Source organism: Chryseobacterium ureilyticum, from assembly GCF_900156735.1.
Lineage (GTDB): Bacteria > Bacteroidota > Bacteroidia > Flavobacteriales > Weeksellaceae > Chryseobacterium > Chryseobacterium ureilyticum.
Map to the genome: position 1 here is coordinate 1 of NZ_FTOL01000004.1, position 57,671 is coordinate 57,671.

42 protein-coding genes (1 of these 42 running past the window's edge) are annotated in these 57,671 nt (G+C 35.0%); 19 read left to right on the top strand and 23 right to left on the bottom strand.

The features are described 5' to 3' along the window. Positions 1-187: 187 nt before the first annotated feature. The gene (locus BW983_RS12635; protein ID WP_076552291.1) at positions 188-2,347 is read right to left on the bottom strand and encodes an alkaline phosphatase PhoX; all 2,160 of its coding nucleotides are present in this window, start codon (positions 2,345-2,347) and stop codon (positions 188-190) included. 558 nt (positions 2,348-2,905) lie between these two features. Further along, a complete protein-coding gene (locus tag BW983_RS12640; protein ID WP_076552292.1) occupies positions 2,906-4,735 on the bottom strand; it encodes a cytochrome-c peroxidase in 1,830 nt (609 codons plus the stop codon). Positions 4,736-5,177: 442 nt separating this feature from the next. Here BW983_RS12640 and BW983_RS12645 point away from each other — a divergent pair, with 442 nt between their 5' ends. Then, complete coding sequence (locus BW983_RS12645) at positions 5,178-6,032, top strand: nucleoside phosphorylase (protein ID WP_076552293.1); 855 nt, start codon at positions 5,178-5,180, stop codon at positions 6,030-6,032. A gap of 149 nt (positions 6,033-6,181) precedes the next feature. On the opposite strand, the gene BW983_RS12650 is transcribed toward BW983_RS12645, so the two are convergent. Then, complete coding sequence (locus tag BW983_RS12650; RefSeq protein WP_076552294.1) at positions 6,182-6,952, bottom strand: Rossmann-fold NAD(P)-binding domain-containing protein; 771 nt, start codon at positions 6,950-6,952, stop codon at positions 6,182-6,184. Next, the gene (locus tag BW983_RS12655) at positions 6,949-7,377 is read right to left on the bottom strand and encodes a MarR family winged helix-turn-helix transcriptional regulator (RefSeq protein WP_076552295.1); all 429 of its coding nucleotides are present in this window, start codon (positions 7,375-7,377) and stop codon (positions 6,949-6,951) included. The genes BW983_RS12650 and BW983_RS12655 overlap by 4 nt, the downstream gene beginning before the upstream one ends. 216 nt (positions 7,378-7,593) lie before the next feature. On the opposite strand from BW983_RS12655, the gene BW983_RS12660 reads away from it, so the two are divergent. Both BW983_RS12660 and BW983_RS12665 read left to right on the top strand, forming a co-directional pair. Further along, a complete protein-coding gene (locus BW983_RS12660) occupies positions 7,594-7,842 on the top strand; it encodes a hypothetical protein (RefSeq protein ID WP_076552296.1) in 249 nt (82 codons plus the stop codon). A 14-nt stretch (positions 7,843-7,856) separates the two neighbouring features. Beyond that, entirely contained in the window at positions 7,857-8,606 is a 750-nt protein-coding gene (locus tag BW983_RS12665; protein WP_076552297.1) for a DUF3667 domain-containing protein, read from the top strand. A 124-nt stretch (positions 8,607-8,730) separates the two neighbouring features. Here BW983_RS12665 and BW983_RS12670 read toward each other — a convergent pair whose 3' ends face one another. Both BW983_RS12670 and BW983_RS12675 read right to left on the bottom strand, forming a co-directional pair. Then, complete coding sequence (locus tag BW983_RS12670) at positions 8,731-10,008, bottom strand: hypothetical protein (RefSeq protein ID WP_076552298.1); 1,278 nt, start codon at positions 10,006-10,008, stop codon at positions 8,731-8,733. Between the two features lie 255 nt (positions 10,009-10,263). After that, positions 10,264-10,821 carry a DNA-3-methyladenine glycosylase I gene (locus BW983_RS12675; RefSeq protein WP_076552299.1) on the bottom strand — a complete coding sequence of 186 codons (558 nt, stop codon included), beginning with the start codon at positions 10,819-10,821 and terminating at the stop codon, positions 10,264-10,266. Between the two features lie 136 nt (positions 10,822-10,957). Between BW983_RS12675 and BW983_RS12680 the strand changes: the two genes are divergently transcribed. Both BW983_RS12680 and BW983_RS12685 read left to right on the top strand, forming a co-directional pair. Continuing rightward, the gene (locus BW983_RS12680) at positions 10,958-11,257 is read left to right on the top strand and encodes a DUF883 domain-containing protein (protein WP_076552300.1); all 300 of its coding nucleotides are present in this window, start codon (positions 10,958-10,960) and stop codon (positions 11,255-11,257) included. Positions 11,258-11,378: 121 nt separating this feature from the next. After that, positions 11,379-12,188: an enoyl-ACP reductase FabI gene (locus tag BW983_RS12685; protein ID WP_076552301.1), complete on the top strand. Its 810-nt coding sequence runs from the start codon at positions 11,379-11,381 to the stop codon at positions 12,186-12,188. Positions 12,189-12,692: 504 nt separating this feature from the next. On the opposite strand, the gene BW983_RS12690 is transcribed toward BW983_RS12685, so the two are convergent. The 8 genes from BW983_RS12690 to BW983_RS12725 form a co-directional block, all read right to left on the bottom strand. Then, a complete protein-coding gene (locus tag BW983_RS12690) occupies positions 12,693-13,220 on the bottom strand; it encodes a hypothetical protein (RefSeq protein WP_076552302.1) in 528 nt (175 codons plus the stop codon). Positions 13,221-13,229: 9 nt separating this feature from the next. Next, on the bottom strand, positions 13,230-17,042 hold the full coding sequence (locus BW983_RS12695; RefSeq protein WP_076552303.1) for an RHS repeat domain-containing protein: 3,813 nt from the start codon (positions 17,040-17,042) through the stop codon (positions 13,230-13,232). 39 nt (positions 17,043-17,081) lie between these two features. After that, complete coding sequence (locus tag BW983_RS12700; RefSeq protein ID WP_076552304.1) at positions 17,082-19,817, bottom strand: FG-GAP-like repeat-containing protein; 2,736 nt, start codon at positions 19,815-19,817, stop codon at positions 17,082-17,084. A gap of 17 nt (positions 19,818-19,834) precedes the next feature. Next, positions 19,835-20,293 carry a T9SS type A sorting domain-containing protein gene (locus tag BW983_RS12705; protein ID WP_076552305.1) on the bottom strand — a complete coding sequence of 153 codons (459 nt, stop codon included), beginning with the start codon at positions 20,291-20,293 and terminating at the stop codon, positions 19,835-19,837. A 462-nt stretch (positions 20,294-20,755) separates the two neighbouring features. Further along, on the bottom strand, positions 20,756-22,198 hold the full coding sequence (locus BW983_RS12710; RefSeq protein WP_076552306.1) for a glycoside hydrolase family 30 protein: 1,443 nt from the start codon (positions 22,196-22,198) through the stop codon (positions 20,756-20,758). Positions 22,199-22,207: 9 nt separating this feature from the next. Further along, positions 22,208-23,632, bottom strand: a complete 1,425-nt coding sequence (locus tag BW983_RS12715; protein ID WP_076552307.1) for a glycoside hydrolase family 30 protein — start codon at positions 23,630-23,632, stop codon at positions 22,208-22,210. 2 nt (positions 23,633-23,634) lie between these two features. Then, a complete protein-coding gene (locus tag BW983_RS12720) occupies positions 23,635-25,188 on the bottom strand; it encodes a RagB/SusD family nutrient uptake outer membrane protein (RefSeq protein ID WP_076552308.1) in 1,554 nt (517 codons plus the stop codon). A gap of 11 nt (positions 25,189-25,199) precedes the next feature. Then, complete coding sequence (locus BW983_RS12725) at positions 25,200-28,115, bottom strand: SusC/RagA family TonB-linked outer membrane protein (RefSeq protein WP_076552309.1); 2,916 nt, start codon at positions 28,113-28,115, stop codon at positions 25,200-25,202. A 177-nt stretch (positions 28,116-28,292) separates the two neighbouring features. On the opposite strand from BW983_RS12725, the gene BW983_RS12730 reads away from it, so the two are divergent. The 8 genes from BW983_RS12730 to BW983_RS12765 all read left to right on the top strand — a co-directional run bounded on the left by BW983_RS12730 (position 28,293) and on the right by BW983_RS12765 (position 40,775). Further along, positions 28,293-29,486, top strand: coding sequence for an MFS transporter (locus tag BW983_RS12730; protein WP_076552310.1), 1,194 nt, complete (start codon positions 28,293-28,295; stop codon positions 29,484-29,486). Between the two features lie 16 nt (positions 29,487-29,502). Then, the gene (locus BW983_RS12735; protein ID WP_065394684.1) at positions 29,503-30,291 is read left to right on the top strand and encodes an NUDIX hydrolase; all 789 of its coding nucleotides are present in this window, start codon (positions 29,503-29,505) and stop codon (positions 30,289-30,291) included. 128 nt (positions 30,292-30,419) lie between these two features. Further along, a complete protein-coding gene (locus tag BW983_RS12740) occupies positions 30,420-31,598 on the top strand; it encodes an acyl-CoA dehydrogenase family protein (protein WP_076552311.1) in 1,179 nt (392 codons plus the stop codon). A gap of 161 nt (positions 31,599-31,759) precedes the next feature. Further along, positions 31,760-33,718, top strand: coding sequence for a T9SS type A sorting domain-containing protein (locus tag BW983_RS12745; protein WP_076552312.1), 1,959 nt, complete (start codon positions 31,760-31,762; stop codon positions 33,716-33,718). A 353-nt stretch (positions 33,719-34,071) separates the two neighbouring features. Next, positions 34,072-36,867, top strand: coding sequence for a TonB-dependent receptor plug domain-containing protein (locus BW983_RS12750; RefSeq protein WP_076552313.1), 2,796 nt, complete (start codon positions 34,072-34,074; stop codon positions 36,865-36,867). Positions 36,868-36,887: 20 nt separating this feature from the next. Next, complete coding sequence (locus BW983_RS12755; RefSeq protein WP_076552314.1) at positions 36,888-38,111, top strand: DUF4876 domain-containing protein; 1,224 nt, start codon at positions 36,888-36,890, stop codon at positions 38,109-38,111. A gap of 2 nt (positions 38,112-38,113) precedes the next feature. After that, positions 38,114-39,628, top strand: a complete 1,515-nt coding sequence (locus BW983_RS12760) for a DUF6850 family outer membrane beta-barrel protein (RefSeq protein WP_076552315.1) — start codon at positions 38,114-38,116, stop codon at positions 39,626-39,628. A gap of 10 nt (positions 39,629-39,638) precedes the next feature. Continuing rightward, a complete protein-coding gene (locus BW983_RS12765; RefSeq protein WP_076552316.1) occupies positions 39,639-40,775 on the top strand; it encodes a cytochrome-c peroxidase in 1,137 nt (378 codons plus the stop codon). 180 nt (positions 40,776-40,955) lie between these two features. Here BW983_RS12765 and BW983_RS12770 read toward each other — a convergent pair whose 3' ends face one another. From BW983_RS12770 to BW983_RS12795, 6 genes are all read right to left on the bottom strand, one after another. Beyond that, on the bottom strand, positions 40,956-43,322 hold the full coding sequence (locus BW983_RS12770) for a patatin-like phospholipase family protein (RefSeq protein WP_076552317.1): 2,367 nt from the start codon (positions 43,320-43,322) through the stop codon (positions 40,956-40,958). A 173-nt stretch (positions 43,323-43,495) separates the two neighbouring features. Next, a complete protein-coding gene (locus tag BW983_RS12775) occupies positions 43,496-46,183 on the bottom strand; it encodes a PD-(D/E)XK nuclease family protein (protein ID WP_076552318.1) in 2,688 nt (895 codons plus the stop codon). After that, entirely contained in the window at positions 46,180-46,716 is a 537-nt protein-coding gene (locus BW983_RS12780; protein WP_076552319.1) for a DUF922 domain-containing protein, read from the bottom strand. Before BW983_RS12780 ends, BW983_RS12775 begins: the two co-directional genes overlap by 4 nt. Next, positions 46,716-47,120: a hypothetical protein gene (locus BW983_RS12785; protein WP_076552320.1), complete on the bottom strand. Its 405-nt coding sequence runs from the start codon at positions 47,118-47,120 to the stop codon at positions 46,716-46,718. Before BW983_RS12785 ends, BW983_RS12780 begins: the two co-directional genes overlap by 1 nt. A 62-nt stretch (positions 47,121-47,182) precedes the next feature. Next, positions 47,183-47,818, bottom strand: coding sequence for a 16S rRNA (guanine(527)-N(7))-methyltransferase RsmG (gene rsmG, locus BW983_RS12790; RefSeq protein ID WP_076552321.1), 636 nt, complete (start codon positions 47,816-47,818; stop codon positions 47,183-47,185). Between the two features lie 89 nt (positions 47,819-47,907). Beyond that, positions 47,908-48,753 carry a GLPGLI family protein gene (locus BW983_RS12795; protein WP_076552322.1) on the bottom strand — a complete coding sequence of 282 codons (846 nt, stop codon included), beginning with the start codon at positions 48,751-48,753 and terminating at the stop codon, positions 47,908-47,910. 175 nt (positions 48,754-48,928) lie between these two features. Here BW983_RS12795 and BW983_RS12800 point away from each other — a divergent pair, with 175 nt between their 5' ends. The 5 genes from BW983_RS12800 (at position 48,929) to BW983_RS12820 (ending at position 54,555) form a co-directional block, all read left to right on the top strand. Continuing rightward, positions 48,929-50,122, top strand: a complete 1,194-nt coding sequence (locus BW983_RS12800) for a pyridoxal phosphate-dependent aminotransferase (protein WP_076552323.1) — start codon at positions 48,929-48,931, stop codon at positions 50,120-50,122. Between the two features lie 36 nt (positions 50,123-50,158). After that, positions 50,159-53,098 carry a M16 family metallopeptidase gene (locus BW983_RS12805; protein ID WP_076552324.1) on the top strand — a complete coding sequence of 980 codons (2,940 nt, stop codon included), beginning with the start codon at positions 50,159-50,161 and terminating at the stop codon, positions 53,096-53,098. A gap of 146 nt (positions 53,099-53,244) precedes the next feature. Further along, positions 53,245-53,877 (top strand): peroxiredoxin, encoded by a 633-nt coding sequence (locus BW983_RS12810; RefSeq protein ID WP_065394699.1) that lies wholly within the window; start codon positions 53,245-53,247, stop codon positions 53,875-53,877. A 121-nt stretch (positions 53,878-53,998) separates the two neighbouring features. Beyond that, entirely contained in the window at positions 53,999-54,307 is a 309-nt protein-coding gene (locus BW983_RS12815) for a thioredoxin family protein (RefSeq protein ID WP_034698499.1), read from the top strand. After that, positions 54,307-54,555 (top strand): DUF6952 family protein, encoded by a 249-nt coding sequence (locus BW983_RS12820; RefSeq protein WP_002980002.1) that lies wholly within the window; start codon positions 54,307-54,309, stop codon positions 54,553-54,555. Before BW983_RS12815 ends, BW983_RS12820 begins: the two co-directional genes overlap by 1 nt. Positions 54,556-55,082: 527 nt before the next feature. On the opposite strand, the gene BW983_RS12825 is transcribed toward BW983_RS12820, so the two are convergent. From BW983_RS12825 to BW983_RS12835, 3 genes are read right to left on the bottom strand one after another with little or no spacing between them, the layout of a single operon-like run. After that, positions 55,083-55,772: a Bax inhibitor-1/YccA family protein gene (locus BW983_RS12825; RefSeq protein WP_076552325.1), complete on the bottom strand. Its 690-nt coding sequence runs from the start codon at positions 55,770-55,772 to the stop codon at positions 55,083-55,085. Positions 55,773-55,805: 33 nt separating this feature from the next. Further along, positions 55,806-56,249, bottom strand: a complete 444-nt coding sequence (locus BW983_RS12830; protein ID WP_076552326.1) for a peptidylprolyl isomerase — start codon at positions 56,247-56,249, stop codon at positions 55,806-55,808. A gap of 48 nt (positions 56,250-56,297) precedes the next feature. Next, positions 56,298-57,332, bottom strand: coding sequence for an acyl-CoA reductase (locus tag BW983_RS12835; RefSeq protein WP_076552327.1), 1,035 nt, complete (start codon positions 57,330-57,332; stop codon positions 56,298-56,300). A 59-nt stretch (positions 57,333-57,391) separates the two neighbouring features. On the opposite strand from BW983_RS12835, the gene BW983_RS12840 reads away from it, so the two are divergent. Beyond that, positions 57,392-57,671 carry the 5' portion of a 4Fe-4S binding protein gene (locus BW983_RS12840; RefSeq protein WP_065394703.1) on the top strand. 71 nt of this gene lie beyond the right edge of the window, so the window shows 280 of its 351 coding nt (coding positions 1-280); the start codon lies at positions 57,392-57,394; its stop codon lies beyond the right edge, outside the window.

A 57,671-nucleotide genomic window follows, 5' to 3' on the forward strand; every position in this document is an offset into this window, starting at 1 on the left:
TACGATTTTCTGCAATTTTATACAACATTTTTAAGCGAAATTTGATAATAAAATATTGAATATCAAATCGTTGTATTTATTTTTAGGAATGACTAATTAGTATTTTTATTTGCCAATGATGGCAACTTCATCAATAGAAAATGTCTGCCGATAACAAAAGCTACCGACAGACTGAATTATAAATAATTTATTTCTTTAAAAGTTTTACGGTCTTCTGGAAACCTCCTTCTGCTTCAATATTCAATAGTAAGGCACGAGATCCTTCCAATTGTTGCGTAAAATCAAGATCCAAAGCTTTGTTTGTACCATTGAATTTTTTAGTAAACACAATTTTTCCGTCCATACTGTAAGCAGTTACTGAAATATCCTTTAATCCTTTTGCAGAATTGATTTTCACGATTCCTGAAGTAGGGTTTGGAGCTACAGTTACTGTATTTTCTGCTGCTTTGTTTTCAATGGTTCCAAGAGAACTTTCTGTTCCAAGGTTTGCTTTAAGAGCGATAACTATAGTTGCTGATTTTCCTCTGTAATCAATTGTATTTCCTGTAGCGTCAACATCTGTAGAAATTGTAGCGTCAGGGTGCTGGATAGAGAAGAATCCAAATTTATGATCCGGAGTAAATGTCAAACCTGTAGGTTCAGATCCTGCCGGCATAGAAGCAAATAGCCTTACTTTAGGGTTTGCCTGTGTGTGATCCGGAGCAATTACCCAGATATAGTTTTTACCACCATCCTGAAGTACCCAAAGGTTTCCAAGCTCATCAAACGTAAGGTTATCATTTCCATCTCCCCAAGCTTCTGTTTTCGCTCCCTGAGGGGTATTGAATGAATATACCGTAGAACCTCCACCCACGAAAGTTTCTACCTGTGAAGCTGTTGTTCCATCATCTTTTAAACGGTAAACTCTGTCTAATCCTTTTGCTGTAAAATAAATTTTTCCGTCCAATGGACTGATATCCACATCTTCTACTCCATTGAATTTTGTACCTCCTCTAGAAAAAGCAAGGTTTGCTGTATTATTTTGATCTGCTTTTTCTTTATTTGGAACTTCAATCCATGTTGCAGTAGTCCCAGCCGGATCACCTGCAGGTGTTAATCCCTGATCCAATTTTAATACATAAAGGGTTCCTGAAGAAAGATTGTTTGGAGTATCCATTACATATTTGTATACCATATGAGTACCACCATCTTCACCGTAATATGCTACAGTTCCTGTGCTATTAATCACTACGTTCTCATGGTTCATGATTCCCATCTGCCAAAGCTTACCTTTAGAACCATCAGGGTTTTTAGAAATAACCTGAGCTGTAGCAGGATCAATCTCTACAAGCCATCCGTAATCTTTATATCCGTCACCATTTATATCGTTAGCAGTAACAGATTCTTCTGCCGTCACGATAGTTCCCCAAGGAGTAATTCCTCCTGAACAGTTTCTGATTGTCTGCACCAAGCTAGGATCTGAAAAACTTACTGCTCTTGATTTTGTAAGTTGCCAAAGTTTTGAAGACGGGTTATAATTGATCTCCGCCATCGTAACTCCACCAGGATTGGTTTCGTGGTTTACAGAAAGGTATCCGTTTGTGCTGCTTCCTGCTTTTCCTACGTATCCTGTAAAGTCATTCTGTCCACCTACTAAACCTCCTCCTTCTGTATAATTATCTCCTTCTTTTAAAATAAGCTGATATTTATGCTCAGCAGGGATGATCAGTTTATTTGTTTGTGCAGTAGGAACAATTGAAGTAAAGCAGCTGATGTGCGTTCCGTTGCAGTTTACGATTGGTGGCGTTACATTGGAAGGTGTCTTCAGATACGCATCAATTCTAAGGTCTGAACTGGTTAAACTTCTGTTATGTAATTCGATGGAAATTCTATTTGTTCCGTTTACAAATTTTGACTTTGGAATAGAGAAAGTATTATATACGTTTTCTGCCGCACCATCAACTGTAGTACTTGAGAATGTATTAAAAGTAATGTTACCTGCAGGCATATTATCTCTTACCACTTCTTCCCCATTAAGATATACAATGATACCATCATCTCTCATTACTCCAAGTTCCATATTATCAGTAAGAGTTGCAAGGTCTACATTGATGTCTTTAGCGAAATAAGCAGCATAAAGCCCTGAATTAATAGTAGTGGTTACAGGATCTCCGTATCCTAATGGTCCGTTTCCAACCGCCCAGGTTGAAATATCATAGGTTTTTGTTTTCCAGGCATCCGGTTCTGCCTGATTGTTGTCTTTGTAGCTCCAAGATGCACCTTTATCAAATAAGATAGTTTGCTGCGCCTTGATACCAGAAGTTGCAAGCAGAGCCAAAGCTCCAATTGTTAGTAGTTTTTTCTTCATTTTAATTTTGATTTATTAGACTTTGCAAAGCTATTTTTTAAAGGCTTTTTGTCTGTTAATAGGATTTTAAATATAATTATGGAAATATTAATTAATTTAAAACCGAATGTTAAGGGGATTAACTTTATGTTAAATGATTGGGAATTCGAGATACGAGTTGCTGGTTTTGAGGTTTGAGGAAGAGAAAGTATAATTATTTCATATTTCTCTTTATACTCATCTTTATATCTGATAATTGATTCAAAACAAGACAGACTCAATAAGGTAGAAAAGAATTTTATCCGTGAATTAGTGGCTATTAAATAATTTCTGAGCGCATTCTTAAACAACAGCAAGAAATAATTGATAAGCTAGAAAAATTGATTCAAAGCCAATAAACAGACAGATTAATACGATCTGTAAAATAACTTAGGCTCAATTGTGAAACTGATGTAAATGTGATTTACTTTGGTTTCACAATTGAGCCTATTTTATTGAAACTATATATGGTTTCTACTGAATATTTAGCACGTAAAAAATGGCAACAATACCAAATTTCGCACCTCGTATACAAAACCTTTACTTCCCTTTACTCACATCTGTAAGTGCATTCAAAAAGGCAATAATCTGGTTCATTTCTGTCTGTGTAAGATTTAATTTATCAGGAGCAAGCGTTTGATTTTTCATTTTTAATCCTAAGCCTTCTCCTCCACCTTCATTGTAGAAATCAAGAACCTCTTCTAATGTATTAAAAGCTCCGTTATGGAAATAAGGTTTTGTAAGTGCTATATTTCTAACCGTCACAGTTTTAAATGAGTAATCGTAGATCCATGATTTTTCTTTTTTCACAGGACTGTTTCCTCTTCCAAGATCCTGATCAAGCTCTACAGGAAGCTGCTTGATTGGCTTTGTTGTCACTCCCAACACTTCAGATTCATTTTCATTAAAAAGCGGAGGTACCAAACCTGAAAAATGAGGGGCAAAATGACAGGTTGCACAATTCGCTTTTCCCATAAACAGATTGAACCCTTTTTTCACATCATCGGAAACATTCTTTTCATTTCTCATGAAACGATCAAAATCACTATCAAAAGAATATAATGAAGCTACATATGAACTTAAAGCTTTTGAGAAATTCTCTTTACTGATTTTTCCGTCTTTGAAGGCAGTACGGAATGCTTTTTTATATTCAGGCTTGGTTTTCAATTTCTGAATAATGCTTTCGTAGCTTGTATTAAACTCTTCTTCATTATAAATAACGTGTTCAGCCTGCTGTTCAAGGTAAAAAGCGCGAAGATCATAGAAAAATCTTTTGGCAAAAACAGCATTATACAAAGACGGAGAGTTTCTCAAAACAGTTTTTCCCTCAACATTACTCTGTGATTTCGCTTTAAGGTCGGTAAAAGCATTCTCAGGCAGATGGCAGGTAGCACAACTCATTTTTCCATTACCACTTAAATTCTGATCATAGAAAATTGATTTCCCAAGGTTTCGAAGATCTGGGTTATCTTCTGAAGATTTCAGTAAAGTATAGAAATACGGATCCAGAAAATCGCTGCTGAAAAAATCTTTGTTATTCACATTCCAACCTGAAAATTCTTTCAGATCATCAGGACTTCCATCCCATTTTCCAAGTTCTTCATATAAAGGCTGAATGTATTTTTTATAAAATTCAATTCTGTCGAAAGATTCAAAATCTTTGTTCTTTGAGAGATAATCGACAGATTCTGTTAAGATCTGATTTGCTTTTTGAGTATTATAATTTTTAAAATAGGAATCATCATTAATGTACTTTCTCATCCCTGAAAGAGCATGACTTGTTTCTTCTGAGATGTTAAGAGAACCTGGCGTATCAAAACCTGTTACTCCAAGACTGTATATTCTGATCAGCTCTATTCGCAGTGGTAATGTTTTATTATTTCCTTTGCTCAATCCATTTTTTATAGCACTTAAATAAAACCCTGAATAGCTGTTATATAAAAAATCTGTAATGGTTTTTATCTTTTCTTTTTCATCGGCAGCTTCTTCTGAGAAGATCAATTCATCCAATACCTGTAATCCTTCCGGGGGAAGTGTATAAGCCGAGGTTCCTGCTGCTTCAATATGAAATAAAGGAGCCGCGTTAAGATGAGTTTTGGTAAATTCCGGATAATGATAGGCTATATAAAACTCAATTTCTTTAAAGGATTTTCTCGTGTTGCTGAGTGATTTCTGTAATTCTTCAAGAGAAATACGGTCTTCTGAAAACTGATGAACATCTGATTTTAATTGTTCAAGCTTTGTTTTAAAGTCAGATAAACCTTTATTAATAAATGTATTCTCACTTTCTTTTCCTTTGTAAGCAGGATTAAAAGACATTACTGCAAACCCTATAAGAAGAGCAACAATAAGCAGTGGATAAGATCTCATGAATTTTTACCGGCAAAACTATTAATCAAATATTATCCTAACTTTAATAGCAGATTAAATAATGTTTATATTTCCTGTACAATAATTTTTTACTAATTTTAAACCCCGAAATCAGATTCATTATTCTTAGGAGAACGGTTTATTCTGAAATACCGGCAAAATAATGGCGAGAGGTTATTGGGAGAGGATTATTTTAATTAAATTCAACACATCAAACTAAAATAGTATTATGAAAACAAAGTTATTGTTTGCTGTTACGGCAGGTTTTCTTCCTTTTATTGAATGTATTCAACAGAAAAATAGAAATCAGGAATAATTTTTGTGTTTAATCAATAGTCATTTTCCAAGAAATCATATCACCAATAAAAAATCATTAAATCAGCTTTGGTTTCTCCTTATAGAGAGGCAATTTTCATTAATTAAAAACAAAAAAATATAAATTATGCTAAACAAACTTGCTGCTTCAGAACTTGTTCTGAATGAAGACGGAAGTGTATACCACTTGAATCTTTTACCTGAAGATATTGCTGACAAAATCATCCTTGTGGGTGACCCGGACAGAGTGGCAAAGGTTTCAAAATATTTTGATACTGTAGAAATCAAAAAGAATAAAAGAGAGTTTTACACTCATACAGGAACTCTTCGTGGAGAAAGAATCACAGTAATGTCTACAGGTATCGGAACGGAGAACATCGATATCGTAATGAACGAGCTGGATGCTTTGGTAAACATCGATCTTCAAAACAAAGAGTTTAAAACGGAGCACAAAGCCCTTGAATTATTCCGTATGGGAACTTGTGGTAGTGTAAATCCGGACGTACAGGTTGACAATATGCTTGTCACTCAAAATGTAGTAGGGTTAGATGGTTTAATGCATTTCTATCAGGACTATAACTTCGAAAATGAATTCTCAAGAAGTTTCATGGAAAAATTCCCTTACGAAAAAATCAAACCAATGCTTTATTTCGCAGACTGGGCTGAAGAAATGGGTGAATATTACAAGGATGCAAAATACCACGGAAACACAGCTACTTTCCCAGGATTCTACGCTCCACAGGGAAGACAACTTCGTCTAAAGGCTGTGGATGATAAATTCCTTGAAACATTGAATGATCTTGGAGTAACTAACTTCGAAATGGAAACGTCTGCAATCTATGCTCTTTCAAAATTATTAGGTCACAAAGCGATTACTGTAAATAACGTAATTGCCAACAGAAGACGTGGAGAATTCTCTGCAGACCACCATAATTCTGAGAAAAAACTTATTGAGTGGGTACTTGACAGAATCATCAAGTAATTACAGAAAACAATATACAATAAAAGCTATTCTCTTAAGTGAGGATAGCTTTTTTATTACGTTTTGGCTAAAGCCAAAGGTTTTTATTTTCTTTGATGTCGCAGATTTTATTTTTATCATTGACGATGTTTAATCTTCATTCTTTCAATCTATAAGACCTCATGAAACGTTCGTGGATCAGGATGTTGGAAAACATACTCCAGTTCTTCGATAAGCTTTGAAGATAGAATTGTCTTCCCTTTCATTTCCGATATTTCTTCTGGAACTTCTATATTTTTCTGAGCATTCATCACCTGAGATTTTATGGGATGAATCGGGGCTGTTACGTTATACAATTTTGATGAGCTTTCCTGATCAATCATTTTTGAGATAATACCAACAATATCTGCATAGTGGATATGATTTACAACATGATCAGGATTGCTTATTTTATAGTTCTTCAGAAGTCTGTTATCGCCCATCAGACCACTCAATCTTAAAATATTGATCTGTGGATATTTATTTTTCATCATTCTTTCTCCGGAAACATTTTCCACAGGAACATCTTCTTCAGTAAAGTCTCTTGAAACATCCGGATAAACGCCCGTGGAACTCATTAAAAACATTTGCCCTTTAAAATCACCTATAAATGCTGATAAATTTTGAATTCTATTGTATAAAGAACTTACACAACAGCTTTTTCCAGAGATCGGAATGGTAATAATTAACACATCAAGCTCTTCCAAAGCATCCCATATTGAAATTGGCTCAGAAAGCTGATAATCCGGGAAACTTGCAACTATTGCACTCAATCCTTTTGCATTTATTTGATCTGCTTTTTCCTGAGTAGTCGTGGTAGTATAGATTGAGTATTTACCGAACATGGAGTTCGCAATTCTTTCTCCAAGCCATCCGTATCCTATGATCCCTATTTTTTTCATATTTCTGATTGATTTTGCGCTAATAATATTTCGTCCAAAGTATTCATTAATTCCTTTTTCTTTTCTCCATTGAGAGGAAAACAACTTTGTACTGCTTCTGGGATATGTTTTGTCTGTTCTTTAAGCACTTTTCCATCCTCTGTCAAATTGATGAGTACTACTCTTTCATCATCCATACTTCGGTTTCTGCTGAGTAGTCCGTTTTTTTCCATTCTTTTCAGCAAAGGCGTTAATGTTCCGTTATCCAAATGAAGGTATTCACCAATTTTACTAATATTCATTTCTCCGTTTTCCCATAATACCAGCATAACCAGGTATTGAGGATACGTCAGGGAAATTTCATCCAGGTAAGGCTTGTATAAGCCTGTAATATACCTTGAAACAGCATAGGTTTTAAAGCATAAATGTTCTGAGAAGGCTATCATAATTTATTTTGAAAGAACAAAAATACTTAAATTATTTTGCGCAAAATATATTTGTTTAAAACATTAATTACTAATTACCGTTATCCTGCCTTCAAAATATACTACACTAAAGGGTGTTTTTTATACTATTCTTCTACTTTTTTAATCAATTTTATTTATCCATTTCACTTTTTGATTAATTTAGTACAAACGAATTCTTAAAAACTAATCTCGAATATGAAAACCAATAAACTATCGGAACTATCCTATGATGAGCTGATAAAAGAAGAAAAAAAGCGAAAAGCTATATTTATTTTCTATTCTATTTTATGGGGAATTATGGTATTAGCTTCTCTTTATACTACTGCAAAAAAGGGAACAACTGCCATTACCTTTTTACCGATCTCATTCTTACCTATCTTTCTTATTTTCTGGAAAAGCCAAAAAGATGTGCGTAACGAAATTAAGTCTCGTAAGTCTAACTAAAGAAATCTTCAAAAGTGAATCATACATGTTTAAACTGCAACCAGCCTGTCACTACCAATTATTGTGGCAGCTGCGGACAAAAATCCAGTACTCACAGATATTCTTTAAGACATTTTATAGAACATGATCTTATCCACGGGGTATGGCATGTAGATAAGGGAATTCTGTATACGGTGAAAGAACTATTTACAAGACCCGGAAACAGTGTAAGGGAATACATTCTTGGAAAAAGAGCCAATTATTTCAACGTCATCACGCTTTTACTATTAACAGCTACGATTTCATCGATACTTTCACATTATTCAAATCTGGAATACAGTGTTTTAGTATCTGATAATATTAAAGATAAAATGGTTTCCATACAGGAATTAATGACATCTTACCTGAAAGTATTTCTATTGCTTATGATTCCTTTTAACGCTATTTTCAGTTATATTTGGTTTCGAAAAGCTGGCTTTAATTACTCTGAGCATCTTGTTCTCAATGCTTATAAAACTGCTGCTGAAATGGTAGCTACGGTAGTTTTAACAGCAATTACTTTATTCTTTGATAAGTCAGCAGCTCTTGTCACTTCATATTTTTTGGTATTCTTCATATTTAGTCTTATTTATGGAATATGGTTTTATTCTCAGTTTTTCTCCCAATCAGGATATTCGAAAGCAGGTTTGGTTTTCAGAAGTCTTATGATTCCTTTTTCCTTTATGATCTTTCAGTCTTGTGCCGGCTATATCTGGGGTATCATTTCCTTCGTTATAAATAAATAAAATACATTTTCACTGAAAATAAGATTGATAGAAAATAGAAATTACTTAATCAAAAAAAATAAAAAAGGCTTCCCAATCAGGAAGCCTTAACACCATATCAACTATAATAAAACTTATTATCAAATTAAAACTCATTGATCATCACATAAAAATGACTTGAGTATAAACTGTTTGCACTCCCTGAAATATTGGTAAGGTTAATTGCAATACTCGAAGTAGATGTCAGCCTTGGATTAGAGATGGAAAAAGTTGTGTTTCCTGCAAAATCTCCTGCCGGAGAAATCACAACTACGGCTCTTGTAGAACCTGGTTGAAATCCTGCCGGAACAGCAATTTCCATTGTTTTAGATTTTCCTGGAGGCAAATTATTAATAGATACATCAGCCCATACTTCAAAAGTAATCTGATTTTTCTGTATGCTTCCTTTCTCACCAAGTTTATATTGTCCGTTTACGTCAAGCTTTGCAGAAGTATTCGGAGCACCAGTGCCAATACCTACATTCGCATTATTATTCCCCAAAACAATGGCATTGGCTTGTGAGGTGGTAGCTCCATATCCTATAGCTGTTGAATATTGCCCCAAAGCATTAGCTTCTGAGCCTACAGCTGTTGAATTTTCTTTATTCGTTAAAGCATTATATCCTAATGCTGTTTCACTATTTGTATTTGTTTTTGCATTGTATCCCAATGCGATGGATTGAAATCCTCCTGCAGATGCATTATTTCCAATTGCAGTAGATTCATTTTTACTCGTTTGGGCGTTATACCCAATTGCTGTTGACTTAAAAGCTCCCGCAGTCGATTTATTCCCGATTGCCAAAGCATCATTTGCAGAAACGGCTGCTGCACTACCGATAGAAATTCCCTGAAATGCGGAACTTGAACTTCCAATAGCAATACCATTCTGTCCGGCATTTGCTCCCAATCCAAAACTTACTGAATTATCTACTCCTAATCTTCCTGCGATAGAAGCATTAACTTTAAAGACCAGGTCATCCATTGTTTTCGTTCCCAATGACAACGCTGTATTGGCTCCACTATAATTTCCACTGTTTTCTCCCGTCGTATTCCAGCCTGTCCCGTTATCGGTTTTACTCATTGTACTGGAATCTGTGGATATTTTATTCCATTTTGATTCATACCAATAATAAAAACCTACTTCTGTAAGTCCGGCTTTTCCGTTATTCCATACGATAAGTCCATCTGCCGGAGAAGGCACCGTAGCAATGTCTGTTGTAGATGCTAAAGCAATACTTGGCAAAAGCACTCCTTTATCTTTAGAGTCTACATGAAGCATTGCTGAACGATCAGGACTTGGTAAACCAATCCCAATCTGCGCACTCATAATCATAGTAAACAGTAAAAAAAGAAGGCTTAAGTATTGTTTGTATTTTCTCTGCATCAATGTGTTTTTTGAGGATGCAAATATACAAACTTTTTAATAAATATGTAATTTTATTGAAAATTCAATAATTTAACACACTTTAGAGTGACTAAAGAACACACTACTCACCAAAAGATGAAAAATACTAATTTACAATGATTTAAAAACTCTTTTAGTGATAAGCATTTGAAGAAAAAAATATCTATACATTTAGTAATCAACAATTATATAATTATCAAAAAAATCACCATAAAAAGAATAAAATACAATTCATTATTTCCTGGTAAAACAGCTTTCAATGTGATCATTTATCATACCTGTAGCCTGCATATGAGCATAAATAACTGTGGAACCGACAAATTTGAAGCCTCTTTTTTTAAGGTCTTTAGAGATTATATCAGATATTTCTGTAGTTGCAGGAATTTCTTTTAATGTACCAGGTCTGTTGTCTAATGGCTTTCCATCAACAAAATCCCAGATATATTTTGAGAAACTCCCGAATTCTTTTTGAACTTCCATAAACTTTTGCGCATTGGTAACAGTTGCCAGAATTTTAAGTTTGTTTCTGATGATTCCTGCATTATCCATTAATTCTGCGATTTTTTGATCTGAATAAGCTGCGATTTTCTGATAATCAAAATGATCGAATGCTTCTCTGAAGTTCTCTCTTTTAGATAAAATAGTATACCAGCTCAAACCAGCCTGAAAGCTTTCAAGAACAAGGAATTCAAATAGGGTTTCATCATCATATACGGGTCTTCCCCATTCTTCATCGTGATATTTTCTATAAAGGTCATCTTTCTCGCACCAGCCACAACGTATTTTTTCCATAATTATCAGATCTATTGAATAAAGGTAAGATGATTTAGAAAAATATAACAAAAGATTATGAAAAGTTTAACAAAGCTCTCCGATTTTAGGAATGGTTATTGTTTAATCAATATTACCAAACCTAATTTATAGTATTATGAACAATTCAGATTATAACAAAGCGGAAAATGCAGTAAACAATGTAGAAAATTCTTTACAGAATGCAGCTGATAACACGAAATGGAAAATCAACGAATTGGCAGACAAAGCCAAGGATTATATCAATGAAAAACGAAATAATGACCAGGAAGCAAGTCAGGAGGATTGGCTGGACAGGGTAAAAGCTAATGTATCAGATGCCTGGGAAGATATTAAGGATAAAGCAGATGAGGCATGGGAGAAAACCAAGGATGCTGCAGAGGATGTAAAGGCGGAATGGAATAAGAAAACTAATTAAAATTTCAGTCATATAAATATTTTCAAGATAAATGGAGTCTTATAATGGATAAGGCTCCATTTTTATTATGTCATAACTACAATTATTGCTACATTTGTAGTTCAATAAACATTAAAAAATTATGTCATACGGTTTACTTAAAGGCAAAAAGGGAATTATATTTGGAGCTCTTAATGAACAATCTATCGCATGGAAAGTTGCTGAAAGATGTCATGAAGAAGGTGCGGAATTCATCTTATCGAATGCTCCTATCGCTATGAGAATGGGAGAACTTAATGCTTTAGCTGAAAAAACAGGATCTGAAGTAATGGGTGCTGATGCTACTTCTATAGAAGATCTTGAGAAGCTTTTTGATGCTGCTGTTGCTAAATTTGGTAAAATAGACTTTATTCTTCACTCTATAGGAATGTCCGTAAATGTAAGAAAAGGGAAACATTATACAGAAATGAACTACGACTGGTTAGAAAAAGGTTGGGATGTTTCTGCTGTATCATTCCACAAAGTAATGCGTGTGGCTTGGGAAAAAGACTGCATGAATGAATGGGGAAGCATCCTTGCTCTTACTTACATTGCAGCTCAGAGAACTTTCCCTGACTATAATGATATGTCTGACAACAAAGCATATCTTGAGAGTATTGCAAGAACTTTCGGTAATTACTGGGGCGAAAGAAAAGTACGTGTAAACACAGTTTCTCAGTCTCCTACTCCTACTACAGCTGGTAGCGGTGTGAAAGGTTTCGGAGGATTTTTAGGATACGCTGACGATATGTCTCCACTAGGAAATGCTACAGCTTTAGACTGTGCCAACTACTGTGTGACTTTATTCTCTGATCTTACTAAGAAAGTAACAATGCAGAATCTTTTCCATGATGGAGGTTTCAGCAGTACAGGTGTTACTCAGAAAGTGATCAGTAAATACGACGCTGAATAATAGTATTTCAATATATTAAATAAATAAAAACCCGCAATACATTTTAATAATGTGTTGCGGGTTTGTTGTATGGAATCCGATAGTATTAAAATTATTTTATTTTCCTGAATCGATACTCTTTATCAATTTCAAAAATTTCAGATACTTCGATAGGTATACTATTATCTCCCTCTATACCATCTTTAAAATTTCTTCCGTATGAACTTGTTATTGAAATATGCTTACCGTCAAAATAATTAATCTTTTTTTCAGTAGATTCATTCCAACTTGCAATTACTAAATTTGATTTTATTACTTTATTCCGGGAATCAAATTAAATTGTCCAAAGCAATTCTTCACTATGTAAATCAAAATGATGTAAATAACAAAATATCCAAATGTTATTAGAAACTTTTATTTTATAGCCTGCATAATATTTACTTTTTAAATAAGATTTTTCATATATAGTTTCATTTACAGTATATAGAAAAATAAATGCTTTCATACTAATTAAGGATGTATTCCCTAAGGTTTTAAAGGAATTTTAGTTACTATACTATCTTCTAAAACTTTGTATCCCTTAGACTCTAATTCCTTAACATAATAATCACAACCTAAAATTGTTGCATTATATCTGTTATGAAAAGATTTAATAATCTGCTCGTACTTATTCGAATTAGTATATTTATAAACAGCTCGATTGTTTTTATCGAAGATTATTGAATGATTTATTGTTTGAAATGGATTTAAAATAATCAAATCTTCACGACATGATGTATCGTTTCTAGAATAATACCCATTTTTAAAATACAGATATGGATCTAATATTTTCCCATTTTCCAGAACAAAAGATTTACCATAAAAACCTAAAGGATCAATAATATAGGTATTATTAGTATTATTTTTTATAATCTCCTCTATGACCTTTGTGGATTGGGAATCAATGTGGGTTAATGGAAATATAATATCAACATCTTTTCCTTTATTCAATTTAATTTGATTCGAGCAATAAATAAACAAAAGACAAAAAGGTAATATAACAATTTTTTTCATAATTTAAATTTAATGATTATATAGTTTTAAAAAATATTCTATAACATTTTTTAAATGAATAAACCCTTGTTTTTCCATAGATCCTGTCCACTTAGCAGCGGCTCTATAAGCTGATAGTTCATTTAGCTCATTGCTAATAAAATTATTACCTTGATAAATACCTGCTTTAAAATTAGAAAAATGATCTTGTTCATGTATAACAACCGAGGCCGCAAAAAAATTATTTTCTAGACCATCTATTAAGCGTTGTGCTAATATTATTTTACCATTTATAGGATTAGTTACTCCCCAAGATGTACTTTGCAGAGTACCATTTATAAATAATTCTAAGTACTGTGTTGTAGAATTTATAGAATAATTTAAATATCCAGTTGAAAAATCAGCAATTGTACTTCTATCTCCAACTTTGATCCATTGTCCAGGTAAAGAAAACAAAGATATTATTTTATTCAAACTTTTAGCCGTAGCAGGGTCATAGGGCATTATTCCATTTTTCTCCAAAAATCCAGCCAATATGTTTTTACCTAGTATTGTAGGTGATTCTGAATTAAATAATTGGTTTAATTTAGTATATTGTTTGTCATTCATATTTGTGGCTAACTTATTATCAAATACATCAGCACTATAAAATAAACCTCCAATAGCACCACCTAGGAAATTTCCTCCACTAAAAGCAGAATTTAATCCTCCTGAAACAATTCCTGGTAAATAATTCTTAATAGCTCCTGCATTATTGGATATATTACCTATACTACCTCCAATTGCCGCCCCACCAATAGCGCCTCCCACTACTGCACTCCATGATTTCTGCCAATTCCATTTTGTAGGATTCCAGTTACCATTATTGGCAGCTACACCATTTAAATACCCTCCTACTAATGCGCCTGCTAACCACATCCAGAATTCTCCATCAGGATCGTTGTACATTAATGGATTATTCATCACATATCCGTACTTATTATAATTCTGGGTATTGGTAGGGTCTTGTATATTCTCATCTGCATTTAGGAATCTTCTTAATAATGGATCATACAATCTGCCATTCATGTGAATAATCCCTACCTTCGCAAAGTATTCATGACCGGTATAGCCACGGTCAACTAATATTAAGGTATTGTCAATAACATTTTTATCCGTGATAACGGGTGTGTTTCCGTATTGTAAATGTGTGAGATTTCCCCAGGCATCGAAGTGTCTCTGCTCAAGCCTATTCCCTGATTCATCACTTATAGCGAGGATACTTCCTAAATAGTCTTTGTGAAGAAATTTATAAGATCCTTCTGTCTGACCAAAGTCCTTCAAATATACGATGTTTGATTCATAAGGACTTCCCTCGATATATAAAATGTGCTTTTCTTTTTGGTTAATAAGATCTATTACTATCTCAAAACTACCGTCTTCACTATAAAATTTAGTAAAAGTATCTTGCCATGTAAACTGTGGTTTACCAGAGGGCATTGGAGACTTTTTTAATTCAATAATATTTACCTTCTGTCTCATACTTTCTAGTCCATAACCAAAATTAATACGGGCTTTTTCTCCATTTATCTGTACTGGATCGTTATTTTCATTATAAGTAACGGTTTGAATCAAATCACCATTATAATTTTGCATTCCTGTCGTATTTAAAGTCATCCCCGTTGGCTGGTAAATTCTATCAGAATTTTCAAACTTAATATTTCCTATCTGATCATTTTGGGTAATTCTCCCTTTACTATCATAAACATTTCTATCTGAAGATGGCTTAATTCCGGTTATTGGGCTAGTCCAATTGGTAAGGCGATTATTATCATCATAATCAAAAGATTCAGTAATATTAAAATCCCCGCTTGTTGTTCTGGTTCTCAATTCGTTCTTTATAGCGTCAAAAGAATAGGACAATTGAAGAATGGAAGGCTTAATAGCTGATGAGTGATTAGTATTAGTTAAGAAACCATTTACATCATAAGAATTCTTAATTTCCACTTCTCCTAATTTTGTTTTTAATGCCTGACCTTTAACATTAGTTTCTTTAAGCTCCCATAAGACTTTACCAGAGTTTTTATCTTTGATCTGATAAAGCTCTCCGTTCCATGCGCTGTAAACATTTTCTATAGTAGCCTTGGTAATTACACCTCCCTGTAATTCTTTTTCAAAGGAAATGATCCTCCCTTTATCGTCATAGATAATTCCTTTTTGAGTATATTTTCTTCCGTAACTATTTTCTGAAGTTGATATCAATCTTCCCTGAGGATCGTATGTAAAATCAGAACTAAACTCCTGTCCCTGTGCAATACCAGATTTTTTAATAAGCAGACCTTTAGAATTATATACAAAAGAAATAGTTTTATTGGTTGCTTGTCCTGCGTCTGCTATGGAAAGTTCTTTTTGAGAAATCAACTGTCCTGATTTGTTATAGATATATTCTTTAGTTCCTTTAGGGCTTATGATTTTGGTAGGCTGACCAAACCCATTATACTGATATTTGTATAGCCCATTTGAAGGATCATTAAACTCAGATTTTCTTCCCCACTTATCATATTTTGTAGTCACTATATTTTCTCCATACTTAGCCTGAATTTGCTTTCCGATGGCATTATAGGAAAAATGTATTGTTCCTCCTTTATCTGTAGTGGCAATGATATTACCTAAAGCATCTGCTGTTTTGGAGGTTGTTCTCTGGTATCCATTAATATTAAGCTCTTTAACAGTTGTTGCCAAACCTGAGACCATAGTTTCTGTTTGTTTACCATTAAAAGCTGTAGTCGTAACTTTGGCAGGGAATACAGAATCATCATAAATAATAGTATTCCATTGATTTGCGCTCTGTCCTTCGAAATAGGGTTCAGATTCTTTTGTTTTTCTTCCTAATATATCATACTGAATATCTTTAGATACAAATTTCCCTTGTTCAAAAGCTTTTGTAGAAGTCCGATACTCCTGTCCCAGTTTATTAGTAAATACTTTCGTAATATTTCCATCCGATTCATTCTGGGTAATAGTAACATTATAATTGGTATCCTTATCATATACATAAGTAGTTGTTCCTTCCAAATTATTGGCTGAGGTTAAAAGCTTACCCCAATTATCGTACGTATTTGTAATGATATTCCCCAATGGATCTGTTTGTGTTAATATCTGCCCTAAATCATTATAAGTAAAATTTGTTTCCAGTCCCAAATTATCAGTTTTCTTTATAACAAATCTACCAGTAGAATCAAATTCTAAGCTTTCAGTTTGTGTAGGTCCATCATTTACATTAATAGCATTGTTATTACCTATTTTAATTGTCTTTTTAATAATATTTCCAAATCCATCATACATAAACTCATTCGTTATGCCATTATTTAGATTATGAATATCTGCTCCTGGAATAATCCCAATCATTTTTACAAGATTATTTTCGTAAATGTATAATTCCATTGTTTTATGATTATCAGAATATGCATTGTTCTCATTTACTTTAACAGTAACTCTTCCTATATAATAATCTTTTCCTTGTCCGGAAGGGTTATTAGCATATGTAAATTGCTGGCTTGATACACCTATATTTCCATTAACAGATGTTTTTGAAATAGAAGGCAAATAATACTGACCGTAAGTAATTGTATTTTCAGTAATGACATTAGTCAAAAAGTCTTTACTTCTACTTGTTTTTGGAAGAAGTGATGTAACTATTTTAGCTTTGTCTGCGTCTGATATGTTTGCCACTGTCTGGCCGTTTAAAAGTTTATCTTTTTGGTAGGTTATGGTGGAAAGGCTCAATAATTGTAAGTTATTTTCAGAAAGGTCTTCCGTAAATATTTTGGATTCCTCATTAGTCTTGATTTTCCATTCTTTCACAGGAACACCCTCATTGGCAGGATCAATCTCTACCCCTGATCATACTTTTGTATTTTCAAATCCTTCTGCATACCATGACGAGCGGGCTGTTTTTCTAAATCCTATCATTCCTCTTCCAAGAATATTAGACGTAAGCCCTCTGTATCTGAAATCCTTTTTCAGTTTCTTATCCGAAGTGATAGATTGGCTAAGCTCTGAAACAACATACATTCCTGTTGATTGATTAATTTCAACATAAGGATAGTTTTCAGTTTTAACCCCGTCATATAATCCTGGATTCTTTGTTTTATCTAATTGCTTGTAGGTAATATCAGTAGTCACCCCTCCTTGTATGATACTTTTAATACGCCCTTCCATTGAAATATCAAAGAAATTACTTGACTTTGTATATTGCCCTTTACCATAAGCAAGATCAATTTCTCTAATAGATCCCATCACAATTTTTTTTAACATCGCTCCTGTCCACAGATCAGCAGGAACTCCTATAAAGTCTGATTTACCAACAGCTAATTGCTGAGCATAGTTATTAGCTGTAAAATAAGTGTTATAGTCACTATATCCATAAATATCATTCACAGTACTGTAATCACCTCCAAAAATTGAAAAAACCTTAAAGGTTAATCTTATTTCTTCTTTATAAGCTGCTCCAAAAGTGCTGTCTTCTGCCCAATATCTGTTATAAAATCTTTGAGATTGAAGGTTAACTAAATCTGTTTTTCCATCATTGTTAATATCGTATGCTACAAATGTTCGAGGATTGTACACTTTAATATTTTCATTCGATTCTGTAAGTATCTGACGAGTTTTTGCCTGTCGTTCAAAAGCTACAATTTCTTCTTTAAAGCCATTTCCCTTTGATGTATAGAGATACCACAAGGCAGAAGTAACATCAGCAGTCACCATAAGATCACTAAGTCCATCGCCATTAAAATCACCAACTAAACCGTCTTCCCATACTCCTTTGATGATTTCACTGTTGGAAGGATTAAAAGGAGATAAACTAGAAGTATACTTCCCTGAGGTATTTTTCTGAAAAGTAATCAATAACGGATTTTTATCTGCATTTATTTTCAGAAAGTCAAATAATCCATCTCCATTGAAATCTCCTGTCCTATAAAGAGTAAATACATCCTGATCTCTTTTATCAGAATCAGGATATAATGATAAAGGATAAAACCAGCTGTTATTTTGAAGAGACTCATTAAGGTCAACAACATAATATCTTTTACGCTCATCACACTTGGAGGGTCTACCAGTAGGACCTCCCAATGATTGACATACCTTGTCATTAAACATTAAAATAATTTCACTTAGCCCATCTCCATTAAAATCGACATTTTTCATCCCTTCAATGGTAGTAACAGTACCATTCTGCGATGTACCATAAGTATTGTCATAATCAGAATTCGCTATAACTTTTCTATGGTTTAAAACCAATTGATTATTTCCTCCAATACTATAAAATAATAGCTCAAGATCAAATTTGGACGTAGTTGAATTTTTAACTTTTTGATATATGACAAATCCCTGTCTATTATGGATTAAATTCTCTTTTTTTAAGTTCACAGCTACTGCTTCTTTTAAACCTAATAAAGTACTCTCTATAAATTGTGGAATATTATTAGAAACATCAAGGGTAAGTGAATAGAAGTTTTTATAGTGATATAAGCCTTTTTGTGGTATTTTATCAGATGTTACAGAGTGATACCTTAATAAATCAAGATTGCCATCTCCATCAAAATCCCCTATTACATCAGTATCACTATTAGGCTTTAATGTTGTCCCTGCTTTCCAATCATGCCGATTTGCAGTATACGGATTATATGATTTTTCGTAAATGAAATGAGCTGGGGTAGTTTCTTCATCATCACTGTTTAAAATGGTTATTTTTTCCAGATACCTATAAAGAGTTTTCTGGTAATCTGTTTTATAGATTAGCTTATACTTTTTATGTTGTTTTCCTTTTGTAGTAACAGTAATAGATTCAAGTAATTTAGATTGAGAAAATTCACTCCCTTTTATATAGGCTGTCTCTGACTTAGGTCTTGCTTGGAAAGTGAACATCATTTTATTAATAGACGGAGTATTTTGAGTTTCATTTCCTCCCCATTCAATATTATTGATAACAGCAACATTATTTTCCAGTATATAATCATAAGTAATATAGTTACCATTGGTATCTTTTGATTTTACAATGTAATAATCTAAAGGAGTTCTTGCATTACTATTTCCCGAAGAGGTTGCACCATACCATACCTGAGAACCATTTTCAAGAGTAACCTCCCAATATTCAGGACCCTGCCATGACTGCCCTGCAATAGCCCCTACTGATTTAATCTTTATATTGGAGTATTTTTCAGTTATATATTCTGCACCATCCTTGCCATATTCTCCCAATTTTAAAATGAGCCTTTGCCCACCGAAGCTGTAGTAATCTGAATAATCTAATTGTACTCCCTTCATGACTCCATCTTTTTCAAGATTTTTACCTGTTCTTGAAATAGATGCTATCCCGGAAATATTCCATCCATAACCGGCAAGTCCATTTCCGGCACCACTTACATAGGTAAGATTAACATCGGGCACCATATTTTTTATACCGGGTGGAGTTTCAATAGCTAATGTATACTGAAGCTGTCCTGCTGAGGTAACCTCTATATTTCCTTTTGTATCATGGAATTTCTGTGTTTGTGTATTCTGTGAAAATCCTATTATCGAAATACAGGATAGCAGAAAGCTCGAAAATAATTTTATTTTCCTTCTATTAGAGTTCATTAATTTGTGTTTTAGAATTATCTTTTGGTAATGTTTTTACTCAAAGTTCTTCCGTCTTTTAAAGTAAAACGAAGCACATACACTCCCCAGCTATATCCCGTCATATTGATCTTAAGCTGCTTATTAAGCTCCGGAATGATCTGTTGCTGAAATTTCCAATGTATCGTGCTGTGCTGGTATAATGAAACAGATTCTATGAGTTCATTTACTTCATCTGTCCAATCAATAGTCAGCACATCATTAACAGGCACTGGATATAAACGGATCTGCTTCCAGAATGTTTTTTCATCCATGATTGATAGAGAGTTAGTGTCACCTGTTTTTACCAAAGATTCAGGTTCTTGTCTTGCACTTGCGCTAAAGCCACGATACCTTTGATTACCTGCTTCATCATATTTAAAATAGACTTCTGTTTGTTGGGCTGATACGCCTAAAGAAGTGCATAAGAATAATGCACCGAAATAGTTTTTTTTCATTGTTGTTTTGAAATATTGTTTTTTTCATCGTTAATTTAAATATTTAACAACAATTCCAAACACCGTATTTTCACGGAAAGTATATAAAAACATCACAAAATAAAACACAACAACATGAAAATCAAATTAATACACAATTAAAAATTCATTCGAAATAAAAAAAATAAAATTATAAAATATTCAAATTAAACACAATAACAATATATTTTTCACAATAAAACAGAGTCAATTTAATTTTTTACAATGTTTATTAAGTTAATCATTCATTAAAACAGTCATCTTTTTAACATTATACTTGAGGTAAAACCTATTTCGAAAGAATTAGAAAAAAGTTTTGTAAGAAAACAACATATATATAAACAAAAAATAAGTAAATTTTACTGATTTTCATTTATTAACAAAAAATAATCGGCGGGCTCTAAAGAGCCTGCCGATCCCACTTAAAATAATATTAATATGATGTTATAAAATTACGGTTTGTATAGAATGTGCCGGAGCATTTAATTTTGCAGCCATCCCTTCGATCCAAAGGTTTGTTTCAATATCATTATCAGAATCATTCATAATAACGGTTACCAATTGTCCGTTTTCATTCATGAAGGCTGAAGACGTTAAAGCGGCTCTGTTTGAAGAAGAGCCAATTCTTTGTGCATTCGGTTTAATGAATTTTGAAACATGTCCTATATAATAATACTCGTAAGTATAGAACACTTCTCCTGTTTTAGTATCTGCAATGATCGGTGCAAAGCAGAAATTCCCTTTGTGATTGGGTCCACCGGTTTCATCCAATAAGATATTCCAGTCTGTCCACATAGCGTTTCCTTTATTGAAATCGTTCAGCATATTTTTACCATACAGTTCTCCAAGGCTTACATCGTAGATTCTGTCCATCGCAAACTGTTCTTTACAACCTTCTGTAAATGCAAGGAATTTATCTGGAAAAGCTCTGTGTGTTTCTGCAAGGTTATCAAAAAGCTGAGTTTTGTTATTCCATGTTTCATACCAGTGATATCCGATTCCGTGGGCATATTTTGAAGTTTCCGGATCACTGAGCGTAGTGGTTGCTCTTTGGTAGATCAAATCTCTGTTGTGATCCCAGATCATTACCTTTTTATCTTTATATCCGTTTTTCCAAAGGGTTGGACCTAGATTATTCTTCAAAAACTCACCTTCTTCCTCCGCAGTATAAATACAGGATTCCCAGGATTGAGTCGCCATCGGTTCATTCTGAACGGTTAATCCCCAAACATTGATTCCTCTTTTTTCGTATTCTTTGATGAATTTAATATAATAATCTGCCCAGGTTTGGTAATATTGATTTTCAAGTCGTCCTCCTTTGTAAAGGCTTTTGTTTGATTTCATCCAGGCTGGTGGGCTCCATGGCGAGAAATAAAAAGTAAAATTTTTTCCAATAGCCTTCTGAGCTTCCTTGATCATCGGGATTTTATACTTTTCATCGTGAGCAAGGTTGAATGTCTTTAAAGATGTATCATTATCTTGCACATAAGTATAAGAATCACTGGAAAAGTCACAAGAGTTCATATTGGTACGAACCACTGTATAACCCAATCCATTTTTTCCAAAATAAGCATCCAGAATTTCTTTTTGTTTGTTCTTTGGCATCTTGTAGAATGTTTCTGCGGATGCATCTGTAATAGCTCCTCCAATACCTATCAGCTTTTGATATTTAAAATCAGGAGCTACAAAAATACATGCTTCCGTTTCTTTTGGCTGTCCGAACTGTTCAAATTTCACAGAACCTTTATCCGTCATTCTTTCATTTACCTTAGAATTGGTAAGGATCACTTTAGCTGTTTTTCCTGCATTCTTTTTCCAATAACTCTGTTGGGCACTGACACTTACGGCAATTCCCATTACAAAACAACTTACGATTAGTTTTCTCATGATTTTAATTTAAAAAATATATGTGGCTGCTGAACTTCCGGGAATGGTTACAGCAGCGGTTTTCCCGGCAAATTTAATATTAAAATTTTCAACAGCTTTATGATCATTCTGAACAATTAGCACAGTTTTTCCAGATGGTGTTTTAAAAGCTGCCGTTGATAAATATTTTGTTTGTGTTGATACAATACATTGTGAACCTGATGGAATAAACTTAGAAGCGTGTGCTACAATATAATAGGCAACATTTCGGGTGAAATCTCCACTATCAGAAACGGTAATTGCTCCTTTACATTCTGTACAGCCTCCGTCTGTGTGAGGACCATACTTTAGATCATTGGCAAGATTCCATTCTAAAGCAGTTTTGCTCCAGTTTCTCATGGAACCGATGAGCACATTTTTCATATGCCAGTTCAGATCTTCATTGAAAGTTCCTTTGGAGCCCGTCCACTGCTCAGTAAAATACAGGTTTTTATCCGGGAAAGCATTATGAACCGTACTTAAAGCGGAAATATCTCCTTCATACAAATGAAACGCTGAACCGTCTATATATTGATAGGCTTCCGGATCTTTCAGAATATCAAGAGCATATTCAGGTTTATTGCAATTATGATCGTATACAACAATTTTGGTTTTAAGATTATTGTTTTTAAAAGCAGGACCTAAATAGTTTTTGATAAAGTCTCTCTGCTGATCGGATGGCATATACAAACTCGGATTATTTCCCGGGTGTAAAGGTTCATTCTGAGGAGTCACAGCATCAATGGTAATTCCTTCTTTTTTCATACCCTGAATATATTTTACAAAGTAATCAGCGTAAGCTCTGTAAAATTCAGGTTTCAGGCTTCCTCCTTTTGATTTTCCGTTATCTTTCATCCAGACTGGTGGTGACCAGGGAGCTGCAATGATTTTAATGTCAGGATTTATTGCTAAAATATCTTTCAGCATTGCAATGAGTGCTTTATCTTTTTCTAAACTGAATTTTGAAAGTGAAACATCAGTCTGCCCTTCCGGAAGATCATTATAAGAGAAAACTTCACCGTCAAGATCGGATGCTCCGATACTCAATCTCAAGTAACTGATTGAAATAGAATTTTTAGCGTTTCCGAAAAGTTCATTCAACAATGCTTTTCTATTGGAAGATGACAGACGGTTAATTACCTCAACACTTCCTCCTGTCAATGTATAACCAAAACCGTCAACATATTGAAACTTCTGAGTGTCATCAATTTCAATATTCTGAAAGTTATTGGTAGTATTTACAAATCTGATAGAGGTCTGTTGTTGTAATTTTATGCTTTCATCTCCTTTCGTCAGCCAATACTGAACTTCATTTCCTTTATTTTGAGTAACAGAAGTGCAGGATAATGGAAAAAGTACTACACCGCATAGCAGTGCAGTACCTTTAAAGAAACTATATAAGTTGTGAAACTCCATATTTAATACCCAGGATTTTGGTGCATTGCTGTATTCGGCAATTCGTTGTAAGGAATTGGCAGAATCTCATTTTTATTAGCTTTAAATCCTTTGAATGCAAGCTTGGCAGGAGCATCTCCCCATCTTACAAGATCAAACCAACGGTGTCCTTCACCCGCCAGTTCTCTTCTTCTTTCGTCTTTAATTGCCTGTAAAGAAACAGGAACAGGAGATAAGCCTACCCTTTTTCTTACTGCATCCAGCAATGCCTGAGCTCTTCCTCCTGCTGCTCCCAAAGCTTCAGCTTCCATAAGATAAGTATCGGCAAGTCTTATGGCAACGTAATTCTGTCTGAAATTCAGTTCCGTTGATCCTGGAAGTGAACTTTTCAGATCGTTTGTAGGTAAATATTTATTCAGGAAATAACCGGTGTCTGCATATGCTGGGCTATAGGTAATTTTGCCTTCTGTTTCAAATTTTTTCGCATTGAAAACGGTTGTTTTTAATCTTGGATCTTCTTTCATGAAATTAACCAGGTCCTCTGTTACGGTATTAAATGCCCATCCCGCATAAAGGTCCGGTGCATCATTATTAGGAAAACTTTTAACCAAAGTATAGGAACGTGGTCCCAGCATGGCATTGATAGAATTTCCTTCATCTTTACCCTGTCCCCAGAATCCCCAATCGGAATTTCCTTTGTTCGTGTGCATTACTTCAAGGATAGATTCTGTTGAGAACTTATAAGGATCGCTCGTTTCCGGTCCTACTTTGAAAAGGTCTTCATAATCTTTAACAAGTTTATATCCGTACTGACTTGCCTCACCTGGTGTACCGTTTACTTCTGCAAACTGCGCTGCTGCTTCAGGCATTTTTTTATCATAAAGATAAATCTTACCCAAAATTGCTCTCGCTGTTCCCTGAGTAATTCTCCCTTTGTCATTGCCTGTTGCTACCAACATCAGGTCAGGAATCGCTGCATTAATATCACTTTCTATCTGTGCATATACTTCGCTTGGTTTTGCCTGTGGTATATTCCAGTAGTCATCATCATATTTTAATGTCTTAAGAACTAAAGGAATATTCCCAAACATTCTTACAAGTTCAAAATAATACAGCGAACGCAGGACTTTTGCTTCAGCAATGTATCTTGTTTTAAGATTTTCATCCATGGAAGCTCCCGGAACTCTTTCTATTAAAAGCGTGGCACGTGCTATTCCCTGATAATAATCTCTCCAGTAACTTGCGGGCATTGTATTAGGATTCAATGAATAATTATTAATTCCCTGGATACCTGCTCCATCATTAGAATGTCCGCCTCCGGAATAGAAATCATCGGATCCCGCATTGAAAAAAGTCACCGTATTCTCAAAACCTCCTGAATATTTTCTTAACACATCATACACAGAAACCAATGCACTGAATGATTGCTGTTGATTTTTAAAATAATCTTCTGTTTTAAAAGCTCCAGAATTTTCTACTTCATCAAGATAAGAACCACTACATGCAACATTTCCTAAACTTAAACCTGCCAATAATGTAACAGCAAGTCCTTTATATATTAATCTTTTATTTTTCATGTTATTACGTATTAAAATTGAATATTGGCACCAAGCAGGAATGTTCTTGCCTGTGGATAGTAAGCTCTGTCAACCCCTACAATATCCTGTTCGGAATTGTTTCTTCCTGCAATTTCAGGATCATAACCTGTATATTTCGTGAAAGTAAATAAGTTTTCACCTGTAATATACAGTCTCACTTTGCTCATCCCGAAACGGCTCGTCACATCTTTAGGAAGTGTGTATCCTAACTGAACAAGCTTTACACGTATATAATCTCCCTTCTGAAGATAATAGCTGGACATCCATGAATAATTATGGTTAGGGTCATTTCTAGTTATTCTCGGATTATCATTGGTAGAACCTTCGCCTGTCCAACGGTCAAGAACTTTTGTCTGATAGTTTGCATCAAGCAAATCCAGTCTTCTTAATCCCTGGAATATTTTATTTCCTGCCTGACCTTGTGCAAAAACCATAAAATCAAAGTTCTTGTAATTTAAGTTTACTGTAAGCCCGAAAGTATATTTTGGAATAGAGTTTCCTAAGTTTACTTTATCTTCCTCATCAATTTTACCATCACCATTATTATCTTGCCAGATAAAATCTCCCGGTCTTGCATTAGGTAATAACCTGTCTCCGTTTGCATTTACATAACTGTCAATCTGTGCCTGGTTCTGGAAAACACCGCTATACGTCTGTCCATAGAATGATCCGTAAGGCTGTCCAACAGCAACTCTTGAGATAGGTCCCATAGTCTGGAAAGAAGCAAGGTTGAAATAATCAATATCATCTTCTAATCGTAAAACTTTGTTTTTGATTGTTGCAAAGTTCCCGTTTACTGATATACTGAAGTCGTTCCAGTTCTTTTTGTAGCCCAATTCAAGTTCCAAACCGGAGTTTTCCATATCTCCAACGTTTGACCAAGGCAAATTCGGCATCCCTACATACCCCGGAATATTGATCTGTCTTAAAATATCAGTGGTTTTCTTTTTGTACCAATCTGCGGTAAATGTGAAATTGTTGAACAATTTAAAATCGGCAGCAATATTCAACTGGCTGGTCTGTTCCCATTTCAGGTGTGGATTTGCTAGTGTACTCGGAGCATAACCAATGATGATATTATTTCCTGAATTCGTATAGTTACTTCCTGAAACCATAAAATTTGCAAACCTGAAGTTTTCCATTTCATCATTTCCTAAAACACCATACCCACCTCTTAGCTTTAAACTATTGACTACTTTATTATCTAGCCAGAAGTCTTCATTATGAACATTCCATCCTAAGGACATAGACGGGAAAGTTCCCCAGTGCTGATTTGTCGCGAATTTCGAAGAACCATCTCTACGAATTGTTCCTGTAAACAAATATTTATCTGCATAATCATAAATAATTCTACCAAAGTAAGAAGCTTTACGGGTCTGAATTCCGTCCCAGCCTTTTGCGGTAATATCATCCTGCGGAATATCAAAATTGAAAGACGCATCATACCAATGATCGATAGGCAAATTACTGTAAGTAAGACTTGCTCCTCCTGATATATTATATCGGTATACTCCCTGTCCTACCATAATGTTGATGCTGTGATTCCCAAACTTATTCTGATAAGTCAACGTATTTTCCATACTCCATTCGAACTTATTCTCGTCAACTTTGTTTAAGCTGTTGAAACCTGTATTGCTGAAGTTCGGACTTAAATAATATTTCGGAGTAAAAGAACGGCTTCCCCAATAAGATTTTTTACCGTTCAGACTTGTTTTGAATGTAAAATGTTCAAGAAACTTAAGTTCTGCAAACACATTTCCTACAAAATCATCAGACCAGCTATAGTTTCCTCGTTGAATTTCACGGAAAGCTCTTGGATTGGTCATTTCATTGTTTACATAGCGTGAGATTCCGTAAGGATTACCGTAAGGATCACGGATGATATAAGGGTTTGTATAACCACTTGGATCTACCATTGACCAGTCTGTCACCACTTCTGGGGTAATCGGATCCAGGTTAACCGCAGAAGCAAGAGGTCCTCCAAACTCTTCATTAGCACTTACTCCCTGAGATTTTGTATGCGTATAAGCAAAAGTTTGTCCCAAGGTCAGGTAATCCGTAACCTTATGAGTAGAATTGAATCTGGCATTGATTCTTTTATAGTAAGATATATCACTCATTACGATACCTGTCTGATCAAAATAACCAAACGATGTATAGTAGCTTGATTTATCATTTCCTCCCGTAATACTTACCTCATGTGAAGATTTTTCACCTGTTCCGAAAATAGTATTCTGCCAGTTGGTTCCCTTTCCGAATGAATCAGGGTTGGCAAATTTCGGAGCCTGCCCGTCATTGGTAAAACCTTCATTGATAATCTTTGCGTATTGTGATGCATCTAAAAGATCAAGTTTTTTCGCTGTATTTGAGAAACCATAAAAACCGTTGTAAGAAAGAGTAAGTTTCCCTTTTTTCCCTTTTTTCGTGGTCACCAGAATTACACCTTTTGCAGCAGAAACACCATAGATTGCGGATGAAGCACCATCTTTCAGTACCTCGATACTTTCTATATCAGACTGATTCAGCCATCCGATATTATCTACCACAATACCATCCACTACCCATAAAGGGCTGTTACTTCCTGCACCAAAGCTGGTAATTCCCCTCACACGCACCGTTGCCGCAGCACCCGGCTGTCCGGAATTCGTGACTACAGAAACACCCGCTGCTCTACCTTGCAATACCTGTTCAGGTTTACCCGTCGGAATATTTTCTATATCACTGGCTTTAATACTTGCAATAGCTCCGGTTACATTACTCTTTTTCTGAGTACCATACCCGATGACTACAATCTCGTCAATCTTATTTTCTTTAGAAAGCGTATCTTTCTTTGTCTGGGCATTGAAATTAGCCGTGAAATAAAGGGCGGCTACTACTCCCAAGCTTGTTGGTATTCTTATGTTCATATACAGTCATTGTTTTAATTCTCAAATTGAGACAATAAAAATATATTTTTTTTCAATTAATTAACATTAGATTAATAAATATTTTAAAATTTCGTTTATTTCTGAGGGTTAAAAGCTATATCTTCGCACCAATAATTCATAAAAAATTATAAAAATTCAATAAAGACCATCCCGAAAATGACCGCTAAGCTTTCAAAAATTTCTCTTCCGCTAAAATTGACCTTTCTTATTTTTTCGATGGTACTGAACTGTATGGGACTTATCATCCTTCAGCTTGCAGACGACAATATCACATATGGAGAACTGGGATTTCTGGAGTCTTTTAAAGATCTTCCCATTGCTTTCATCTCTCTTTTTGCGGTAGGTTTCATTAATAAAACGGGTTCAAAGAAAGCTTTGATCTTAGCATTAACAATTGTAGGGTTTTGTTCATGTCTTCTTCCTTTTATGGCAGATTTCTGGTTTTATAAATTGTGGTTTGCTATTATCGGTGCCTGTTTTGCTATTGGTAAAATCTGTGTATTTGGAATCATAAGGAATAATATTTCTGATGAAAAATCACTTGCTAAAACCATGAACAGTGTGGAGGCTTCCTTTATGATAGGAATTTTTGTAGTCAATACAGGTTTTGGATGGTTGATCTCCAGTCAATATTCCGAATTCTGGAAATTTGGCTTTTTAATGATTGCCGTTTTATCTGCAATCACCATATTTCTCCTTTCAAAAGCTGATATATCAGAATCGAAGCCCCTGGAAAATAAGAATGTTTTTTCCGAACTATCAGGCTTTACCACACCTTCTATTGCGTTGTTTCTAGGCGTAGTATTTTTTATTGTTTTTGTGGAGCAGGGTTTCAATTCCTGGCTACCGTCTTTTTATAAAAACCACCTGAATGTCAATTCATTTTTTGCACTTCAGGCAACTTCCTTTCTATCTCTTTTTTCATATGCAGGAAGAACTGTTACCGCAAATATTATCCGTAGATTTGAACTTTCAAAGTATTATATTACCTGTATGTCATTGATTTTTGCTTTGTTATTGATCATTTTAGGAATTCAATATTTTGATTCAAAAGATTCAAGAATGATTCTCTTTTTATTTCCGGTTGTAGGTTTATTCCTGTCACCGCTCTACCCTGTTATCAATTCAAGAATGATTGCGCAGGTAGACAAAGAAAAAGTGAATCTTTTTACTTCACTTATCGTTATTTTTTCTTCACTGGGAAGCTCTGTCAGCTCAATCATTATGGCAATACTTTTCGGAAAACAACTTTTAAACTATTATCCATTATATATTTTATTTTCTGTAAGTCTTCTTTTTGTAATCAGTTTGATGTATTTTAACGTCTCAAAAAGAAAATATAGAAAATAGTTTTATTTTTACAACCATGAAAATCAAAGACACAAAAAGCAAAGAAACACTTCAGGAATTAATCGACACAAAGGATTTCGTTGCCCACATCTCTGTAGACTGTACTATATTCGGCTTTCACAATAATATTCTGAAGGTACTTTTATTAAAGTATCACGATCTGGATCTGTGGTCACTTCCGGGAGGATTTGTTTTCAATGATGAAGATCTTCGCGAAGCCGCGGAAAGAGTTCTTTATGAAAGAACACACCTTAAGGATTTGTTTTTAAAGCAGTTCCACACATTTGGAAGAATAGATCGTACGGAAAATAATGTTCATCAGATCCTGCTTAGAAATAAAGGTATTGAAGTTCCGGAAGATCACTGGATTTTTCAGAGATTCATTACTGTAGGATATTGCAGCCTTATTGATTTCTCGATCGCCAATACTTTCCCGGATGCCTTTAATGAGAGCTGCGAGTGGTTTGAAGTAAGCAAATTACCAAAAATGGCATTCGATCACGACAGAATCATCGAAACCGGACTGGAATACCTGAGAATGAACATCAATACTGAAGTTGCAGCAAGTAATCTTCTTCCTGAAAAATTTACAATGAAGGATCTTCAGGCGCTTTATGAAACCATTTTAGGACAAAAATTCAGAAGAAATAACTTCCAGCGAAAAATATTAAGTCTCAACATTCTGGACAGACTGGAAAAACTGTATGACGGCTCAGCCAACAAGGCTCCTTATCTTTATAAATTTAAAACAAAGGTACACAATGCCACCAATCAGTATCCTATCTCCAATGATGAGGAGTCTTAAAATGTGAAATTTTTCCCTTAAATAGGAAAACTGTGCATTATCTGTTTGAAAACCAGTATTTACATAAGTTTTCAAAAAAATTTCTCAAACACCACGAAAAATGTTATTTTTAACAAAATCAAAAAATCATGTCATATTATCCTCTTACAAGCATCCCTGATTATTATGGAATTGATGCTTTACTTACTGAAGAACACAAACTGATCCGCCAATCTGTAAGAGATTGGGTTGAAAGTTTTGTAATGCCGCAGATTGATCAGGCAGCACAGAATCATACAGATCTTCCTGGTCTAATGAGAGAATTAGGAAAAATCGGGGCATTAGGTCCGTATATTCCTGTTGAGTATGGCGGTTCCGGATTAGATCAGATTTCTTACGGTCTTATCATGCAGGAGCTGGAAAGAGGAGATTCAGCAGTACGTTCTGCTGCTTCAGTACAAAGCTCTTTGGTAATGTTTCCTATCAACGAATTCGGTTCTGAGGAGCAGAAAAAGAAATATCTTCCAAAGCTTGCCGCTGGAGAAATGATTGGTTCTTTTGGATTGACTGAACCTAACCACGGTTCTGATCCAGGTTCTATGGAAACCTATTTTAAAGATATGGGAGACCATTACCTTTTAAATGGTGCTAAAATGTGGATCACGAATTCTCCTCTTTGCGACATTGCTGTTGTATGGGCAAAGAACGAAGAAGGAAAAGTACAGGGATTAATTGTTGAAAGAGGAATGGAAGGTTTCACTACTCCGGAAACACACAATAAATGGAGCTTAAGAGCTTCTAAAACAGGAGAATTGGTATTCAATAATGTAAAAGTTCCGAAAGAAAACTTACTTCCGGGAGTTACAGGATTGAAAGGACCTTTATCTTGTCTGAACTCTGCTAGATATGGTATTTCGTGGGGGGTAATCGGTGCTGCTATCGATTGTCACTGTACTGCTGTTCAATATTCTAAAGAGAGAAGACAGTTTGGGAAACCTATCGGTTCTTTCCAGCTTCAACAGAAGAAACTAGCTGAATTCTTAACGGAAATTACAAAAGCTCAGTTGCTATGTCTTCAGTTAGGAAATCTTAAAAATGCTCATAAAGCAACTCCAGCGCAAATTTCAATGGCTAAGCGTAACAACGTGAAAATGGCAATTGACATTGCAAGAGAATCAAGACAGATTCTTGGAGGTATGGGAATTATGGGTGAATTCCCAATGATGAGACATGCTGCGAATTTAGAATCTGTGATTACTTACGAAGGAACTCATGACGTTCATTTGTTAATCACCGGTTTAGATATTACAGGTATCAACGCTTTTTAATATAAAGCTAAAATATATTGAGAGAGTCTGGTCTTTGGATCAGACTCTTTTATTTTACTCACTTTACAGAGAATTTATATTCAATGAATAGTTGTTAATGCCTCTAAATTTTTGTGAATTTATTAAAGTTATTACCTTAACACTAATAAAAATACATTAATATGAAGAAAATCGCAACTATTTTATTTGGTCTTACTGCGTCATTCTACTTTGCCCAGCAGGCTGGTGATCTTGTAAGTGTAGAACAGAAACTAGATTTAACTCCACAGGGAGTCGCTAATTTAATCTCCAATAGCTCTGGTGATCAAAACAATCCTGACTTTGTAAGCTATCTTAATAATTTTAATCTGGGTTTAAAAGGGTACAAAATTACCTACTATACCAAAAATGAAAAAGATGTCCTGGTAAAAGCTACAGGGCTTCTTATGTATCCTAATGTCAACATGAAGCTCTCTACTGTAGTATCCGATCACGGGACCACAGACAGCAGACACAATGTCCCTTCCAATCTAAAAGGAGTTTTGACTATTGGTTTTGCGCTTGAGCTTTCCTACGTTCTCAATGGCTATATTCTAATGGCTCCGGACTATGTGGGTATGGGAGACGGTGAAGGTGTTCATCCTTATGTAGATTATGCAACGGAGGCTGGCGCTACCATCGATTTCGTGACTGCTGCGAACAAAGTTTTAGCTCAGCAGGGTGTAAAACGCTATGATGAATACTTCCTTACCGGATATTCTCAGGGAGCCCATGCTGCCATGTCTACTTTAAAAAGATTAAGTATTTCCAATCCCGGAAATTTAAAATTTAAATATGCCTACATGGGTGATGGTCCTTATGACATGTCAGAAACTACTTTAAAAAAGGGTGTTTTAGAAAAAGATATTTACCCGTTTAGTTCATTTTTAGCCAATGTTCTTCACAGCTGTAACAATACAGGTTATAAAACTTATACTAATAATATTTCAGAAGTAATTTCTCCAGAATATCTTGAAAAATATGATTATCATGTTGTTCAGGATAACGGTGGTCTTCTGTGGGGTCCATTTCTATGGCGAAAGCTTTTCACAAGCAACTTTATAAATGATGTGACCACCAATCCCAATCATAAATTCAGACAATGCCTGAAACCTAAAGATGTATACGATTGGTATAATAAAACTCCAATGACTTTAGGGCATTCTACCATTGATCTTGCCATTCCACCGGAAAATACTTCTAAGACCATTGATGTACAACGTGGCTATTATGCATGGTGGGATTTAAATAAATACAAATTAGACTCATTTTATTGGGGACCTCTTGGTCACATAGGTGGTGCTTTACCATTTGTTCTTGCGTCTAATGCTAAGTTCAATACATTAAGAAGCGGAGGATTCTTTAATCAATGGGCTGCATTGGGTTCTGTTTTTGGAAGACAGACTTCAGCCCCATCTTTACAGGAATCTGCTCCACTCTTTTCTTCACAAATAAAACCCGATCTTGGCAAGATGCAATTACTTGAAATAACTGATTTCAACCAGGAAAAACCTGCATCCAGATCAGTGAGGGAAAACAATCTGACATCTCTGAAAGACGGCGTATATCTTTTAAAAGTGTCAGAAAACAATGAGAAGAAAATGATTCCGTTCATTAAAAGTACACCGAAAGAAGTTGCTGAAAACGAGATCATACAATCTGAAAACAATGCTGTTTTAAAATTAAAAATAGATCAGTATGAACTTTCCGGTGTAAACATCTTTGATGAAAGTAAGAACTTGATTAAAAGTATTTCTAAAGATCAATACAAAGAAAATAACGGGATAGATCTACAAGGTCTGGATTCTCAAAAATATACATTTGAAGTCGTAACTTCTTATTATAATCTACAGTTTACCAAAGCTATTGGAGGACAAACTTCGGAAAACAGCACAGATATCTTCGCTCAAAACAAACAAATTAAAGCAAGATCCAACAGCGACATTAAGAATATAAGTATTTACAGTATTTCAGGAGCTTTGATTCTACAACAGGAGATCAACAAGCAGCAATTTGAATCAAAAACCCTGGAACCTGGAGTTTATCTTGTACAAATGACTCTTTCCAATGGAAAAACAATCAACAAAAAAATAAAAATCTAACATCTAATCCTTTTTATAAATATCATTTCAAGTTAATTTTGGCACTTCAGCAATGGAGTGCTTTTTTCATATTTTGCATTTAATTATTTAAACAATATATGAACATTAATCATTCTCTTTAAAATAACTCTAATAATAAAGTTGAGATTACTTTTAACAAAAAAACAATTAATATAAATGCAAAATACTAAATTACAATAAGTTAAAACAAAAAAAACCAGTTTTTAAGCTCGACAAAACACCCATTTGTGTGAAAATTTTTAAATGATTTTTATCAATTATTTTAAATTATTCTAAATAAAATTAGAAAACTTATCTCAGCCACCCTACCTTTGTCGGAAGAAAAATGCCAGATGGTAAGCAACGATCCACGATTTCCTCTAAAAACACAAATTTTCACATTATTAATTTTCTTTACTGCTTTTTCAACAGCCCATTCACAGGAAAGGTCTGCAATGATTTCGTTTGAAATTAAGAACAATCATGCAGAACCCTTAAAAGATTCTGAAATAAAAATTTTATCTACAGAAAATAAATATTCATTATCTACAAATGATAAGGGAGTTGCCACCATGTCTGTCAACCCTGGAAACTATCGCATTGAGATCCATAAAAACGGTACGCTTGGATATTCCGGGACAATCACAGTTACGAAATCTGAGACATTTATCTTCTCATTAGCAGATAAAATCAATTCTATTGAAGAAGTAATCATTACAGCAAAGGAAGGTAAAGGATTGACTTCTTCTTCCGTGATCAGCCAGCGAGCCATGCAACATCTACAGCCTTCAAGCTTTACCGATCTTTTAGAACTACTTCCTGGAGGTCGTTCCGGAGATCCCGTTCTGAATCAGGTTAATAAAATTGGTCTTCGTGAAACAGGAAATCCTGGTAACGATTATAATACTTCTGCAATGGGAACTACATTTCTTGTAGATGGTGCGCCATTAAATTCCGGAGCAAATCTTCAGTATACGTATGATTTCCTGGATAAAAATAATAATGGTTTAAAAAGGCGTCTGAATCTTACCAGTGGTGTGGATATGCGAAGTATTTCCACGGATCAGATCGAAAAAGTGGAAATTCTACGTGGAATTACTTCTGTAATCTATGGAAATTTAACTTCAGGAATTATTAAAATCACCAATAAATCCGGGTATACAAAATGGAAAGCAAGGTTCAAAGCAGATGGTTACAGTAAGCTGTTTGCCATAAGCAAAGGTTTTGAAAACAAAGAACATCATCTAAAAATCAATACAGGGATAGATTACCTGAATGCAAAGTCTGATCCCAGAGACAGGCTTGAAAATTATAAAAGAATTACAGCTAATTTTGGTTTAACAAAGGAAAAACAGCTCAATCATGGCTCTTTCAGATGGCAGACACATCTGAGTTATACCGGTTCACTGGATGGTTCAAAGACAGATCCGGATGTTGATTTATCACAACTCAATTCTTATGAAGTAAACAATCATCTTTTGAGTCTTTCAAATGTGTTGAATTATACCAGAAATGAATCTTTGTTTTATAGATCTACAGAAGTACAGATTTCAGTGAATCAACGATTTGACAAAATAAAACAGACTAAATTCATCCAATTGGAAAACGCAACGGCTTTTCCTCTTTCAAGAACTGAGGGTGAATATGATGGTTATTATCCGGTAGCAAAGTATACTTCTGATTACACTGTGGATGGCAAACCTCTTGATGTTTTCGTCAAAATGGTCAATAATTTCCAGCTGGATTTTAAAACCATTAAGAATGAAATCAATACAGGATTCGACTGGCAGTTAAGTAAAAACTGGGGGCAAGGACAATTATTTGATGTTTACAGACCTATAGATCCGAAAGCGACCTTCAGACCTCGTGCTTACCGTGATGTTCCGGCTTATTCCACTTCTGCTTTGTTTTTGGAAACAATCAGTACGGCAGATTTAGGAAAGCATAAACTTACTCTTGCATTGGGGCTTAGAGGAAATTCTATGCTGAATCTTCCATCTGATTTTAAAATGAACGGAAAGATCTATCTGGATCCAAGAACAAATCTTCAATGGGATCTTCCGGCATTTAATATGCTGAATAAAAAGGCTCAAATAGCATTAACATTAGGTTATGGTAAACAAAGTTTATTCCCTGATCTTAATTTATTATACCCGGAACTGGTGTATAAAGACATCCAACAGCTGAATTACTTCCATGTCAATCCGGATTATAGAAGAGTGAATTATAAGACTATGATCTATAATCCCCAAAATACAGAAATAGAACCTGCAATCAATGAAAAATTTGAGGCAAGAATAGATTTCAGTCTCGGATTTCATCAGTTGTCTGTTACTGTCTTTAAGGAAAAGATGAACAATGCTTTCCGTTCTATGAATGAATATGCGGTGTATCAGTATAAAAAATATGATACGTCATCGCTTGATCATAATGCGATAACGTCACCACCGGATGTGAATACTCTTCCCTATCAGACTATTACAGAAAACTTCACTTATGCTTCACAGCGAAACGGAAGTAAAATAGATAAGGAAGGAGTTGAGTTTCAGTATTCTTCCAACAGAATCCCGGTGATTAATACACGATTTACCCTCAGCGGCGCCTGGTTCCGTACAAAATATGGTAATAGTCTCCCGGTGTATAAAAGATCTGATGTATTGATCAATGGCAGACCTTATCCTTATCTCGGGCTGTACAACGGAATGGAGCCAAATTCTGCCAATGAGGTTCTGAATACGAATCTGATGCTGGATACCTATATTCCAAAACTGGATCTGATATTTTCTTCTTCTTTCCAGTTTTCATGGTTTTCAACAAGGAAATTAGATCCTATGAACGGAATTCCGAGCCATTATGTAGATCAGAACGGTAATATTTTCCCATTCAATCCTGATGCAGCTCAGGGAACGGTTCTCGAAAGAATGATTATCGCTCAGAATGCTGACCGTTATAATACATCCAGAAGACCATTGGAAGCGAATCTTAATCTTAAAGTGACGAAAAGCTTCAGGAATAAAACGGTCATTGTTTCTATGTTTGCCAACAGACTTTTCAGTTATTATGCTCCTTACAGTGTTAATGGAATAACAATCAACAGAAAAGGTGCTCAGGATCCCTACTTTGGGATGGAAATCAATTTCAATTTATAACAATTTCAATCAAATAAATTATGTTTAAACATTTATTAAGAACACTATTATTATTGTGTGCTGTAGTAAGTCTTGCAGCCTGTTCGTCGGATTCTGATGCTCCGGAAGCACAAGCACAGACAACGTTAAACCTTGACCTAAGAGTGGTTCCGGAACACATTCAGGTAAGTGAATATAAATATTTCACGGTAAGCTTTAAAGAACTGAATACCGGTTTTACGGTTATCCAGGAGCTTACAAACACATACTCCCTGAAAACCGTTCTTCCTACAGGAACTTATAACATTAGTGTAGAAGGAAGTATTATATTCGGGGATAATTCAACGCTGACAGAAGCAAAGGTGAGTGGAGTTCAAACCGGGGTCGTTATTAATGGTACTGAACAGACAAAAATCATAGATATCTCACTGAAAGCAGGAAAAAGTAGTGACCTGATCCTTGAAGAAATATTCTTTGCAGGAACTACAACTCCTCAGGGAGCTATGTATTTTGGAGATCAGTATTTCAAAATCACGAATAATACAGATAAAACATTGTATGCTGACGGTATGCTGCTAATTCAGTCTGCTTTCATGACGAATGAAAAACAGGATTACAGCCCAAATATCATGGGAAGTACATTCTCTGCCGGAGCTATTATCAGAATTCCTGGTAATGGTACAACTTATCCTGTTCTGCCTGGATCATCCATTATCATTGCTGAAGACGCCATCAATCACAAAGAATTCAATCCGTCATCCATTGATCTTTCTCATGCTGATTTCCAGATTTTCAAGGAAGATTCTGACGATATTAACAACCCTGCCGTTATTAAAATGACTAATGTATTTGAGAAAATGGTGATTCACACTCAAGGATATTATGCTTATGCTTTAGCACGTATGCCTGCGGGAATGACGAATGATGCATTGGTTAATCAGAATTCATATACTTATACTTACAATCTTACTTTTGGAGGAGATGTGTACCCTATGGACGGCACAGCGGTTAAAATTCCAAACGAGTGGATCACAGATGCTGTAAATCTTAGTGTACAGGATTCTTTCCAGTGGCTTGTAACGTCTCCGTCTTTAGATATGGGATGGACTTCTGTAACGTCTTTTGATGGTGATAAAAACCGTTTCGGAAAAGCGGTACGTAGAAAAGCTGTCGGAAAGACTGCGGATGGAAAAAACATCTTAAAAGATACCAATAATTCTACTGTAGACTTTGATCACGGTGTAAAACCTTCATTATTTAACTAAAAATGAAATATTTTCTTTCCATACTTATCCTGCCTGCTCTTTCCTTTACCACAAAACTTCATGCTCAGGAGAATGATACGATCATGAAAAAGATCCGTGAGGAATACAGCTATGAAAGGATACTTAAAAACAGTATCAACAGCAATCCTTCCAATATGTTGGGAGCTAGGAAATACAGTATTACCACATTCAGCCTGTTCACTCAAAACAGTGATACTCCCAATGAAATACAACAGAAAGGTAAAGGGAAAAATCTATGGGGAGCGGAAGCTCGTACCTTACAGATATTAGACCCTAAAACAACGGTCTGGGGTAATGCATCTTATTCGCAGGGAAAGAACAGACAGGTAGTATGGAACGAAAATACCGACTATGACATCATCTACCCTTATGTAGCAGCTGACAGCGTAGGTGGTGATATGAAATTTGAAAACTATGCTTTTTCTGGTGGCTATTCAAAGAAGATAAATTCTTATACCATAGGGATTACCGGAAGTTACAGGGCTAGTTTAAGCTATCGTGACATTGATCCGAGACCCAAAAATACATCCGCCAACTTTTCGTTGGCGCTGGGTGCTAATAAGCTGATGTTTGAGAAGTTTAAAATCGGGGCTTATCTCGAGGCTGAAAAATATACTCAGAAACACTATTTGAGCTTTGTGAGCAATCAGGGATTTCCTATGATTTACAATATGAGTGGATTGGGAAATTACAACGAATTGCTTTCGGGGAAACTGCGCCAGGCATATTATGAAGGCTGGTCTTACGGAGGAGGTTTGCAGATCTTTGAAGCTGAAAACAGATCTTGGTATCTTACAGCTGGATTAAAAAAGTTTACTCTTGATAAGCTTCTTACCGAGTATACAGACCTTAATGCATCTGCAGTCAATGAGCAGCAGTTTAATTTTTCATTAGGTAAATTCTTCAATACCGGCAGAATCGTATGGGGAATTTCAGCCGACGGAAGCTATAGAGAAAGAAAAGGAACGGAAAACCTGTTTTTGAATGATAATTCCAGAAATTACATACAGATAGGTTCTGCAGAAAGGTACAATCATCAGTTAGCTCATACGATTGTTAAGGGACTTTTAGAAATAGAACATAAAAGCGCAAAATCTACTTTTATCCCCTTTTTAGGAGTGATTCAGGAAAAAGAAAAGTACAACAATCCACTTTCATCTATTGAATTAAATAAAATGGTATATGGCACAGATTATCAATGGTTAAAATCATTCAGTGAAAAACTTTCTCTTTCTGTGGCAATGGGACTTTCTGTAACGGATGTTTATAAGAATAATTCTGTATTTAATCTTTCAGGAAAACCAGCTATTCAACAGATGGTACAAGATAATTACCACTATCTGTCTTCAGATTTCTGGCAGGCAAAACTGGATGTCACTGTTCACTTTACTTTTCCGGTCATTAAAAATGCTTATGTAGGAGGTAAAATGATGTACAGCAGTTTTAAGAACGATAACAATATGCTTTTTGCAGCAACCATAGGAGGTATTTTTTAAATAAAAACACATGAAATTTTCAGATATTAAACTCATACTGTTGATCGGAATAATCGCTTTGTTCTGCATGCAGCATACCCTTAAAACGTACAGCACAGATTATGGAGAAGTAGCTGAACAGTACAAAAAACCAATACAATACTGGCAAAAACCTTCAATAGATGCAGGTATTGACTGGAAGGAATTTGAAGCAATAGAATGGGATTCCAATTATTATGAAACACAGGAACTTCCGGAAGTGATGCTAGGGAAAAAACTCTTCTTTGATCCTAAATTATCTTCATCAAGCCAGGTTTCCTGCAGCAGCTGTCATAATCCTGAATTAGGCTGGGGCGATGGACAGGAGGTTGCTTTGGGTAATGATCATTTACAGGGAAAAAGAAATACACAATCGCTTTATAATATTGCAGACAGAACATCTTATTTCTGGGACGGAAGAGCAAAAACACTGGAAGAACAACTCGTAGGACCTATTTCCGCACACAATGAGATGAATATGAAACCGGAAAAACTTGCCGGAAAACTTTCAAAATACAAAGAATACAAACAGCTTTTTAAAGAGGTTTACCACACTGATAAAATTACATTTGACAAAATTGCCAGTGCAATTGCTACTTTTCAAAAAACGATCAGAAGCCAGCCTAGTAAGCTTGATAAATTCATCAAAGGTGATTATAAAGCAATGAGTGATAAGGAAATTTATGGAATGCACCTGTTCCGAACCAAAGCAAGATGTATGAACTGTCATTACGGGAAATATCTTACGGATGAATCATTCCACAACATAGGTCTCACCTACTACAAACGTGAATATGAAGATCTTGGGCTTTACCATATTACCAAAAAGTCCGGTGATGTAGGTAAATTCAAAACTCCATCGTTGAGAGATCTTACTTATACCGCTCCATGGATGCACAACGGTTTGATGGATGATCTTCATGGCGTTGTCAACTTGTACAACAGTGGCATGCAGATGATCAACCCAAGCCCTGAAGAAAAGAAAGCAGCTCCTAACTTTCCAGTGACAGATGAAAGGATGAAGCCTTTACAGCTCAATGATCAGGAAATAGATGCTATTGTAGCTTTTCTGAAAAGTATGTCAGGAAGCTATTATAAAATGCCGCGTCCTGAAATCCCAAGACAATAGTTATACGGCTGAAAGCTGGAAGAGGGAGACAGGAATTTACTATAATTCTGATAAGTTTCAAATGTCATTTTAAGGTATTGTCAACCTCAATTTATCGCTTAAAGTATTTATGAAATTTAAGCATAGTTACAACCTTAATTTCAACAACTTCCCTCTTCCATACTTCAGCTTACTTACTTATCAAAACTTGAACCCTATACTGAAATATATTCTTGAAAAATCAAGCTGATTATTTCTTGAAATATTAAGACTGATAGGACCTAGTAAAGATTCATAACCTAAGTTCACTCCATATCCAAACATATCAAAACTGTCATTAAACGGCGAAAACTCTTCACTTACCTTTCCATAGTTGAAAGATGGTGTAAGATATAACCTTTTCATGATTCTGTATTGAAGAGATACACCCGCCTTTGCCACGGAATTCATTGGAAGTTCTTTTTGGCGAAGCCCGTTGAATTCAGGGTTTAATAAGTCATAATTGTACTCACTTCCCCCAAGATTATACTTTTGGTTCAGGAAAAAATAAGGAACCGAATCTTCTCTCACCGACCCAAAACTTGTTCCCAGAAAAAGATTAACCTTTGCCGCAAGTCTTCTGGTGATCGGATAAGCAAAATTTTCATTTAAAGTAAAAGATACCAGATTTTTAGGAATAAAATAATAAGAATCTTTCGGATTTAATATAGGATACAACTGAGGCTGAACTGTTTCCAGATCATATAATTCGTACTGATCTCCGTAGTAAAACCTTGTGCTTACCTGTAAATGATTTCCTTTGGTAAAGAAGTATCTTTTATTGAGGCTATTTTGTTCAAACTTTATAAATGTATTGAAATTACTGTGGTTATAAAGCTTTTTACTATAGTTGTCTATTTTTGCCTGATCTACTTTATCCAGTAAACTGTACATTCTTTCCGTACTGAATTCTGTTCCTACAGAGATAAAAGCATTCGGATTGATATTATAATTTAAAGCAACTTTTCCCGTTATATTTCTGTACATATGATTGGGAAATCTCGTATTATAATCCCCATCCTCGTAACTAAATATCCTAAAAGTCAAGTCATTACTTTTAAGGTGAACCATTTTTGCTTCAAGATCTACCCACCAGTGATCACCACTTCCTAAAAACCCCTGATAAGCCAGACGTGCCTTAAAACGTTCTGAAATATCGATCGTAGCAAGAAATCTGGATCTGTTGGCAAGAATATTTCTGTAAGTATAATTTACAATGATTCCCACAGACTGTTCCGTATCGTAATGTAATGCCAGTTTGAAAGCTCCTTTCTTTGCCTTTTTAACAAAAATATTCATGGTAAGTGCTTCTCCCGTATTCGTATAAGTGTAATATACCTTTTCATATTGGCGCATTCCAAAAACCCTGTCTATTGCTTCGTTTACCGTTTTTACATCATAATACTTCCCTTCCGTTAACCCTAATTCTCTTTTGATTACAGCAACTTCAACGTCATCGGTAAGCGATGTTCCGTCTTCTTCATTAAAGGTAAATTTTGTGGTCGGCAGCTTCACTTCTTCAATCATCTCATGCTCATACTTAATCCCTAATTTTCTTTGTGCTTCTGCTAAAGCTACAAATTCAGGAAGGTGTTTTCTTGCTTCTATCTCACCGATTTTTATAATCTTTCTGAACCTCGCAAAATCTTTTGTCGTTATATCCCCCAGAGGATCAACAAAATCTACGAGAATATTGGATAAAGCCTTCTGATGTTTAAAATCTTCTACAGAACGTATGGCATGGGTCTGGTAGATCATTTTCATAGGATTCTCGATTTCTTTTTTAGTAAAAAGCCTAAATCCTGTATAACCTCCAATAACAAAATCTGCTCCCATCTGACGAACCTCATTCGCAGGATAATTACGATCCAAACCTCCGTCTACCAATAGTTTACCATCAATATAAACAGGAGCAAAAGCCGCAGGAATAGCAAGTGTAGAACGAATAGCCAATGGTAAAGAACCTTTTTTCTGCATAACCAACCCTCCGTTTTCAATATCCGAAGAAGTAAGCTGTACAGGAATTCTTAATTGGCTGAAATCATTAATATGTTTAGCGTTAAAAGTAAGCGTATTTAAAACTTCACCCATGTACTGCCCTTCAATATAAGAGCTTGGAAGCGTTGGAACTCCCTTTACTACAGGAAACTCAAGGATATATTTATCATATTCATCCTTTTCACTGATGTTGACTTTACTGTAAGGAATTTTATTGCTTAGAATCCTGTTCCAGTCTACTTTATAGATGGTTTTCTTGAGCTGGTCAGCATTATATCCCATGGCATATAAGCCGCCCAAAATCCCTCCCATACTCGTTCCGGTAATATAATCCACCTTGATTCCCAAAGAATCGATCATTTTCAAAATACCAATATGAGCAAAACCTTTCGCGCCTCCTCCACTTAAAGCCAGACCAAATTTAGTATCCTTTGAAACATTCTGAAGTCTGATCTGGAGAGAGTCATTTACTTGCTGAGATTTGAAAAAGAGAGAGAAAATAATGGTTACAAATATCAGAAGCTTTTTCATGGGACAACCAGTTTAATAGTGTGCAAAATTTTATAGTAAATATACAATTATAACACAAAAAATGAGAAAAAACTTCATCTATTTCCCCATTCAAGAAGAACTTAAAAATACAATCCCATACGGACTCAAAATCTGAGAAATTAGCAAGATCTGCAAGAAAAATCAATGAAAGCTTAATAAGACTTTACACTTTCCACGAAGTTAACATCCGGATTCAGGATTTCAAGAATAAGGTTTTTTACAGCCTTCATCGCATCATCAATATCTCCTTTGTCAAACTGAAGAGAAACCATTCCCTTTTTCGCATCAGCAAAGCTCCAGATCCCCGTTTCAATAGGATATCCCCAGAACTCAGGAAGATGCTGCACCACATAATGATAAATACAAAGCTGTAAAGCCTGTTTTCTGTCACTGTTATGGAAATATTCTGCAACATTGTCCTCATCAATTTTAACTGTCAGATTTTTAATTTTGGCAGTTTTATAATCGATGATGCGTAAAGTTCCATTTAGCTTATCAATTCTGTCAATGAATCCCATGAATGAAATTTTATCATTTCCATCAAGGTAAAATTCTATGTTTTCGAACCTTCTTTCAATATCAACAATCTCTAAAGTATTCCCTTGTTTTATCAGTTCAAGATCATGATTAAGGACATTTTCAATTACCTTTTTTGCAATGGCTTTATGGATGTAATTCATCCCCTTCTCATAAAATTCCGGCTGATGTTTAAGCTTTTCAATCGCTATATTTATATATTGATCTATCGCTTTAATTGATTTAACTAAATCGCTTTCTTTTAAAGTTTTACCTTTAAGCATTTCATAAACCTCTTGAAGTGAATAATGCACCAGATTCCCATAGTTTTTCACTGATAATTCTTCTTCAATTTCATCCGTTTCCGAAGTGTTCAGAATCTTCGATAAGTAAAAATCTATCGGATTATAAAGGTAGCTTGTAAGATGCGAAGCCGAGACTTTTCCTTTCCATTTCTGAAGACGCTCCTTTACAATTTCCGTCTTGGAAATTTCTATAGGTTTAGTCATAATAGGTTCTGAAGAATTCTCAATGATCAGATGTTCAATCTCGTGGGAACTCTCCATTTCAATCTGAGTAATGAAACGGCTTTTTTCTCCCGTATTCACCCCGGAACTTAATGCATTGTACAGTAAGTGAACATTCTGTGCATCCTGAATCAGTCGGTAAAAGTGATAGGCATAAATACTATCATTTTCCAGGAAAGTATGAAGATCAAAAAACCTTCGGATATCAAAAGGAATATAAGTATTCTGTGAATTTCCCAACGGCAGCTTCCCTTCGTTCACGGAAAGCAGAATAACGTTTTCAAAGTTCAGCAAACGCGTTTCCAGCAATCCCATGATCTGCAATCCTCGCAGCGGCTCTCCCTGAAAGTCTATACTCTCGGAATTGATATGCTGATTGATCAGAATTTCCAGCGTTTCCATTTTGATCTCAATATTGTAAGGCGTCAACTGGTTTTTAATGATTCTGAAAGCATTTTCAAAGTGAGAAACATTTTCATACTGAATATCGTCTATCTCCAGCCATTTTACCTGATGACAGAAAGCAATAAGTATATCCAGATAAGCATTTGTGCTTACAGCCTTCTGCAAAAGTCCGAAATAAGACAGTTCGCTCAGCAGTTCATTCAGAAGCTTTTTAGAAATATAAACAATATTCCTCTCCTCTATTTTCGCTTTAAAATCATTGATGATCAGTTCATCTTTAGCAGACTTTGGAAGCTCTTCCAGAATCGGGAATATATCTCTGTAGTAATAGGATGTTTTATTCTTTTCAAGTTGTTTCTGCAAATAAAACAGTCGTTTTACCGCATTGGAAAAAGACAGATTTTTAAGCGGAAAACCCATCGTAATATTCAGATTTTCTACGCCATGCATCACATCAAGACTTGCAGGCAGAAGATTTTCATCCAATAGAACGACAGCGGTATTAGAATAGGTTTTATTATTGATTTCCTTAAAGATTTCCGGCAAAACTTTGGTTTGCGTTACATTTCCGGAAACTTCATAGACTTTAATCTTTTTGGGTTGGTTAAAATCATCCTCAATCCATTCAAAGACCCTATTATCATCAAATTCCTTCCATGTTTTATGATTTCTGAGAAACTTTCCTGCTTCCTGTCTTTCGTCATTAAAATAATAACGGTCCGCCTGAAAGAAACATTGTGCTTTATTCCATTGTAAAAGATTTCTCACCAGTTTTTCTTCCACTGGCGTAAAGGCATTAAATCCGCAGAAAACAAATTGTTCCGGGGTATTCCTCGCAAAATCTGAGATCCCCGCTTTAGCAGCCTCGTGAATCATTCCTGACGTAGCCCAATTCTTTTCCTGCAGTCTGCTTTTCAGTTCAGGAAGAAAAACGTTCATGTTTTGCCAGAAATTAAGAAACTTCTTTCTCGGAACATCATCATCTTCACCAAGATCCTGAGCCCATTCTTTAATCCTTTCCTCATCAAACATATACTGTAAAACCGCAACATCACTATCGGAGAATTTAAGAATATCATCCCAATCCTTTTGTAATGTTGGAAACCATTTCAAAAAATCTGAAAAATCATCTCTGGGAATTAAATTCAGACTTCGGTATACATCAAATGAAAAAAGCCACAAGGGAATCCCCTGAATTACCTGCTTATCAGCAATTTTATTAATCAAGTCCTCAATCGTAAAGAAATTCGGCAATAACCCCGAATAATTGTTTTCCTCCAGAATCTGTCTGATAAATACAATCGGACGTTTTCCCGGCAGGATAATATTAAACGCAGAAAGATCCGGGTTTTGCGCTAACAGTTCGTGAATGATCTTATTGAGAAATTTCAAAGGGCTTGGTAGCTTTTAAGGTTTTCTAGTTCTGTGGAAATAGCAGCGTTGTATTCTGCCTGTTTTTCTTTGTCCATCCCATGACGGGTATCTTTGTCATAGGACATCTGAAAGTTTTTATATTGATTGGAAATATCGCTATAAATTGATTTAAATAATCTGTCGTAATCTCCGGAAGTTCTGACTCTTTCATCAATAGCTTTTCTAAATTTTCTTACAAAAAGCTCTGCAATATCAAAGTGTTTCTGTTCATGCAAAAGAATATAATCATTGATTTTTTTAACATCCTTCCATGATTTTTCTTCGTGAAAAACGGTCTTGATTTCAATTTTCACAGGAGACTTTGGGTTGGAGGATTTCACTACGGAATATTCCCAACCGCAATTCGTATAAGCGGCAACATCAGGATTACTCCTCCTGTTGACAGAGCTTTTAAAATTACTCCACTCCAGTTTTTGCCCTTCCTGCCAGAAAATTTTCTGTCCGAACATGATATTGGCAGCCAGTAAACAAAATACAGTAATCAACTTCATTATTTTACCACAATGGTTTTTGTGATCCAGTTATCTCCTCCATTCCAGAATTTAAAAGTGTATTTCCCTTTCTGTCTTGGACTGAAATTAATCTGATTCGCTCCAGTATAGCTGTTTTGCGCACAAGGACCGTTGGTAATGTATTTGTAGGCAGTAACAGTTCTCTCAAGATTATTGTTATAAATATAATCATATCCATAAAAACCTTGACATTGAGACGGATATGTGGAATACGTTTTTATACTCTGAAGTGCAAAAACATCCATGGTATCATTTACAATTTTCACACTGTCTATTTTGATCTTATCAATGGATTCAATGGTCTCGTAATCATCGTCGTTACAAGAAACCATTACTAAGCCAAACAATACTGTTGCAAATCCAATATTTAAAAGTTTTTCCATAACCTTCAATTTTGTGATTATTAATAAACATTTAGCAAAAATTATTCCCCAATCAGTGTAAATTAGGAATTAAAATTACCTTTTGATACATAGACTACTTTCTTAGTATCAAAAAATTCTCCTTCAAAATAGTGTTTTAGATTAAAAATTTCACATTTAAGCCCGGCAAGTTCTTCGGCAAGATCTCCACCTTTTAAATATAAAATCCCATTATGTTTAGGATTAAACTGTTCTTTTTCAAATTTTCCTTTCAGCCATCTTAGGAATTCCGGCATCTGGGTCACCGCTCTACTCACGATAAAGTGGAACTTTTCTTTCAGTTTTTCTGCTCTTCCGTGAATTGCTGTAACATTTTTCAATCCAACTCCTTCAGATACTGCCTGTACTACGCTGATTTTCTTTCCAATGGAATCAATCAGGGTAAACTGTGTTTCAGGGAAAAGGATCGCTAAAGGAATTCCGGGAAAACCTCCTCCCGTTCCGATATCCAATACTTTTGTTCCCGGAGCAAATTCCATCACTTTTGCAATTCCCAAAGAGTGAAGAATATGTTTTTCATACAATGATTCCATATCTTTTCTGGAAATCACGTTGATCTTTTCATTCCATTCATTGTACAGTGTTTCCAGTTTTGCAAACTGTTCTATCTGTGTTTCTGTAAGATCCGGAAAGTATTTTAATAGTAACGATGTAGACATGTGAATTATTATAGTCTGCAAAAATAAGTTTTTATTAGCTTTATTCAAACTTTCAGGAAGAGTATATCAAAAAATAGTGCGGTATCTTTTTAATGGGTACTTTCTCTTTCTATAGGATTATTCCCTTTTTTAAGCATTCTGGCTATTTCTGCATCATCATTTCCTTTTCCTGCTTTTTTTATTTGATTCAGATCCAACTGAGCAATATAGCCGTCTTTTAGTTGTATTCCCATCTTTCCTGCTTTTGAATCTACGTTCATACTTTCAATATCTTCAGGACTAAAAACATCATTTTTCAAAAGTTTTTTATACTCCTGCTCTGTTATTTTTTTGCTGTTTTTAGGAATTAAAGAGAACATTACATTTACTTTTTTCACCTGAATCAGATTAAAGACATGATCATCTTCTGAATCTCTTACTCTCACAATCAACCCTGGAAGCCCATTGAATTTATAAGGTCCGTCATTCACCGGATAGTCTTTGGAAAACCATGCTTCCCATTCCCTTCCTTTGTATTTAACAGTAGCTTTTTGGCAATTTATATCATTAATTTTAAGAAATTCTTTCTGAATAACCCATTTTGGAAACTCATAATCGGTAATTACCAGATTTGCCGTTTTAAATTTGTCGTATAAGTTTGTTTCTTTCTTTGCGTACTCTTTTTCAAGGATATAATTGAGATTCCTGTCATAGTTTTTACTTTTAAAGAGTGCAGCAAGATCTTTGTTTGCCTGATAAGCAGAATCTCTTTCATATTTTACAGCATTATAGAAATAGGATTTTTTACCGTCTGTATCCAGATTCATATAATCTGTGACCTCAGAATATTTATTATCAGCATCAGGCTTCATTTTGTATTCATACACAAAACGATAATTCTGAGCAGAAACAGTAGTTGCGAATGCCAGAAGTAAAATTTGAAACATTTTTTTCATAGAATTAGTTTTTATAATCAATACGATTTCAGACTCTAAAGTGAAGCAAAAACAATATTAAATCCAAATATAGTGAATCCTTTGAAACCTGATAAAAATCTTTAAACTAGACTGGTTTTTATTTCATCTGCAAGACGTTTTTATTATATATTTGTTAAAATTCAAAAAAAAATACATGGACAAACTTTCGGATAGAGTAAAAAGATTAGGATACTCACAGACTTTTGTAATGTCTAACAAAGCCAGAGAAATGAAAGCCAGCGGAATAGACGTAATCAGCTTAACTCTTGGTGAACCGGATTTCGATGTACCGGATAATATCAAACAGGCAGCTTTCGATGCCATTAATGAAAACTACAGCCACTACTCTCCTGTTCCGGGATTCCTTGAACTGCGCGAGGCGATTGCTTATAAATTAAAAAGAGACAACAATCTTGAATATAAACCAACACAAATTTGTGTTTCCAATGGTGCTAAACAAGCTATCTTAAATGTACTAGCAGCCATTATTAATGATGGTGACGAGGTTTTACTACCTGCTCCTTACTGGGTAAGCTATGATGAAATGGTAAAAATGATGGGTGGAAATTCTGTAATGCTTCCTACCTCTTACGTTACTGATTTCAAGGTTACAGCCGAACAAATTGAAGAAGCTATTACCGATAAAACAAAAGCAATTCTTTTCAGCTCACCATGTAATCCTTCCGGAGGATATTATACTTATGCCGAATTGAAGTCTATTGCAAAGGTAGTGGCAAAATATCCTCATGTGACAATCATTTCAGATGAAATCTATGAATTCATCAATTATGAGACAAAAACAACTTCCATCGCTCAGTTTCCTGAGGTTTACGAACAGACTGCCGTAATTAACGGGATGTCAAAAGCCTTTGCCATGACAGGATGGAGAATCGGATACTCTGCATGCCCTGAATGGCTGGCAAAAGCTTGTGAAAAAGTACAGGGGCAGATGACAAGTGGTGCTAATACCGTAGCTCAGAGAGCTTCTATCACTGCATTAAAGACCGATCCTTCAGAATACAGATACATGATTGATGCTTTCAAGAAAAGAAGAGATCTTGTGTATGAATTGATCCAGGAAATTCCAGGGTTCAAAGTACTGCTTCCAAAAGCTGCGTTTTATTTCTTCCCGGACATTTCATATTATATCGGAAAAACACTGAACGGAACAGAAATTAAAAATTCTGATGACTTCGCAATGTTCCTGTTAGAAAACGCTCATGTAGGGTGTGTAGGCGGTTTTTCATTCGGTAGCCCAGAATGTATCAGGTTCTCTTATGCTGCTTCTGAAGAAGATTTAAGAAAAGCAATGAAACGAATCAAGGATTTATTAGACCAATTTAATTAAGAATTAAAAAAAGGTAAATAAAACACAACCATTACAATGAATTTGTTAAAAAAACTAACAATCGCTACAAGTATTGCCGCAGCAAGTTTTGCAGGTCATGCTTTCGGACAGGATTTCCAATGGAAAGAAGCTACAGCCAACGGGTATAAGTACAAATACGTAACGAACGATCCTACTTCGGCAAGATATTACACATTGAAAAACGGATTAACGGTTATTTTAAGCCCAACCAGCAAAGAACCGAGAATTCAGACCTATATTGCAACAAAAGCAGGAAGTAAAACGGATCCGGCAGACCATACAGGTCTTGCTCACTATTTAGAGCATATGCTTTTCAAAGGAACTACACAGTTTGGTTCTAAAGACTGGGCAAAAGAGAAACCACTTTTAGATCAGATTGACGCTCTTTATGAGAAGTACAATCAGACAAAAGACGAGGCTAAAAGAAAGGAAATCTATAAAGAAATCGACAGGGTTTCAGGAGAAGCTGCCAAATTTGCGATTGCCAACGAATATGATAAAATGATGGCTGGAATGGGAGCTGACGGATCAAATGCCTTCACTTCTTTCGAGCAGACTGTTTATACGGAAGATATTCCTTCTAACGTGGTAGACAAGTTCCTTGCTTTACAGTCAGAAAGATTCAGAGAGCCGATCCTTAGACTTTTCCATACTGAGCTTGAAGCCGTATATGAAGAAAAGAACAGAACGTTGGATGATGACGGTGATAAAGTTTATGATATGATGTTTGCTAATCTTTTCCCTAATAACAATTACGGAAAACAAACTACCATCGGAACAATTGAACACCTGAAAAACCCATCTCTACACGCAATCAGAGAATATTATAACAATTATTATGTTCCCAACAACATGGGAATCATTATGTCCGGAGACTTCAATCCGGATGAAGTAATTGCCAAAATCGATAAGGCTTTTTCTTATATGAAGTCAAAACCTGTTCCTGAATATAAAGTAGGACAGGAAAACCCTATTGCTTCACCCGTAATTAAAGAAGTCGTAGGACCAGATGCCGAAAGTGTAATGCTTGGCTTCAGATTTCCAGGAGCATCAACAAAAGATGCTAGGCTGCTTAATTTTGTAGGAAGCATGCTTACCAACGGACAAGCTGGGTTAATCGATCTAGACCTAGTAAAAAAACAAAAACTACTTGGCGCTTTTGCTTTTCCTTATGCTTTAAAAGATTATTCCGTATTACTTTTACAGGGAAAACCTACAGAAGGGCAATCTTTGGATGAAGTGAAAAACCTTCTTATTCAGGAGATCGATAAATTAAGAAAAGGTGAGTTTTCTGATGATCTGATTCAATCTATTGTAAATAACGAAAAGAAGAACACCATTCAAAAGGATGAAAAATACTCATCAAGAGCAAGCATTTTAATGGATGAATTCACTTCTGAAGTAGATCATAAAGCAAATCTTGAATACATCGAGGAAATTTCCAGTCTTACTAAAAAAGACATTATGGAATTCGCTGCTAAGTATCTTCAAAACAACAACTATGTAGCCGTTTATAAGAAAAAGGGCGAAGACAAGAGCATTGTAAAAGTAGATAAGCCTACTATAACACCTGTCTCCGTAAACAGAGAAGACCAATCTTCTTTCCTTAAGAAAATTGATGAAATGCCTGAAAAAGCAATTGCTCCGGTATGGCTAAACTATGACAAGGATATTGCTAAAAATAAACTAGGCGAGGTAAATGTGCTTTCTGTAAAAAATACAGACAATACACTATTCAGAATGTATTATCATTTTGATTCAGGGAAATGGAACAACAAGATGCTTCCTTTAGCAGCAGAATACCTACAATATCTTGGAACTAATGATAAATCTTCTGAAACCATCAGTAGAGAATTCTACAAATTAGCATCAAGCTTCAATGTAAGTGCAGGAAACGAGGAAACATACGTATCTCTTGAAGGTCTGAATGAAAACTTTGATAAAACAATTGCTCTATTTGAAGATTTGATTAAAAACTGTAAAGCAGATCAAGGAGCATTAGATGCTTACAAAACTCGATTGAAGAAAGCAAGAGCGAATGCTAAACAGAACAAAGCAACAATTATGGCTGGATTGAGAAGCTATGCTCAATACGGTGCACAAAACCCGTTCAACAATGTATTGAGCGATGCTGAGCTTGATGCATTAAAAGCTGAAGATTTAGTCAAAATCCTTCATGACTTATTTAACTTCAAGCATAAAGTACTTTATTACGGTCCGAAAACAGGTGCTGAAACAGTAGCTTCTTTAAAACCCATTCACAAAATTTCTGCCGCGCTTAAAGATCTTCCACAGACAAAAACGTTTGTACAGATCCCAACGGATAAGAACAAAGTATTATTCGCCCATTACGATATGGTACAGGCTGAAATCTTCTGGGCAAGAAACTCTGAGCAGTACAACTCAACGATTACGCCTACGGTAAACTTATTCAATAATTATTTCGGTGGCGGAATGGGTTCTATTGTTTTCCAGACAATCAGAGAATCTAAGGCATTGGCATACTCTACTTATTCTTATTTTGCGCTTCCAAGCAAGAAAGCTGACAAGAATACCATTATGGCATATGTAGGTACTCAGGCTGATAAATTCAATGAATCTACAACAGCGATGAATGAACTTCTGACTACCCTTCCAAAATCTGAGCAGCTATTTGAAACCGCAAAAAGCGGATTGAAAAAAACGATCGCTTCTGAAAGAATTTCTCAGGACGGTATCATTTTCTCTTATCTGAAAGCACAAAGACTTGGAAATAATACAGATATAAGAAAGAATGTCTATGAACAGGCTCCAAAACTTTCTTTTGCTGACATCAATACTTTCCACGATAATGAAATGAAAAACAAAAATTACACGTATTGTATTGTTGCTTCACAAGATAAAGTAAATGAATCGGATATGAACAAATTAGGTGAGGTCAAAAAACTCAACTTAACTGAAATATTCGGTTATTAAAATAAACGAAAGCCCTGGTTTCAGGGCTTTTTTATTTAACAACACATCAAAAACAATTATAGATTTTATTTATCAATATTCGTTTGTTCGATAGATAAAACTTCTCTATATTTGCAGTAGAAATTTAAATATAAAAACAGAAAATTATGTCTTTAGTAGGAAAAAAATTCCCAAATTTAACAATCGACGCAATGTCTGAAATGGGTGACGATTTAAGAATCAACATCCTTGAAGAAGCTACAACTAACCAACAAAAAGTTCTTTTGTTCTGGTACCCTAAAGATTTCACTTTCGTATGTCCTACTGAGCTTCACGCTTTCCAGGAGGCTTTAGGTGAATTCGAAAAAAGAAACACTAAAGTAATCGGAGCATCTTGTGATACAAACGAAGTACACTTCGCATGGTTAAACACTCCAAAAGATAACGGTGGTATCGAAGGGGTAACTTACCCACTTTTAGCTGATACTCACAGACAATTAGCTAACACTTTAGGAATTGTAGATCAGGATTTCGAATACAATGAAGATGGAGAAGAAATTTTCACTGGTTCTAACGTAACTTACAGAGCTACTTACCTTATCGACGAAACTGGAAAAATTTTCCACGAAGCGGTAAACGATATGCCTCTAGGTAGAAACGTAAAAGAATTCTTAAGATTAATTGATGCTTACACTCACGTTCAAAAGCACGGTGAAGTATGTCCTGCAAACTGGGAAGAAGGTAAAGACGCAATGAAAGCAGACAGAACTTCTACAGCAGAATACTTAGCTAAGAACTAATATAATGTGTTAATCTGAAAATGAGATAATTTGAAAATTAATCTCTGGATGATCTAAAATTATCTCATTTTCTTTTTACCATTAGCACATTTTCAAATTATCTCATTTTCAAATTATTATTATGTACACAGAATTAACCGAAGATACATTACAAAATATAGTAAACGACAACGAAAAAGTAGTTGTTCAATATGGTGCAACATGGTGCGGAAACTGCAGAATCATGAAGCCAAAATTCAAAAAATTAGCATCTGAGAATGACTCTATTCCTTTCTTATATGTAGATGCTGAAAAACTTCCTGAAAGCAGAAAATTAGCAAAAGTAGACAACTTACCAACTTTCGCAATCTTCAAAAACGGTGAATTGGTAAACCAGGTTCAGTCTAACCAGGCAGAAAGTTTAATTAACCTTTTTAACGAGCTAGCATAATGAAATTACCAGTAATCAGACAATTCTATCAGAATCAGACTCCTGAGAACCTAGAAAAGACATTAGAAGTTCTTGAAAGCTTCTGCGAATTCAGAGGAACAAGTGAAGAGGATTTAAACGTTGCAGGAGAGCTTATTACCAACATCTGCGGAGCTTTGGAAGTTCACGCTAATGTACAAAACGGAATGAGCGAAAAAGATGCCCTAAATTCTTTCGCACAAAAGGTTTTAGGATCTATTGATAAGTAGTTTTTATCATTTAATATTCTATAAAAACACAAAAGATCTGAGGTTTTCCTCAACACCATATTCCCTATTCTTTAACCAATACTCTACTTTTATCTGAAATAATACTTCAATCCTGTTGAAGCGATATTCAGCACTGAATAATTAAAGAATACCCAATAAAATCCCGATGAAATGTCATCAGGATTTTTTGGATTCACAGCGTAATTAAACACGAATTCCACTAATATTCTTGCACGAATAACACAAATAATATAGACATCTGTGAAAACATTTGTGGTTAAAGCATTTATTACAATCTTATTCTCATTCAGACAAAGAAGCTTTACAATTCTAATTAAACACGAAGTTCATTAATATTCTCGCACAATAACACAAATCTCAACTACATTAACAGAGACATTAGTGAAAACACTTGTGGCATTTGTGTTTAAAAATCTGACCAATCCGCATGATCTGCAAGAAAAACAAAAAAAATCCTGATGAAAAACTCATCAGGACTATTATTTAAATTTAATTGGATAATCAAATTAACTTCTTCTGCTCATCAGAATATTCAGGATATACCAGAATAAAAGCATAATAGAAGCAAAAAGCTGTAATGCAGCTCCCACATACTGGTTAGTACCATAAGAATCTTTCAGTTTACTTGTCTGATATAAAATCGTAGCTGAAGCCAGGATAACCATTCCTACAGAAAACCATAATCCAAGATTGAAACCGAATGCCATACCACCCACAATTAATCCGATCGAAATAAAACCACCGATTACAATAATATTTCTTAAAAAAGAAAAATCTCTCTTTGAAGCAAAGGCAACTCCGGAAATTCCAGCAAACATAGCAATTGTTAAAGTAGCAGCCTGAAAGATTACATTCGCTCCACCTGCCATATTAGCTGCAATATAAAGCAATGGCATAAAAATAACTGCTTCCAGTAAGATATAAAATCCTAGCCCTAAATATTGAGTTGTTTTACTTTGTGAAAGTGACCATTTGGAAGCTAAAATAGAAGCCAACCAGAAAACCCCGATGATCAACAGCCAAGTAAGCCTTCCTTGAAACATCATCGCAATGATCTCTACAGGCACAGTTTTCAATAAAATAGTTTCAACTCCAATAAATGCAAGAATCGATAATGCAACATGCAAATACGTTTTCTTGTAAAAATTTGCTTTTTCCACCTCAGTAGAATGGGCAACTAAAACATCTGTCATCATAGTTAATATTTTTTTATTTAATTCGAAATAAAATTATTTTTCTTTCGCAGCCGGCATTACCCCAAGAATTTTACCATCATCATCAAATACAGCACTTACAACTTCTTCTGATGAATCACCGGCATATTTATATTTGATATTTGGATGGCTAATCCCTCCCATTGTCACATAATAACCTACTTTCAGGACTTCAAGCTTTTTGGTCGCATCAATTCCGTCCTTAACTTTTTTAAGAACATCATCCGTAGCAATCTTTCTTATTTTATCAGAAAGAAGTTCCTCTACAGTTTTTTTATCCGAAACCTGTAAAGCTTTGATAAATTTCTGAAAGTTACTATCATAGAGATTTACCTTTTCTTTACTTATCGTAGCAGGAAGTTCTTTCTTTTGATTATTCTCAACCTCCACTCCCACTACTTTTTGAGCAAATATAAACTGCCCGCCAATAATCGCCAGACCTAAAAATAATTTTTTCATACTATTCAATTTGTTATTTGGTGAAATAGGTCATGGAAGATACGAAAATCAGACCACTTCCAAAAATTTCATTGTATCCACATTATCAGCATATGTATCAAGACCTGGATTCTGTGCTTCTCCGAATGCTATTGAATTCAATCCTAATTCATCTTTAGCCACTACACACTGAATATTCTCTTCATTTTCAGCAATAAAGCCTTTCACATCTTCCAAAGATTCATATCGGCTAAAATTAATCACAGAAAGCGGACTGAATAGTTTATCATCTTCTTTCAGCATTACAAAATTATTATCCCAGAATTTCTCCTGATTCAGAAGATAAACCGCTCGGTTATAATCATAATTATTAGCATATTTATTATGATTGATAATATCCTGGAACCCTAAGAAGCTTTCAAACAGTCTGTCTATCAAAAAATCCTGAGGAATGAAAATTCTCGTTACATTTCTGCATCCCAAACCGAAGTATTGGAAAATATCTTTTGCTAAAAGCTGGAGTTCTGCCTCAGTTTCATCACCTTTTAAAACAGCAACAGAAGTTCTGTTTTTACGGATAATGCTTAAATGATTTTTAAAATAATACTCAAGATATCTTGCTGTATTATTACTTCCGGTAGCAATTACCGCATCAAAATTTTCTAATTTCTCTACAAATTCAAACTGAACCTGATCATCAGAAAACTCCTTCCACTTCTTTAACAAAAAAGGAATCAGATACTTATCTTTAGAAGAAAGCTTGATCACCGGAATATGATTACTTAAAACCACAGAAATCGCATCGTGAAATCCTACTAAAGGAATATTTCCTGCTAAAATTAGTCCTACTCTTTTTGAAATTTTAGAAATAGAATAATTTCCAAGCCAGTTTTTGATATTTTCTTCGGTAAGCAAATCTGCCCATTGCTTTAAAGCAAATTTCTGATTATCAACTGTAAACCACGGATTCTCTATTTCTGATCTTTTTAACAATAATTCAATATTGCCATCATCTTCGTTGTGATCTTCTGGTTTCTTCGCTAAAAACGCTTTTATATAATCACTTAATTTAATAAGTCCTAAAACTTGATTTTCGATATTCATAATTACTTTAAAATTGGGGAATATTTTGTAATTTTGTGCAAATTTAAAAAAAATTAGCGATGGCTATTAAAATAACTGATGAATGCATTAACTGTGGGGCTTGCGAACCGGAATGTCCAAACAATGCAATATATGAAGGAGCTGTAGATTGGAAGGCTTCTGATGGAACTTCCCTTCAAGGGACTATTACAATGCCTTCAGGACTTACTGTGGATGCAGATTCTGCACAGGAACCTGTAAGTGATGATGTTTATTTCATTGTAACTGATAAATGTACAGAATGTAAAGGTTTCCATGAGGAACCACAGTGTGCAGCTGTATGCCCGGTAGATTGCTGTG

Bases quoted from the DNA above. Each gene is read 5' to 3' on its own strand.
- BW983_RS12805 (WP_076552324.1), top strand. From the start codon at position 50,159: ATGAATTTGTTAAAAAAACTAACAATCGCTACAAGTATTGCCGCAGCA.
- BW983_RS12725 (WP_076552309.1), bottom strand. From the start codon at position 28,115: ATGAACATAAGAATACCAACAAGCTTGGGAGTAGTAGCCGCCCTTTAT.
- BW983_RS12680 (WP_076552300.1), top strand. From the start codon at position 10,958: ATGAACAATTCAGATTATAACAAAGCGGAAAATGCAGTAAACAATGTA.
- BW983_RS12670 (WP_076552298.1), bottom strand. From the start codon at position 10,008: ATGCAGAGAAAATACAAACAATACTTAAGCCTTCTTTTTTTACTGTTT.
- BW983_RS12765 (WP_076552316.1), top strand. From the start codon at position 39,639: ATGAAATTTTCAGATATTAAACTCATACTGTTGATCGGAATAATCGCT.
- BW983_RS12655 (WP_076552295.1), bottom strand. From the start codon at position 7,377: ATGATAGCCTTCTCAGAACATTTATGCTTTAAAACCTATGCTGTTTCA.
- BW983_RS12755 (WP_076552314.1), top strand. From the start codon at position 36,888: ATGTTTAAACATTTATTAAGAACACTATTATTATTGTGTGCTGTAGTA.
- BW983_RS12770 (WP_076552317.1), bottom strand. From the start codon at position 43,322: ATGAAAAAGCTTCTGATATTTGTAACCATTATTTTCTCTCTCTTTTTC.
- BW983_RS12735 (WP_065394684.1), top strand. From the start codon at position 29,503: ATGAAAATCAAAGACACAAAAAGCAAAGAAACACTTCAGGAATTAATC.
- BW983_RS12710 (WP_076552306.1), bottom strand. From the start codon at position 22,198: ATGAGAAAACTAATCGTAAGTTGTTTTGTAATGGGAATTGCCGTAAGT.
- BW983_RS12825 (WP_076552325.1), bottom strand. From the start codon at position 55,772: ATGATGACAGATGTTTTAGTTGCCCATTCTACTGAGGTGGAAAAAGCA.
- BW983_RS12785 (WP_076552320.1), bottom strand. From the start codon at position 47,120: ATGGAAAAACTTTTAAATATTGGATTTGCAACAGTATTGTTTGGCTTA.
- BW983_RS12640 (WP_076552292.1), bottom strand. From the start codon at position 4,735: ATGAGATCTTATCCACTGCTTATTGTTGCTCTTCTTATAGGGTTTGCA.
- BW983_RS12760 (WP_076552315.1), top strand. From the start codon at position 38,114: ATGAAATATTTTCTTTCCATACTTATCCTGCCTGCTCTTTCCTTTACC.
- BW983_RS12720 (WP_076552308.1), bottom strand. From the start codon at position 25,188: ATGAAAAATAAAAGATTAATATATAAAGGACTTGCTGTTACATTATTG.
- BW983_RS12690 (WP_076552302.1), bottom strand. From the start codon at position 13,220: ATGAAAAAAATTGTTATATTACCTTTTTGTCTTTTGTTTATTTATTGC.
- BW983_RS12685 (WP_076552301.1), top strand. From the start codon at position 11,379: ATGTCATACGGTTTACTTAAAGGCAAAAAGGGAATTATATTTGGAGCT.
- BW983_RS12705 (WP_076552305.1), bottom strand. From the start codon at position 20,293: ATGAAAAAAAACTATTTCGGTGCATTATTCTTATGCACTTCTTTAGGC.
- BW983_RS12700 (WP_076552304.1), bottom strand. From the start codon at position 19,817: ATGAACTCTAATAGAAGGAAAATAAAATTATTTTCGAGCTTTCTGCTA.
- BW983_RS12745 (WP_076552312.1), top strand. From the start codon at position 31,760: ATGAAGAAAATCGCAACTATTTTATTTGGTCTTACTGCGTCATTCTAC.
- BW983_RS12730 (WP_076552310.1), top strand. From the start codon at position 28,293: ATGACCGCTAAGCTTTCAAAAATTTCTCTTCCGCTAAAATTGACCTTT.
- BW983_RS12675 (WP_076552299.1), bottom strand. From the start codon at position 10,821: ATGGAAAAAATACGTTGTGGCTGGTGCGAGAAAGATGACCTTTATAGA.
- BW983_RS12650 (WP_076552294.1), bottom strand. From the start codon at position 6,952: ATGAAAAAAATAGGGATCATAGGATACGGATGGCTTGGAGAAAGAATT.
- BW983_RS12635 (WP_076552291.1), bottom strand. From the start codon at position 2,347: ATGAAGAAAAAACTACTAACAATTGGAGCTTTGGCTCTGCTTGCAACT.
- rsmG (WP_076552321.1), bottom strand. From the start codon at position 47,818: ATGTCTACATCGTTACTATTAAAATACTTTCCGGATCTTACAGAAACA.
- BW983_RS12835 (WP_076552327.1), bottom strand. From the start codon at position 57,332: ATGAATATCGAAAATCAAGTTTTAGGACTTATTAAATTAAGTGATTAT.
- BW983_RS12645 (WP_076552293.1), top strand. From the start codon at position 5,178: ATGCTAAACAAACTTGCTGCTTCAGAACTTGTTCTGAATGAAGACGGA.
- BW983_RS12660 (WP_076552296.1), top strand. From the start codon at position 7,594: ATGAAAACCAATAAACTATCGGAACTATCCTATGATGAGCTGATAAAA.
- BW983_RS12830 (WP_076552326.1), bottom strand. From the start codon at position 56,249: ATGAAAAAATTATTTTTAGGTCTGGCGATTATTGGCGGGCAGTTTATA.
- BW983_RS12740 (WP_076552311.1), top strand. From the start codon at position 30,420: ATGTCATATTATCCTCTTACAAGCATCCCTGATTATTATGGAATTGAT.
- BW983_RS12810 (WP_065394699.1), top strand. From the start codon at position 53,245: ATGTCTTTAGTAGGAAAAAAATTCCCAAATTTAACAATCGACGCAATG.
- BW983_RS12820 (WP_002980002.1), top strand. From the start codon at position 54,307: ATGAAATTACCAGTAATCAGACAATTCTATCAGAATCAGACTCCTGAG.
- BW983_RS12815 (WP_034698499.1), top strand. From the start codon at position 53,999: ATGTACACAGAATTAACCGAAGATACATTACAAAATATAGTAAACGAC.
- BW983_RS12715 (WP_076552307.1), bottom strand. From the start codon at position 23,632: ATGGAGTTTCACAACTTATATAGTTTCTTTAAAGGTACTGCACTGCTA.
- BW983_RS12795 (WP_076552322.1), bottom strand. From the start codon at position 48,753: ATGAAAAAAATGTTTCAAATTTTACTTCTGGCATTCGCAACTACTGTT.
- BW983_RS12750 (WP_076552313.1), top strand. From the start codon at position 34,072: ATGGTAAGCAACGATCCACGATTTCCTCTAAAAACACAAATTTTCACA.
- BW983_RS12800 (WP_076552323.1), top strand. From the start codon at position 48,929: ATGGACAAACTTTCGGATAGAGTAAAAAGATTAGGATACTCACAGACT.
- BW983_RS12780 (WP_076552319.1), bottom strand. From the start codon at position 46,716: ATGAAGTTGATTACTGTATTTTGTTTACTGGCTGCCAATATCATGTTC.